The 48,238-nt window shown below is 47.3% G+C and carries 44 protein-coding genes and 2 pseudogenes; 16 read left to right on the forward strand and 30 right to left on the reverse strand.

Features of this window, described 5'->3' with window-relative positions:
- Entirely contained in the window at nucleotides 1-936 is a 936-nt protein-coding gene (gene ilvC / locus B7L70_RS02875; protein ID WP_081226398.1) for a ketol-acid reductoisomerase, read from the forward strand.
- Between the two features lie 60 nt (nucleotides 937-996).
- Nucleotides 997-2,247 carry a 3-isopropylmalate dehydratase large subunit gene (locus B7L70_RS02880; protein WP_081226399.1) on the forward strand — a complete coding sequence of 417 codons (1,251 nt, stop codon included), beginning with the start codon at nucleotides 997-999 and terminating at the stop codon, nucleotides 2,245-2,247.
- Between the two features lie 4 nt (nucleotides 2,248-2,251).
- On the opposite strand, the gene B7L70_RS02885 is transcribed toward B7L70_RS02880, so the two are convergent.
- Entirely contained in the window at nucleotides 2,252-2,743 is a 492-nt protein-coding gene (locus B7L70_RS02885; RefSeq protein ID WP_081226400.1) for a 3-isopropylmalate dehydratase small subunit, read from the reverse strand.
- Between the two features lie 171 nt (nucleotides 2,744-2,914).
- On the opposite strand from B7L70_RS02885, the gene cimA reads away from it, so the two are divergent.
- From cimA to asd, 3 genes are all read left to right on the forward strand, one after another.
- A complete protein-coding gene (cimA, locus tag B7L70_RS02890; RefSeq protein ID WP_081226401.1) occupies nucleotides 2,915-4,480 on the forward strand; it encodes a citramalate synthase in 1,566 nt (521 codons plus the stop codon).
- A gap of 375 nt (nucleotides 4,481-4,855) precedes the next feature.
- Complete coding sequence (locus B7L70_RS02895; protein ID WP_238376063.1) at nucleotides 4,856-5,902, forward strand: aspartate kinase; 1,047 nt, start codon at nucleotides 4,856-4,858, stop codon at nucleotides 5,900-5,902.
- Entirely contained in the window at nucleotides 5,890-6,909 is a 1,020-nt protein-coding gene (gene asd / locus B7L70_RS02900; protein ID WP_081226403.1) for an aspartate-semialdehyde dehydrogenase, read from the forward strand. The genes B7L70_RS02895 and asd overlap by 13 nt, the downstream gene beginning before the upstream one ends.
- Before the next feature lie 18 nt (nucleotides 6,910-6,927).
- On the opposite strand, the gene B7L70_RS02905 is transcribed toward asd, so the two are convergent.
- Nucleotides 6,928-7,905 (reverse strand): homoserine dehydrogenase, encoded by a 978-nt coding sequence (locus tag B7L70_RS02905; RefSeq protein WP_081226404.1) that lies wholly within the window; start codon nucleotides 7,903-7,905, stop codon nucleotides 6,928-6,930.
- 204 nt (nucleotides 7,906-8,109) lie between these two features.
- Here B7L70_RS02905 and thrC point away from each other — a divergent pair, with 204 nt between their 5' ends.
- The gene (thrC, locus tag B7L70_RS02910) at nucleotides 8,110-9,237 is read left to right on the forward strand and encodes a threonine synthase (RefSeq protein ID WP_238376064.1); all 1,128 of its coding nucleotides are present in this window, start codon (nucleotides 8,110-8,112) and stop codon (nucleotides 9,235-9,237) included.
- 47 nt (nucleotides 9,238-9,284) lie between these two features.
- Here the strand turns inward: thrC and argC are convergent, their stop codons facing one another.
- Complete coding sequence (gene argC, locus B7L70_RS02915; RefSeq protein WP_081226406.1) at nucleotides 9,285-10,361, reverse strand: N-acetyl-gamma-glutamyl-phosphate reductase; 1,077 nt, start codon at nucleotides 10,359-10,361, stop codon at nucleotides 9,285-9,287.
- Entirely contained in the window at nucleotides 10,348-11,082 is a 735-nt protein-coding gene (locus tag B7L70_RS02920) for a hypothetical protein (RefSeq protein ID WP_081226407.1), read from the reverse strand. Before B7L70_RS02920 ends, argC begins: the two co-directional genes overlap by 14 nt.
- 105 nt (nucleotides 11,083-11,187) lie before the next feature.
- On the opposite strand from B7L70_RS02920, the gene B7L70_RS02925 reads away from it, so the two are divergent.
- Together B7L70_RS02925 and B7L70_RS02930 are read left to right on the forward strand one after the other, a co-directional pair.
- Nucleotides 11,188-12,078: a RimK family alpha-L-glutamate ligase gene (locus B7L70_RS02925; RefSeq protein WP_238376065.1), complete on the forward strand. Its 891-nt coding sequence runs from the start codon at nucleotides 11,188-11,190 to the stop codon at nucleotides 12,076-12,078.
- A gap of 7 nt (nucleotides 12,079-12,085) precedes the next feature.
- A complete protein-coding gene (locus B7L70_RS02930; RefSeq protein ID WP_081226408.1) occupies nucleotides 12,086-13,258 on the forward strand; it encodes an aspartate aminotransferase family protein in 1,173 nt (390 codons plus the stop codon).
- Here B7L70_RS02930 and B7L70_RS02935 read toward each other — a convergent pair.
- The 6 genes from B7L70_RS02935 to B7L70_RS02960 form a co-directional block, all read right to left on the reverse strand.
- Nucleotides 13,247-14,515 carry a 2-isopropylmalate synthase gene (locus tag B7L70_RS02935; RefSeq protein ID WP_238376066.1) on the reverse strand — a complete coding sequence of 423 codons (1,269 nt, stop codon included), beginning with the start codon at nucleotides 14,513-14,515 and terminating at the stop codon, nucleotides 13,247-13,249. The genes B7L70_RS02930 and B7L70_RS02935 overlap by 12 nt on opposite strands.
- Before the next feature lie 167 nt (nucleotides 14,516-14,682).
- Nucleotides 14,683-15,756 (reverse strand): M20/M25/M40 family metallo-hydrolase, encoded by a 1,074-nt coding sequence (locus tag B7L70_RS02940; RefSeq protein WP_081226410.1) that lies wholly within the window; start codon nucleotides 15,754-15,756, stop codon nucleotides 14,683-14,685.
- 2 nt (nucleotides 15,757-15,758) lie between these two features.
- Nucleotides 15,759-16,616 carry a lysine biosynthesis protein LysX gene (gene lysX, locus B7L70_RS02945; RefSeq protein WP_081226411.1) on the reverse strand — a complete coding sequence of 286 codons (858 nt, stop codon included), beginning with the start codon at nucleotides 16,614-16,616 and terminating at the stop codon, nucleotides 15,759-15,761.
- A 3-nt stretch (nucleotides 16,617-16,619) separates the two neighbouring features.
- Nucleotides 16,620-16,796 carry an alpha-aminoadipate/glutamate carrier protein LysW gene (gene lysW/argW / locus B7L70_RS02950; protein ID WP_081226412.1) on the reverse strand — a complete coding sequence of 59 codons (177 nt, stop codon included), beginning with the start codon at nucleotides 16,794-16,796 and terminating at the stop codon, nucleotides 16,620-16,622.
- A 93-nt stretch (nucleotides 16,797-16,889) separates the two neighbouring features.
- On the reverse strand, nucleotides 16,890-17,702 hold the full coding sequence (locus B7L70_RS02955; RefSeq protein ID WP_081226413.1) for a [LysW]-aminoadipate/[LysW]-glutamate kinase: 813 nt from the start codon (nucleotides 17,700-17,702) through the stop codon (nucleotides 16,890-16,892).
- Between the two features lie 78 nt (nucleotides 17,703-17,780).
- Nucleotides 17,781-18,977 (reverse strand): pyridoxal phosphate-dependent aminotransferase, encoded by a 1,197-nt coding sequence (locus tag B7L70_RS02960; RefSeq protein ID WP_081226414.1) that lies wholly within the window; start codon nucleotides 18,975-18,977, stop codon nucleotides 17,781-17,783.
- Nucleotides 18,978-19,091: 114 nt separating this feature from the next.
- On the opposite strand from B7L70_RS02960, the gene carA reads away from it, so the two are divergent.
- Both carA and carB read left to right on the forward strand, forming a co-directional pair.
- Entirely contained in the window at nucleotides 19,092-20,162 is a 1,071-nt protein-coding gene (gene carA, locus B7L70_RS02965; RefSeq protein ID WP_081226415.1) for a glutamine-hydrolyzing carbamoyl-phosphate synthase small subunit, read from the forward strand.
- A complete protein-coding gene (carB, locus tag B7L70_RS02970; RefSeq protein ID WP_081226416.1) occupies nucleotides 20,152-23,274 on the forward strand; it encodes a carbamoyl-phosphate synthase (glutamine-hydrolyzing) large subunit in 3,123 nt (1,040 codons plus the stop codon). Before carA ends, carB begins: the two co-directional genes overlap by 11 nt.
- A 235-nt stretch (nucleotides 23,275-23,509) precedes the next feature.
- Here carB and B7L70_RS13840 read toward each other — a convergent pair.
- From B7L70_RS13840 to B7L70_RS03045, 15 genes and pseudogenes are all read right to left on the reverse strand, one after another.
- Nucleotides 23,510-23,578, reverse strand: a pseudogene (locus B7L70_RS13840) (hypothetical protein); the annotation flags it as partial.
- Nucleotides 23,547-24,541: pseudogene (locus B7L70_RS13850) on the reverse strand (citrate/2-methylcitrate synthase). The pseudogenes B7L70_RS13840 and B7L70_RS13850, both read right to left, overlap by 32 nt.
- A gap of 46 nt (nucleotides 24,542-24,587) precedes the next feature.
- Nucleotides 24,588-25,937 carry an argininosuccinate lyase gene (locus B7L70_RS02990; protein ID WP_081226417.1) on the reverse strand — a complete coding sequence of 450 codons (1,350 nt, stop codon included), beginning with the start codon at nucleotides 25,935-25,937 and terminating at the stop codon, nucleotides 24,588-24,590.
- A 173-nt stretch (nucleotides 25,938-26,110) separates the two neighbouring features.
- A complete protein-coding gene (locus tag B7L70_RS02995; protein WP_255408833.1) occupies nucleotides 26,111-27,295 on the reverse strand; it encodes an argininosuccinate synthase in 1,185 nt (394 codons plus the stop codon).
- Between the two features lie 93 nt (nucleotides 27,296-27,388).
- The gene (locus B7L70_RS03000; protein WP_162009078.1) at nucleotides 27,389-28,495 is read right to left on the reverse strand and encodes a pitrilysin family protein; all 1,107 of its coding nucleotides are present in this window, start codon (nucleotides 28,493-28,495) and stop codon (nucleotides 27,389-27,391) included.
- A 99-nt stretch (nucleotides 28,496-28,594) separates the two neighbouring features.
- Nucleotides 28,595-30,058 carry a zinc ribbon domain-containing protein gene (locus tag B7L70_RS03005; RefSeq protein ID WP_081226420.1) on the reverse strand — a complete coding sequence of 488 codons (1,464 nt, stop codon included), beginning with the start codon at nucleotides 30,056-30,058 and terminating at the stop codon, nucleotides 28,595-28,597.
- Nucleotides 30,048-31,253 (reverse strand): pitrilysin family protein, encoded by a 1,206-nt coding sequence (locus tag B7L70_RS03010; RefSeq protein ID WP_081226421.1) that lies wholly within the window; start codon nucleotides 31,251-31,253, stop codon nucleotides 30,048-30,050. Before B7L70_RS03010 ends, B7L70_RS03005 begins: the two co-directional genes overlap by 11 nt.
- A gap of 243 nt (nucleotides 31,254-31,496) precedes the next feature.
- Nucleotides 31,497-32,474: a hypothetical protein gene (locus B7L70_RS03015; RefSeq protein WP_143701511.1), complete on the reverse strand. Its 978-nt coding sequence runs from the start codon at nucleotides 32,472-32,474 to the stop codon at nucleotides 31,497-31,499.
- Between the two features lie 135 nt (nucleotides 32,475-32,609).
- A complete protein-coding gene (gene rpsJ, locus B7L70_RS03020) occupies nucleotides 32,610-32,921 on the reverse strand; it encodes a 30S ribosomal protein S10 (RefSeq protein WP_081226423.1) in 312 nt (103 codons plus the stop codon).
- Between the two features lie 6 nt (nucleotides 32,922-32,927).
- Nucleotides 32,928-34,262: a translation elongation factor EF-1 subunit alpha gene (tuf, locus tag B7L70_RS03025; protein ID WP_081226424.1), complete on the reverse strand. Its 1,335-nt coding sequence runs from the start codon at nucleotides 34,260-34,262 to the stop codon at nucleotides 32,928-32,930.
- A gap of 71 nt (nucleotides 34,263-34,333) precedes the next feature.
- Nucleotides 34,334-34,783, reverse strand: a complete 450-nt coding sequence (locus B7L70_RS03030; protein ID WP_081226425.1) for a CoxG family protein — start codon at nucleotides 34,781-34,783, stop codon at nucleotides 34,334-34,336.
- A 91-nt stretch (nucleotides 34,784-34,874) separates the two neighbouring features.
- Nucleotides 34,875-35,240 (reverse strand): hypothetical protein, encoded by a 366-nt coding sequence (locus B7L70_RS03035; RefSeq protein WP_081226426.1) that lies wholly within the window; start codon nucleotides 35,238-35,240, stop codon nucleotides 34,875-34,877.
- Between the two features lie 92 nt (nucleotides 35,241-35,332).
- Nucleotides 35,333-36,409 (reverse strand): hypothetical protein, encoded by a 1,077-nt coding sequence (locus B7L70_RS03040; RefSeq protein WP_081226437.1) that lies wholly within the window; start codon nucleotides 36,407-36,409, stop codon nucleotides 35,333-35,335.
- Nucleotides 36,399-36,563 carry a hypothetical protein gene (locus tag B7L70_RS13695; RefSeq protein ID WP_202908670.1) on the reverse strand — a complete coding sequence of 55 codons (165 nt, stop codon included), beginning with the start codon at nucleotides 36,561-36,563 and terminating at the stop codon, nucleotides 36,399-36,401. Before B7L70_RS13695 ends, B7L70_RS03040 begins: the two co-directional genes overlap by 11 nt.
- 216 nt (nucleotides 36,564-36,779) lie before the next feature.
- Nucleotides 36,780-37,307 carry a molybdenum cofactor biosynthesis protein B gene (locus tag B7L70_RS03045; protein WP_081226427.1) on the reverse strand — a complete coding sequence of 176 codons (528 nt, stop codon included), beginning with the start codon at nucleotides 37,305-37,307 and terminating at the stop codon, nucleotides 36,780-36,782.
- 111 nt (nucleotides 37,308-37,418) lie between these two features.
- Between B7L70_RS03045 and B7L70_RS03050 the strand changes: the two genes are divergently transcribed.
- Nucleotides 37,419-38,222 carry an XdhC family protein gene (locus B7L70_RS03050; protein WP_081226428.1) on the forward strand — a complete coding sequence of 268 codons (804 nt, stop codon included), beginning with the start codon at nucleotides 37,419-37,421 and terminating at the stop codon, nucleotides 38,220-38,222.
- Between the two features lie 193 nt (nucleotides 38,223-38,415).
- Here B7L70_RS03050 and B7L70_RS03055 read toward each other — a convergent pair whose 3' ends face one another.
- From B7L70_RS03055 to B7L70_RS14080, 3 genes are all read right to left on the reverse strand, one after another.
- Nucleotides 38,416-38,817, reverse strand: a complete 402-nt coding sequence (locus tag B7L70_RS03055; RefSeq protein WP_369907331.1) for a nucleotide-binding protein — start codon at nucleotides 38,815-38,817, stop codon at nucleotides 38,416-38,418.
- The gene (locus B7L70_RS03060; protein WP_081226429.1) at nucleotides 38,817-40,061 is read right to left on the reverse strand and encodes a translation initiation factor IF-2 subunit gamma; all 1,245 of its coding nucleotides are present in this window, start codon (nucleotides 40,059-40,061) and stop codon (nucleotides 38,817-38,819) included. The genes B7L70_RS03055 and B7L70_RS03060 overlap by 1 nt, the downstream gene beginning before the upstream one ends.
- 417 nt (nucleotides 40,062-40,478) lie before the next feature.
- Nucleotides 40,479-40,604, reverse strand: a complete 126-nt coding sequence (locus tag B7L70_RS14080; protein WP_255408831.1) for a hypothetical protein — start codon at nucleotides 40,602-40,604, stop codon at nucleotides 40,479-40,481.
- A gap of 224 nt (nucleotides 40,605-40,828) precedes the next feature.
- On the opposite strand from B7L70_RS14080, the gene B7L70_RS03065 reads away from it, so the two are divergent.
- Nucleotides 40,829-41,359, forward strand: coding sequence for a hypothetical protein (locus tag B7L70_RS03065; protein ID WP_081226430.1), 531 nt, complete (start codon nucleotides 40,829-40,831; stop codon nucleotides 41,357-41,359).
- On the forward strand, nucleotides 41,347-41,769 hold the full coding sequence (locus tag B7L70_RS03070; RefSeq protein WP_081226431.1) for a hypothetical protein: 423 nt from the start codon (nucleotides 41,347-41,349) through the stop codon (nucleotides 41,767-41,769). The genes B7L70_RS03065 and B7L70_RS03070 overlap by 13 nt, the downstream gene beginning before the upstream one ends.
- On the opposite strand, the gene pyk is transcribed toward B7L70_RS03070, so the two are convergent.
- Entirely contained in the window at nucleotides 41,750-43,111 is a 1,362-nt protein-coding gene (gene pyk / locus B7L70_RS03075; protein WP_081226432.1) for a pyruvate kinase, read from the reverse strand. The two genes, B7L70_RS03070 and pyk, sit on opposite strands and share 20 nt — an antisense overlap.
- An 86-nt stretch (nucleotides 43,112-43,197) precedes the next feature.
- On the opposite strand from pyk, the gene B7L70_RS03080 reads away from it, so the two are divergent.
- Complete coding sequence (locus B7L70_RS03080) at nucleotides 43,198-44,061, forward strand: PD-(D/E)XK nuclease family protein (protein WP_238376070.1); 864 nt, start codon at nucleotides 43,198-43,200, stop codon at nucleotides 44,059-44,061.
- Here B7L70_RS03080 and B7L70_RS03085 read toward each other — a convergent pair.
- Complete coding sequence (locus tag B7L70_RS03085; RefSeq protein WP_081226433.1) at nucleotides 44,054-44,935, reverse strand: hypothetical protein; 882 nt, start codon at nucleotides 44,933-44,935, stop codon at nucleotides 44,054-44,056. The two genes, B7L70_RS03080 and B7L70_RS03085, sit on opposite strands and share 8 nt — an antisense overlap.
- 127 nt (nucleotides 44,936-45,062) lie before the next feature.
- Between B7L70_RS03085 and B7L70_RS03090 the strand changes: the two genes are divergently transcribed.
- Both B7L70_RS03090 and leuS read left to right on the forward strand, forming a co-directional pair.
- Entirely contained in the window at nucleotides 45,063-45,503 is a 441-nt protein-coding gene (locus B7L70_RS03090) for a CBS domain-containing protein (protein ID WP_081226434.1), read from the forward strand.
- A gap of 54 nt (nucleotides 45,504-45,557) precedes the next feature.
- The coding region (gene leuS, locus B7L70_RS03095) for a leucine--tRNA ligase (protein ID WP_081226435.1) at nucleotides 45,558-48,238 on the forward strand (2,681 nt) is incomplete at its 3' end.

The following is a 48,238-nucleotide window of genomic DNA, read 5'->3' on the forward strand; positions in this document are numbered from 1 at the left end:
ATGGGTAGGACAATAGCTGTACTCGGCTACGGAATTCAGGGTAGGGCTTGGGCACTAAATATGAGGGATAGTAAGTTAAGGGTCATTGTGGGGGTCAGGCCAGGTAAAAGTTTTGACCTAGCTAAGCAGGAGGGCTTTGAGGTTTACTCAGTGGCCGATGCTGTAAGGAGGGCTGACGTTATTGCAGTGCTTCTACCTGACATGGTCCAACCAAGCGTTTGGCGCGAGGAGATAGAGCCAAATCTAAAGCCTGGTGCTACCGTGATTTTTGCCCACGGATTCAACATAAGATTTGGCCTAATTAAACCACCAGCTAACGTGGATGTAGTCCTCATAGCGCCCAAGGCGCCTGGAAGGGCTGTCAGGGATGAGTTCGTGAAGGGTTGGGGTGTACCTGCACTCGTCGCGGTCCACCAGGACTACACAGGCAACGCCCTTAAAACGGCCTTAGCCATTGCCAAGGCTAACGGCTTTACTAGGGTTGGTGTCATAGAGACAACCTTCGCTGAGGAAACCGAGACGGACCTAATTGGTGAGCAGACCGTGCTTGTGGGAGGATTGATGGAGTTAATTAGGAAGGGCTTCGAGACGATGGTCGAACTTGGGTATCAACCTGAGGTCGCGTATTTCGAAGTACTAAACGAGGCTAAACTAATCATGGACCTAATATGGGAGAAGGGATTAACTGGCATGCTCCTAGGTGTAAGTGAAACCGCTAGGTACGGTGGGCTTACCGTAGGACCCCAAGTCATTAATGATGATGTTAAGAAGCGCATGAAGGAGGCTGCAGAGAGAGTTAGGAGCGGTGAGTTTGCTAAGGAGTGGGTTGAGGAATACTCAAGGGGTGCACCCAGACTTAAGGAGTTATTAAGCAGTATTGAAAAACACCAAATCGAGATTGTGGGAAGTGAACTTAGAAGAATGATGAGGGGTTAATGACTACTTAAGTTATTGAGAAGAATAATGCATATAAATATTTAAAAATAAACCCAACCAATGGGTTTAACACTCACGGAAAAGGTGCTTAATAGGGCATCTGGAAGGTCGGTATCACCTGGCGAGGTGATTGAGGTTCAGGTGGATTTGGTGGCTTTCCACGATCTAACGGGATATCATGTGGTAGAGGTTATGGAGAAGGTAGGCAAGGTTAGGATTTGGGACGTTGACAAGTTCGTCCTAGCCTTCGACCACTTGGCGCCACCACCGACAGAGAGAGCTGCCGAGATTCAAGTTGGCTTGAGGAAGTTCGCTAGGTCCCTCGGTGTTAAGTACTTCCACGATGTTGGTGACGGCATACTACACCAACTGCTTCTTGAAAGGTATGCCTTGCCTGGGCAGGTGGTCATGGCCGCCGATAGCCATACAACCACGGCTGGCGCGATTGGCGCCTTTGCACAGGGCCTGGGTGCTAGTGATATAGCGGCAATAGTGATTACAGGGAGGACTTGGCTCACCGTACCGGAGCCCTTCAGGATTAAATTAATTGGTAAGCTTAATCCTGGTGTTTACGGCAAGGACGTAGCACTCCACATACTCGGTGAATTCAAAGCCGAAGGTCTGAGCGGTAAATCTGTAGAATTCTTTGTAGAGAAGCCGCAAAACTTCCCAATGGATCACAGGGCTACCGTATCCAACATGGGTACGGAAATGGGCGCTGATGCAGCGATCTTCATCCCCGATGAGGAAACAATCAATTACATACGTAATACCAGGGGTATTGATGCTAAACCAATAACGCCCGATTCCGATGCTAAGTATTCCGATGAGTACAATATCGAACTTAATAGACTTGAACCACTAATCGCTGCACCACATAGTGTTGACAACGTCAAGTCAATAAGGGAAGTTGAGGGCTTAGATGTTGACTACGTATTCATAGGCTCCTGCACAAACGGTAGGCTCAGCGATATTGAGGCTGCAGCGAGGATACTAAGGAGGGGTAAGGCAAAGGCCAGGTGCATCGCAATACCAGCCTCAAGGGACGTATTCCTTAAGGCGCTCGAACTTGGCTACATAGACGTGCTAACGAGAGCCGGCTGCGTGGTTACCTACGGAACCTGTGGACCATGCATTGGAGGCCACTTCGGGCTTGTTGGTCCTGGCGAGGTGGCAGTATCAACTAGTAATAGGAATTTTATAGGACGTATGGGGTCTAAGGAGGGTAGGGTATATCTAGCCAATGCGGCAGTAGCTGCTGCAGCAGCCCTAACTGGAAAACTGACTGACCCGAGGTCACTAATGTCTTAACTCGTTAAATTCCACGTCCCTTTAGATACTCAAGCAAACCACCGCTTTTCAATATCTCTAACGCTACTCCTGTTATTGGCTTGGTCTTAATCACCTTTGAATTGTTAATCGTGATCTCGCCTGTGTCTACAATTACGCGTACCCAATCATTCTCATTAATTAACCTGCTAACTCCAGGTACTACGAGTGCTGGTAAGCCGTTGTTGATGGCGTTCCTGTAAAAAATCCTTGCAAATGACTCGGCTAGTACTGCCTTGACACCCGCAGCCTTTAACGCAATGGCTGCCTGCTCCCTACTCGAGCCCATGCCGAAGGCTTTACCGGCCACCAGGATGACACCCCTGCTAGCCTTCTCGTAGAAGTGGGGATCTAATGGTTCCATCGCGTGCTTACCCAATACCGCTGGGTCTGTGTAGACTAGGTACTTGGCTGGTATTATAACGTCTGTGTCTATGTTGTCGCCTACCTTTATCACGGGACCCTCTACCACAAGCACATTATACGCATAGAATTACGCTTTTAAATAATTACTCTATATTTTATTCTTTGGTAATGCTTTATCAACTCCATTCATATTGGGAGCGGACACCATCTATTAAATAGATGGTGGTAATGCTTAAATAGGCAATATATCTGGTGCTATTTTGTATGGGTGGTCTAGAAATCAATAGAGGTCCTTGATACAACGCTAAGGGATGGCGCCCAAGCCACCGGCATATCCTTCACATTGAATGATAAGGTAAAGATAGCACTGCTTCTTGATGACCTAGGTGTCGATTACATAGAGGGTGGTTGGCCTGGGTCGAACCCCAAGGATGCGGAGTTCTTCAGGATAATGAAGGAACACCCGCTAAGCCATGCTAAGTTAGCAGCCTTTGGGATGACCAGGAGAAAAGGAGTTAATGCTAGGGATGATCCTAACCTGGCGGCTATATTGAATGCGGATGTGGATGTTGCGGTCATCGTAGGTAAATCCTGGACACTCCACGTTAAGGAAGTCCTTAGGGCTAGTCCCGAGGAAAACCTGGAGATGGTGTATGAAAGCATTAGGTACCTTAAGGACCACGGATTAAGCATTATCTTTGATGCAGAGCACTTCTACCAGGGGTTTAGGGAGGACCCTGAATATGCACTTAAGGTTGTCAAAACCGCTGAGGAGGCTGGTGCCGAGGTTGTGGTTCTCGCGGACACCAACGGCGCCATGCTGCCCATGGACGTTTATGAAATAACGTCTAAGGTAGTGAGGGAGCTCAAGGTCAAGGTTGGTGTTCACATGCATAATGACTCAGGTTGTGCAGTGGCCAACACACTCATGGGCGTACTCGCTGGTGCCAGGCATGTACAAGGGACCATAAACGGCATTGGTGAGAGGACAGGCAATGCCGACCTGGTCCAGGTACTGCCCAACCTAGTACTTAAGATGGGTTTTAAGGTTCTGAAGGACCCAGCGAGCTTAAGAAAATTGAAGGTAATCTCTAAGTTCGTGTACGAGGCAGCGGGACTAAGTCCAAACCCGTACCAACCCTACGTGGGTGACTTTGCCTTCTCCCATAAAGCCGGACTTCACGTTGATGGCGTGTCTAAGGTTACCAGGGCCTATGAGCACATAGATCCCGAATTGGTTGGTAATTCGAGGAGATTCATTGTTTCAGAACTAGCTGGGGCATCAAACCTACTCATTTACCTGATGGATTTAGGTATCAACGTCGATAAGGGGGATCCCAGGCTTAAACGGGCTCTGGATAGGATCAAGGAGCTTGAGAATGAGGGTTATAGCTTCGACTTGGCCCCAGCATCCGCAATACTCATAGCGATGAGGGAGCTTGGGCTATTCAGGGATTACCTCAGGATTGATTATTGGAAGGTCATTGGTGAGGGCTCGTTGAACATAGCCGTCGTTAAGGTCAACAACGAACTAAGCGTAGCCGAGGGCGTAGGCCCAGTCCACGCCGTGGACTTAGCTATAAGGAATATAGCAACTAGGGTATACCCAGAGTTGGGACGGGTCAAGCTGACGGATTACAGAGTCGTACTACCAGGGGAAGTCAAAAGCACGGAGAGTGTAGTTAGGGTACTTATGGAATTCAATGATGGGAAAGTAACGTGGAGAACCATGGGGCTATCCACGAGCATAGTCCACGCAAGCATACTGGCACTCCTAGATGGACTCAACTACTACATCCTCATGAGAAACCTAAACCCGCAACAACTTAAACATGAAGTAGAAAGATAGCATATAACCACATCCAAATACCCCTTAAGATATAACTTGGTTTTCAATTAGGTGTTAATATGAGCGTTAAGATCACCGCCTGGGATGCCGTGTTGGGATTATTAGGAGTATATGTGAGATTCCAGTAATAATTAAAATAAATAATTAATAATTAAAAATATTGATTTTAGTAAATAATTGCCATGGATACTCCCACTATTATTATTGCTATTTATATTACGATTGGTGGTATATATTTTGTTGAAGAAGGTAAATTTTAAATAGGTATAATGTGCGTGCCTATATAGGTGGTGAGATGGAAATGGAAACCAAGTACTAGAGAGGGACCTCCGGGTTTCAAAGATCGGTGGTTCCCTACTGACAAGAGGGTCTGTTTTGAGGACTATAGGTAGGGTTGTTGGTAGGGACTTCGGTGGAAAACTAATCCTTGTTATCTCGGCAATGAAGGGTGTAACAGACTTGCTTATCAAAGCCTTCGATGAGCACAATCCCGCGATAATAAATGAGGCTCTCTCGGTATACATGGACGAGGCTCACGACCTAGGCTTGAGCCCGTACGTTAGGTTCCTGGAGTTAGTTAATGAGGAGTTGCGTAGGTTCATAAATCTCGGGGAACCGTGGGTTAAGGATTACGTGGTCGTCCATGGTGAGCTCCTCTCGTCGTTACTCGTGGAGGGGGTTCTAAATGATGTACTTGGCGTCAAAGCCAAGGCAGTCTATGAGCCGGGCCTGGTTACGAATCAGAATTGGGGCAATGCCGATGTGATGCATGAGCTGAGTAGTGGTAATGTTCGTGCTAAACTCCTAAACCTGCTTGGTAAGTACGATGTACTCATTGTACCGGGTTTCCTCGGCGTGACCCTGGACGGTAGATACACATCACTGGGTAGGGGTGGCAGTGATTACACAGCCTCATTACTGGCTAGTTACCTAAACGCGTCAAGGCTAACATTCTACACGGACAGCGGTGGCTTATTAAGCGGCGACCCCAGGGTTGTGGATGACCCGGTGCTCATTAGAGAAATTTGTTATGAGGAGGCATACGCAGCATCGATAGTTGGCGCCAAGAAGTTCCACCCAAAGACCTTCGAGCCATTACTTAAGAGTAGGATTTTAACGCTGATAACGAGTCCATGGCTTGACTATGGGACGTATATAAATAATAGGTGTGTAGAGACGCCTAAGATAGTTAATGTGGGTAGGGTTGGGGATAGTAGGTATAAGGTCTCAGTTGTTGGGTGCGGTATAGCTAATAATGAGAGCTTTATCCGCGAGATCGTGAGTATCGCTTCGTCATACAAGGTGGAGCACGTAATGCATGAGGGGAGTCACGTGGTCTCCCTACTCAGTAACGGTAACGGTGAGGATACCTTACGCCTAGTTAAGGACTTGCATAGGTGGGTGAGAAAATGGGTAGGGTGAGGGTCTCCATACTAGGCTCCACAGGGCTTGTTGGACAATGGATGGTTAAGCTTCTCGAGAATCACCCATTCATCGATGTGGTTAAGTTATCCGCATCGCCGGGTAAGGTTGGGCGTAGGTATGGCGACGCTGTCCACTGGTTCATACCCGGCGATATACCTGAGTATGCAAGGGACATAGAGTTAGTATCCACGGAACCCCTTGATCACAAGGATGTTGATGTCGTATTATCGGCATTACCCAACGAGGTTGCCGGTTCCGTAGAGAGTAAATTGCTTGCCTCAGGAATTAATGTTGTGTCCAACGCATCACCGGAGAGGTTAAGCCCCAGTGTTCCTTTGATAAATCCCGAGGTTAATTGGAACCACCTTGAGATTCTTAGGAGTACTAAGGGTAATTGGTTGGTTAAGAACCCGAATTGTACGGCCGCGATAATATCAATGCCCCTAAAGCCACTCCAGGACTTGATTCACGAGTTGCACATAGTCACACTGCAATCCGTATCAGGCGCGGGTTACCTGGGGCTCTCCTACCTGGCGATTGATGGTAATGTAATACCATTCATAAAGGGTGAGGAGGAAAAAATTGACGCGGAGATAAACAAAATGCTTGGAAAACAATCACCGGGCAATTATGAGCCATGGGAAAAACCCATTTATGTAACATCGACGAGGGTACCCGTTAAGTATGGGCACATGGCAGTAATACACGCTGTACTCAAGGAGCCAATGGATCGGGATAAGATAATTAATGCCCTAAGGAACTTTAGATCATTACCCCAGGAAGCTGAATTACCCACGGCACCTAAGGAACCGGTGAAGGTGCTGGATAGGATTGATGCGCCACAACCCGCTAGGGATTTAGACCCAATGGCTGTTAGTGTGGGTAGGGTTTCGGTTAGGAATAACGTGCTTAGGATGGTTGTTTTGGGCGATAACCTCGTCCGTGGGGCTGCAGGAATAACAATCCTAACATTAGAGACCATGAAGCATTTGAAATTAATATGATCTATTTTTAATTGGACTTTAATGCCTCATTGCATTTAATATGTCTACTAGATCCGTCAACACCGCCTGGGCTGTCTCGTATTTACCAGCGCCGGACCCTATTATCGTTAACTCACCCAGAGTATCAAGTCTTAACCTCAGGGCGTTCAGGTTTCGTGACACGTGGGCTAGTATATCGTTCTTATCCAGTGGTATTGGCTTCACATATGCCTTATCCTTATCGGCATAGGCTATCAACTTAACGACCTTATCACCATACCCCCTGATGTCAATGCCCCTAATTCCCCTAACCTCCATGCCCTCTAACTCATGTTTCCAACCGATGACCCTCGACAAAATTATAGTCTTCAATGCCGCATCAAGCCCATCAATATCTAGAGATGGGTCCGCCTCGGCATAGCCCAATTGCTGGGCGAGCCTTAGTGCATCATCGAAGGACAAGCCCTCCTCATACATCTTAGTTAGAATGAAGTTTGTGGTACCATTGAGAATGCCCATGAATGACTCCACGTGAGCTCCAGGTAATAGGTTGAGTATGTTGAAGGATGGCGTACCAGCCATGACGGTGCCCTTAAACCTAACGAGCTTACCATACCTCCTACTTAACTCCATCAACTCATCGTAATGAAACGCTATTGGGCCCTTATTAGTGGTGATCACGTGCTTACCACTTCTCAATGCCGTGGCTAGGTATGTAAATGCGGGTTCACCCTTTGACCTCACAACAAGGTCCGTGAACTCACACATTATATCTGCATTGCTTTCAGATATTAACCTTGGAATCTCATCAACCTCGACCTTATCTCCTAATAACCTGCCTTGAATTGCCTCATTAAGTATGCTAGGTTTTGGATTTATTATGTGACCACGCCTCCTATCTATTATTTCCGTAACAACGACATTGAGCCCCAACCTACCTTTAACCCTGGTGAGTAGCTCAAAGAAACCCTGCCCAACATTTCCAAAGCCTACTATTAAGATCCTAATTGCCTGCATTATGTAACTACATTGTGCTTTCGCATTTATTTAAAGTATTACGTGAGCTCAATACCCTATTAATTTGATGGTAATGCTTAAATAACCTATTTAACAGATTATCAGGGGGTTTGAAATGGAAACCAGGAACTAATAAAACCCTTCAGTAAATACGTCCTTAAGTGCCCAAGGTGTGGTTACGAGGTTGAGCCAAGCCCATTCGTCATGAGGTGCCCAAGGTGTGGGGAACTTCTCGATACCTTAGTGGACACGGGCAAGGCTCACATTAGGTGGGGTGAGCTTCGCGGTAGGGGTGTTTGGAGGTATAGGGATTTGTTGCCAGGGTTGAATCATGTTGTTACCATGGGTGAGGGATCGACACCATTAATAAGGTTGAGGGAGTATCCAAATGCCTATGTTAAGTTTGAGGGTGCAAATCCAACGGGTTCCTTTAAGGATAGGGGCATGACTGTGGGTGCGTCGTTAGCGGTATCGCTGGGTGTCAGGGGTGTTGTTGTGGCATCCACGGGTAACACCGCCGCATCTGCCGCAGCCTACTCAGCCAGGGCTGGGCTTGAGTGCGTGGTGGTTCTTCCCAAGGGTAATGTTGCGAGGGGGAAGCTTGCCCAATCAGTACTACATGGTGCACGTATTGTGGAGGTGCCTGGTACGTTTGACAACGCCTTGGAGTACGTACTCGATACTGTACTTAGTGATGGTGCTGTTAATGACATCAATTACTATCCACTTAATTCGATAAATCCATGGAGGCTTGAGGGTCAGAAGACCATAGCCTTTGAAATTATTGAGGAGATTGGAGTACCGGACTTCGTGTTTGTCCCGGTGGGTAATGGCGGTAACATCTACGCCATATGGAAGGGCTTCAGGGAATTGCTTGAGTTGGGTGTTATTGATAGGGTACCTAGGATGATTGGGGTTCAAGCTGAGGGCGCGGCACCAATGGTCAGGTACTGGAGGGGTTTGGGTGAGGCTAGGATTGATAATCCAAGGACAGTGGCATCTGCAATAAGGATTGGGAAACCCGTTAACTGGTTTAGGGCGTATAGGGCTGTTAAGTACAGCAACGGCTTATTCCTCGAGGTTTCTGATGAGGAGATAATAAGGGCCCAGGGAATGTTGGGTAGGGAGGGTGTTGGTGTGGAACCTGCGAGCGCAGCTTCCTTAGCAGGTTACCTAAGGGCGTTGAAAGAGGGTATTGTTGATGTGAACGATAGGGTAGTTCTAATTGCAACAGGCCATGCGCTTAAGGATCCCGATATCCTAGTTCGAGACAATGTTCAGTCTATAACTATTTCCTCACTGGAGGAATTAAGGCGTTTACTTAAAACGTGAGGGATAATTGCAAGGTCGTGTTGAATTTAAAGTAAGATTGAAAAAGGTCATACAGGGTAGAGTGGTACTTGGTTTAGGGCTGTTGTTTCCTCAAATCCTAAGGCCACATTCATAGCCTGTACGGCTTGTCCACTGGCCCCCTTCATTAGGTTGTCAATTGCTGATAATATCACTAACCTACCCAACCTATTGTCTATTTCGAAGCCAATATCCACGAGATTAGAACCTATTACGTACTTAACGTCTGGATATCTCTGGAACCCAGCCCTGTCCTTCACAAGCCTGATGAATGGTTCATTGCCATACATTGACCTATACACCCTCCATATGTCTGGTTCAGACACATCCTTAACAAGCCATGTGTGCGATGTCGTTAGTATGCCCCTAACCAAGTCCACAGCATGTGGTGTGAAGGCTACGCGAACCCGCCTATTAATTAGTAGACCCAGTTCCTGCTCTATCTCAGCGGTGTGCCTATGGTGAACAACCTCGTATGGCCTAATGACGTATGTCCTGAACGGGTGCAGATCGAGCCTTGGTGCGTGGGCGCCAGCTCCAGAGCTTGATATCTTCGCATCAACCACTATCCTATCGGTATCGATAAGGCCGGCCTTAACGATTGGCGCCAGTGATATTATTGCTGCCGTCGCCATGCAGCCGGGTACGGCAATTAGCTTAGCGCCCCTAAGCTCCTCCCTATGTAATTCGGGTAGTCCATACACAGCCTTAGCCAGCAGGTCTGGGTATGGATGCGGCTTCTCCCAGCCATACCACTCGACATATGCCGCAGGATCCTTAAGTCTAAAATCTGCTGATAGGTCTATCACAGTGATGCCGCTCTCGTACAGCTTGGGAACCCACCCAAGGCTTTGCCCATGGGGTAAGGCTAGGAACACGACATCCACGTCATGCTTAAGTACGGAGTCTATGGTTGAATCGATGAACGTTAAGTTAGTCCTGCCCCTAAGGTTTGGGTGAACCCTGAATAGGTATTCGCCCTTAAACTCCCTAGACGTTGCGCAGGACAATTCAATGCCTGGGTGATTAATTAACAGCCTAAGCAACTCACCACCAGTGATTCCACTGGCCCCAACAACACAGGCCCTATACCTACCACCTACCATTTAACCACCCCACGATTGCATTCATGAATTGATCGATATTCTCCACGGTTAACTCAACCCTGGGGTCAAGCCCTAGCACCATCTGTTCGCCATTATAGGTACCGATTACGTAGGTACATAACACACAACCTATATCCCTACTAAGCCTCAATAACGTGCTCTCCAAAGAACCACAACCAACACACCTATCCCCAATAACCTGGGCATTGAATAATTTCTCGGGTGCCTTCATGAGCATGTTCACCCTGGCCAACGAATTCTCCATATACATCCTATGCTCAGCTATTGATTTACTACCTTCCCACGTTATTACAACACCATCAAGCCCAAGCGATGGGGCTGGTGTAGCCATATAAGCCCTGCCGATGCCCCTAACAACCTTAGCCACAACATTTGGGTCAAGCGCTATATTAAACTCGGGCGTTGGGTACCCCATCTTCCTTAGCTCTTTAAATAGTAATGCCCTATTTATCCCCATGGCATAAACATTATGTGGGTTCAACGTATTATTAAACAGGCTTGATAGAACGAACGACTCGAAGACATCATCTAGAAGTAATACGGCCTTACTTTGCATAGGCTTTAACGCATCATTCTTGACATTAACAGCACCAACCTTAAGCCCAGTATTGAGTAACTTATTGTATAATTGCTGCTCTAGTGGTCCATACTTATCAAGGACGAGGACGAGGTCTTGCCCCACCGCTTCAATTACAACCACCTAGGAAGGTCGAGGCGCCTGTGAAATTTAAATATTTTCTTTATCAAGTACAGGGGTATAGGATTCCCTATTTTTATGGGCGCAATACTTATATAGCATATGTATATGCCCACCCGTGGCAGTGATGGAACGGGAACCACTAATAGGGACAATCCCAGGGGATCCTCGATATCCATACTCTACGATATACTAAGGATTGAGGAGAAGCTGTTAATCAATGAATTTAAGGCACTTGGTGTCGAGGTTAGGCTTGTAAACATTAATGACATGTCATTGAACCTTAATGATTACGAGGAGGGTTTCGACATCGTGCTTATTAGGGCGCTGAGCCACTCTAAGGCCGGCTTGGTGGCGCGTATATTGAATATACGTGGGATTACAACGATAAATAATGGTATGGCCATAGAGAATTCCTGGAATAAGGCCATTGCACTGTCAATACTGGCTAGGTCGAAGGTGCCTGTGGTACCTACGAAACTCGTATTATCAACAAACCTGCAGGGTGATGGTATTAATTACCCGGCCATTGTTAAGCCTGTCCACGGGTCCTGGGGCAGGCTAGTGAGCCTAGTGGGTAGTAGTGATGAGTTATCGCTGCTCCTCAAGCATAGGGCCCTTGGCGACTCCTACTCCAGGGTTGCCATGGTACAACCCTTCATCGGTGACGGCACGGATTACAGGGTTTTCGTTATTGGCGGTGAAGTCGTGGCTTCAATGATGAGGAAGCCAAGTAATGGTGATTGGAGGAGTAATGTGTCAAGGGGTGGCGCTGCCCACGGTGTTAGGTTGGGTGATGATGCCTATGAAATAGCTGTCAAGGCAACCGAGGCCTTGGGGCTTGATTACGCAGGTGTTGATTTACTCTATAGTCCTGGGGGTGGTTACCTGGTCAACGAGGTCAACGCAATACCCGAGTTTAAGGGCCTGATGGGTGCCTCAGGCGTTAATATACCGCGTAAAATAGTTGAGTATGTATTAAGCGTCGCCAGGAGGTGATTCGACAATGAGTGATGACATACTTAGGTTTGAGGATGAGTACCTGGCTAGGTATTACAGTAAGAAGCCGTTGAATATTGTCAGGGGCAGTATGCAGTATGTGTGGGATTCGAGTGGTAATAAGTACCTAGACATGCATACAGGCTTTGGCGTGGCTTTCTTGGGCCATACGAACCCGAGGATTGTTAACGCAATCAGGGAGCAACTCGATAAAATATTCACTGTGCCACTAACGTTTTATAACGAGACTAGAGCCGAGTTCGTCAAAGAATTCTCCCGGATATTACCTAGTGGCTTCGGAAAGGTGTTTCTTCAAAATAGTGGCACTGAGGCTGTTGAGGTTGCATTGAAGATTGCCAGGAAGATTAGTAAGAAGGCGGAGTTCCTTGCATTCCTAAACTCATTCCATGGGAGAACCCTAGGCTCCCTATCCGTTACCGGCAATGAGAAGTACAGGAGGGCCTTTGAGCCATTACCCTACCGGGTCAGGTTCGCGCCGTTCAATGCCGTTGAACAGGTCGATAAGTTGGTCACCGAGGACCTAGCAGCAGTAATTGTAGAGCCCGTGCAGGGCGAGGGAGGGGTTAACCCAGCAAAGCCTGAGTTCTTAAAGGCTCTGAGGCAGGTGACTAGAGAGAGGAATGTGCTTTTGATATTCGACGAGGTACAGACGGGGTTCGGTAGGACGGGCAGTGTGTGGGCCTTTGAGCGTTACGGCGTTGAGCCAGACATATTCACCGCGGGTAAGGCAATAGCGGGTGGTTTACCCATAGGTATTGCCGTGGTTAGGAGGGAGTTCGGCGATGTATTCGACTCGAGCGAACATGGCAGCACGTTTGCGGGTAATCCGTTGGTCATGGTAGCGGCTAGGGCTGGCGTTGAGGTTTTGATCAGTGAGGATGTGCCCAGTAAGGCCAGGGCGCTTGGTGAGAGGTTCATGAGGATTCTGGAGGATGAGGTTGGGAATCTAAAGCCAGTGCTAAGGATTAAGGGCCTCGGGTTGATGCTTGGTGTGGAGTTGAAGAAGAGGGCTGAGCCCTATGTTGATAAGTTGATTGGTTTAAGGCTACTAACGAGTGTGGCTGGCGGCACAACAATTAGGCTATTACCACCCTACTGCATAAACGATGATGATATTAATTTAGCGGTCACAGCATTAAAGAACGCCTTAGCCGAGTAATTTTACTAGCTCATTGACTATCCTGGTTAACTCCTCATCACTCAATGGCTCCCTCCTAAGCCCATTGTCATATAACGACTTAACCCTCTCATAAACTGCATCGACGAGCTCCTCATTAACGGCGAAACCATGTAACCTAAGCCAATGCCTAATCGAGGACTTCCCCGAATATGGCCCTATCATTATCCTGGCCTCACGACCAACAAGGCCCGGGTCCATGGATAGGTAGGTAATTGGGTTCCTCAACTGGGCGTCTATGTGTATCCCGGCGGCTGTGGTGAAGGCGTTATCGCCAACTATGGGTTGGTACGTAGGCACCCTATAACCCATTGATGAGAAGACCTCAATTACGTCTCTAAGGACCCTCGGGTTCATACCATCAAGAGACCCCTTAATCCTAGTGTACCAAATGATTAATGACTCTATCGGCACATTGCCAGCCCTCTCCCCAATACCAAGCAACGTACCATTATTCACACTAGCACCATACAACCAGGCAGAGACTGCGTTGGCAACGGCCATGTGGTAGTCACCATGGCCATGGAATTCCAAGTTCTCGCTAGACACACCCAACACCCTTCTAAACACCCACACAAGCTTTGGTATACTGTATGGCAGTGAGGCGAAGGGGTATGGAACACCAACACCTGTCGTGTCCGGGAGCTTAATTACAATATCCACACCATACCTCTCGCCTAACCTGAGCAATTTCTCGACGAAAGGTATTACGAAGCCGACCACGTCAGCCCTAGTCACATCCTCCAAACTACACCTAAGCCTAACACCACCCCCCAGCGCATACTCAGCCGCCTCCAGGTACTTCTCAACAACCCTATCCCTAGTCGAGCCAAACTTATACCTAATGTGTATGTCGGATATGGACATGAGCATCACCATCTCATCAAGCCCAGCCTCCCTAACCAACCTGACATCATCAACCCTAGCCCTACCCCAACCAATAACCTTGGGATACTCGAGATCAAGCTCCCTAACAGCCTTAACAAGCCTCCTATCCCTCTCCGTATAGAGGAAGAACTCACTCCTTATTATCCTACCACTACCATTATCCAAATTCCCAAGCAATTTAAAGAGCTTGACCGCATCTTCGACGGAGTAGTACATGTAAAAGGCCTGTTGACCATCCCTAAACGTTGTGTCGGTTATGAACAACTCACTCGGGATATCAGGCTCCACATAAACTCCATCGAAAGATAACCTAGGCGGTAATGGCCATTGACCTACAACATCCTTAAGCACGCTGTCAACATCTACGTAATCAATACCCTCCCTCCTAAGTAGTTTGATTAACTCCTCCGCATTGCCTGGGTTACTACCTGGGACTTCAATAGAGACCCCCGGGCTTATGTGGAAATAAATAATTTATAAATTTTACCCTCAATAATAAATAATCATCTATATGGTAATTACTTGTAAATATTCATAAATTCAACAATGGCTTGTTTATAGACCTCAATGGCCCTTAGGTAATCCTCAACAAGTATGTACTCTTCGAGTGAGTGCGATGAAAAACCGTCGCCTGGCCCATAGGCTACAAGGTTCCTTGTTAATTGGGCTAGATCATTCATGTCGCTGGTACCCCATTTCCTCGCTAGCACCGGTTTTTCACCCAGGACCTTTATTATTGCCCTAGACACAGCCCTCATGGCAGGGTTATCAACTGGTACCTCCACGGGCTCCGTACACCACTTAATGTTTATGTTACCGTAACCACCGAACTCATTACCCAATTTAATGATTGCATCTCTAACGTCATTGCATGACTTGCCGGGTGGTATCCTAACATCCAGTACTAACCTGCAATTGCTCGGTATCATGTTCTCCGCCCTGCCGCAATTCATGATTGTTGGAGTCACGAGGAAGTCCTCATAATTCACACCAGCCCTTAGGTACTCACGTAATCTGTTGTACACCTCCATGGCTATCAATATGGAATTCGATGATAGGTCAGGATTCGATGCATGACCACCCCTTGTCTTAATCGTAACTTCTACTTTCGTTCCACCCCTGTACTTATTCACCACCTTATTGACACCAGTGGGTTCGCCAACTATGACGCCGTGAGGCTTGGGCACGTGGTTACCCCTTATCAGGTTTGCGGTGCCCAGGCTATCGCCCTCCTCGTGAATCACCGCCGTAAGCACCAGGGTACCCCTTGGCAACTCGCTCTCCATGAACGCTATCGCCATGGCCATGAGCGGGCCCTTATCGTCACTAGCACCCCTACCGATTATTTTATTGCCCTCGCGCTTAACCTCTATGAAGCCTGGTATCGTGTCCATGTGCGCATGGAGCCATAGCACGGGCTCGCCACCACCCCTAACGGCTATTACGTTGCCCACATTGTCGACCCTAGCATCGAAGCCGTTCATAACCAGTAACTCCCTGAGGAACTCCGTAAGCCCATGCTCCTCACCCGTGGGCGAGTATATGCTCAGTGCCTCCATCAATAGTTTTAACCTAGCCTCATCAGTGAACATGGTTAACCCCTCTTCGTCAGATCGAGTACGAGCTCCACGATGTGCCTAGCCACATTGACACCGGTGACCCTCTGGACATTCTTGAACTCGGGCACGGTGTTTACCTCAAGCACCTTATAACCACCATCAGACTCCACAACATCGACACCGGCATAGTAGGCACCTATGGCCTTGGTAGCCCTAACACTTATGTCCTCAAGCTCGGGATCCACCCTGACAGCCTCAGCCTTACCACCCCTTGCAGTGTTTGTCCTCCAATCATCGTTGACCGCATACCTATAAATCGCAGCCACAGCCCTATCCCCAACCACCGTTACCCTAATGTCCCTGCCAGGCTTCCTTACGTATTCCTGCACAAGGTATGCGCCGTACTGAGGATTACCCATCGAATCCCTATGCCTAACCAGGAGCTGTAAATCCTCAACACCACCCACTAGGCTCACTAGCCTACCCCAGGAACCATGGACAGGCTTAACAATGGCAGGTATACCGACTGCGTTGAGAACCTTAACTGCAACATCCCCTGATAGGGTAATCACGGTGTTGGGTATTGAGACACCCACCCTGCTGAGTATGGCGAGGGTTACTGCCTTATTATTACCGATTAATATGGACATTGCCGGGTTTATCGAGATTCCACCGAGGGCTTCGTAGAGTTGAGACACGAGTTGCGACTTATGCTGACTTATCGTCCTTATGAAAGCAGCGCCACCATCACTGCCGTTTGGGAGGTTTAGCGTCAGCTCCCCAGCATTAACCAACCTATAATTAACGTTTAGGTTGTTGAACTCCCTAATGAGTAGTTTCTCATCGAGCCTTACTGCATCGTATATGAAGTCAATGGCTTCAATCAGAACCACCTCTTACTCTCCCCAATCCTCCTCCTCAACCTTGATTAGCTTCAGTTGTATCAAACCATTCTGAATAACCACCTGGTACTTCTGGCCACAGCTTGGGCAGCTAACGAGCTCTCCATCAAGGACATCGTCTGGTATTTCTATATCTGCACCGCATACCTGGCATGAGGTCTTTGTTGGCATCAGTAGTTACGTGAATATAGCCTATTTAAGCATTGCGGTTAATCGATGTTTAGTTTATAGTTAAGCCATGGGTATAAATATACAAGACACGCCCTACTGGTTAGGAATCACGTGTGTTCCAAAGCCGTTGATTGCGGAGGATATGGGGTTCTCGATTGTTCCATTGGATATTACGACACGTATTCCCTTACTTGCCAACTGCATTGCTGTGTACACCTTCCTCTTCATGCCGCCCTTAACCTCTTGGCTCTTAAAGAGCTCCTGCGCCTCGGTAATAGATGCCCTACCAACAACCTTCCCATTCATTAATACACCATCGACGTCCGTGAGAATTACCGCTAGGTCGGGCCTTAATGAGTATGAAAGAACCTCAAGTGCTTGATCTCCATCAACATTCAACGGACCGCCTGTCTTGTTGTCCATTGCTATTGGGGCTATCACCGGCGTAAAACCATCATTTAGCAACTTCACTATGAAATCGCTGTTCGAGCTCTCTATCTTACCTGTATAGCCACCATCCACAATCCTCTCCCTACCCCTCTCATCTATTATTACCATAGTTTCCCTCCTCCTCGCCCTCAGTAATCCACCATCAACACCCGATAACCCAATTGCGTTAACACCAACACCCTGCAACCTACTAACCAGGTCCTTATTTAGGAACATCATACCCATAATGTAAACCCTGAGGGTCTCGAGATCAGTATACCTACTGGTAACGCCGCTGGGGCTTGTCACGAACCTTGGCTTGAGCCCCATTTTCTCCATCAACTCGCTCACGAAGTAACCACCACCGTGCACAATCACTAACTTATGACCATTGCCCAATAACCTAGGGACCTCCTTGACGAGGTTGTCCACGCCCTTTCGAATTACGGAACCACCGACCTTGATTAGGATTAGCATCTGGTAACTACGCGGTAGGTAATAATTATAAGGATTACCGTGACGACGATTATTTTGAATAAATATATTAATTTGAATTTATAGGGACCTCCCGTATTCACTTACCGCCTCGGCAATCCTCCTAATACCCTCGACGATCCTATCGATACTCTCGACTACAAAGGATATCCTAATCGCTGACCTATAGATATCGCTGAAGTACGTGCCAGGTATCACAGTCACACCAAACTTCTCAAGGAGAAGCTCGGCAAGCCTCTCCGAGTCCTTTATGTAGCCTGATAGGTCTGCGAATACGAACATTGAACCCCTTGGAACAATAAAGCGTGCCTCGGGTAGGTACTCCCTAAGGGCTTTGACCGCGGCATCCCTTCTAGACCTATACTCCTCAACTATGTATTTCAAATGCCTAAACCTGACCTCAGACCTCAGGTACATGGTTACGAACTTCTGCGCAATGACTGGTGGACAATAGGTCATCTCCTCAGCCGCTAACTTAAGCTTGGGCACTGCATCACTGGGTCCATAAATGAAACCGAGTCTCCATCCTGGAATGCCTGGATCCTTAGAGAATGTGTTTATTGATATTACGTGATCCGGGGCGTATCTGTAGATGTATGTGTGCTCTCCCTCATAAATAAGCGTTCTATATGCCTCATCAGACACAATCCAGAAATCCTCATCCTTTGCCAGATCTGCTATTGCCTTTGCCGTATCCCTATCAATCACGCTACCCGTAGGGTTGTCCGGAGAAACTATTACCAGGGCCTTCGTCTTATTTGTTATTAATTCCTTCAGTTTCTCAACATCAACCCTGAAGCCCTCGTTTAAGCTCAAGCCGAGCCTCTTAATCCTACCACCGAAGTACTCGATTATTGGCTTATAACCAAAGTATGTTGGATCAAGGAGTATAACCTCATCGCCTGGATTTAGGATTGTCATGAAAGTCGCGAACATACCCTCCTGACCGCCAGCCGTTATAACTATATTGTCGGGGCTAACATCGATACCACCAAGCCTCCTCAAATCCTCAGATACTGCCTCCCTAAGCTCCATAATGCCCTGGCTCGGGGTATAGCCATACAGATCCATCCCCTTACCCTCAATGAGTTGGTTGGCGAGCATGGACCTAATCTCGATGGGCGGTGGTATCCCGGGTTGCCCAGCGGATAGGTTTATCACATCCCTATTCTCACGCTTTAACCTCTCCCTGATCGCATCTATCTTCCTGGTGGGTGACTCCCTCAGGAAGGTTATTGTTTGCGAGAACCCGCGCATTGTCTCCCCTATTTTACTCAAGTATATATACTTTATTTATTCATAACCGTGGCATAGGTTCTTTAAGGACAAAGCTTATAAAATATTTATAATAACCCTCATGAATGATTCGGCTTGAGGAGACGCTATCTCGTGCTTCAGGATGGGAGCGTATACCGTGGTTACGCCTTTGGTGCTGTTACAAATGCAGTTGGTGAAGTTGTATTCACGACAGCTAACGTTGGCTATCCAGAGTCATTGACCGACCCATCATATAAGGGTCAGATTCTCGTTTTCACAAGCCCCCTAATTGGTAATTACGGTGTTTCGCAGGACCAGTGGGAGAGTGACTCAATCCAGGTTAGTGGTGTTGTTGTCTTTGACGCCACATCGCCAAGTCATTACACCTCAGTCATGAGCCTTGACGAGTGGTTGAGGAGGGAGGGTGTACCTGGCGTGTTTAGGGTTGACACTAGGGCGTTGACCGTCAAGTTGAGGGAGGTTGGTGTCATGATGGGGACTATAGTTGATGATGTGAATGAGGGACTTAGGCTTGTTAGGGATGCGCCACGTTATGATGAGATTGATTTCACAAGGCTCGTATCGCCTAAGGACATCATTAGTTATGGGGATGATGATAAACCATGCATTGGAATTATTGATTGTGGGGTCAAGCTTGGTATAGTGAGGAGCTTATTGGCTAGGGGTTTCAGGGTCGTTAGGTACCCATGCCACATGTGGTCTGAGGCAATAAGTAATTGCGATGGTGTCCTACTCAGTAATGGGCCTGGCAACCCTAACCTACTTAGTTTCCTTGTGGATGCTGTGGTTGATATTATTAGGGATAGAAAACCAACCCTAGGCATATGCCTAGGACACCAGGTAATAGCCCTAGGCATTGGGGCTAGGTTGTACAAAATGAAGTATGGACACAGGGCAATAAACAAGCCAGTCCTCGACCTACTTAGGAATAGGGTTTACATAACGACCCACAACCATGGATATGCCGTAGACCCACAATCAATCAAAGGCACCGGGTTTAAGGTGTGGGCCGTGCAACCCGACGACAAAACCGTGGAAGGGTTAATACATGAGGAACTACCAATAATAACGACACAATTCCACCCAGAGGCGAGACCTGGTCCCCAAGACACAAACTGGGTCTTTGATGAGTTTGCAAGGTTAGTGATGAGGTATGGACGCTAGGAAGGTATTAATTATAGGCAGTGGGCCGATAAAAGTTGCCGAGGCTGCCGAGTTCGATTACTCGGGAATCCAGGCGTTGAAGGCGTATAAGGAGGAGGGATTAACCACGGTACTCGTTAATCCAAACATAGCCACGGTACAGACAACAAAGGTTTTTGCTGACAAGGTTTACCTGGTGCCAATAAGGACCGAGTACCTGGCTAAGGTTATTGAGAGGGAGAGGCCCGACGCCATAGCGTGTGGCTTTGGTGGGCAAACGGCACTGTCCGCATGCATTAATCTAAACGATTCTGGGGTACTTAGGAAGTACGGTGTTAAGGTCCTGGGTACACCAATAGAGGGCATAAGGTCTGCATTGAGTAGGGAGTTGTTTAAGGAGTTGATGGGTAGGTATGGCATACCCACGCTACCCTCAATAACAACGTACTCATTGAACGAGGCCATGGATGCAGCGAGGAAGCTGGGATACCCAGTACTGGCTAGGGTATCCTTTAACCTAGGTGGTGCGGGTGCCTTTGTGGCGAATAACGAGGCAGAGTTAGTTAGCAAGTATCATAAGGCCCTCGCCCAGAGCGAGATCAAGGAGGTTTTGATTGAGAAGTACATTGGTGGTTGGAAGGAAATAGAGTTTGAGGTTATGAGGGATTCCTATGGTAATTCTGTGGCTGTGGTGTGCATGGAGAATATAGATCCAATGGGTGTGCATACGGGCGATTCTGTCGTGGTGGCACCCTGCCTAACACTAACCAATGAGGAGTACCAGAGGGCTAGGCTGTTGTCTATCGGTGTCGCCAATGCCATAAACCTGGTTGGTGAGTGCAACGTGCAGGTTGCAATAAACCCAAGGGGGCCTGACATGTACGTCATAGAGACCAACCCTAGGATGAGTAGGTCGAGCGCGCTGGCTAGTAAGGCCTCGGGTTATCCACTAGCCTACATGGCCGCTAAATTAACCCTGGGTTATAGGTTGGATGAGTTGATTAATAGGGTTACGAACAGGACTGTGGCTGCCTTCGAACCAAGTCTCGACTACATAGTGGTTAAGATACCCAGGTGGGAGGGTGATAGGTTCGAGGTTGATGAATCCCTGGGTCCCGAGATGATGAGTATTGGTGAGGTAATGGGTATAGGGAGAACGCTTGAGGAGGCTTGGCAGAAAGCCGTTAGGATGCTGGACATTGGGGAGCCGGGCCTGGTTGGTGGTCGCATATACAACGAGGCAACTGTTGAGGAGGCGAAGGATAAGGTCATGAGGAGGAAGCCCTATTGGTTCCTATACGCAGCCGTGCTACTGAGGGAGGGTTACTCCGTCGACGAGATAAATAGGTGGATAGGTGTCGATAAGTTCTTCCTAAACGCGATCAAGAGGGTTGTGGATGCCTACGAGGGGTTGAGGAAGGGCCTAATAACGTTGAATGAGGATGTTGTTGAGGAGTTGTACGTACTAGGCTTCAGCGAGGAGCAGATACGCCGTGCACTAGGCGGTGAGGCACCGAGTAGGTTGCCTGTGGTTAAGCAGATAGACACATTGGCTGGTGAGTGGCCGGCCAGTACGAACTACCTATACCTAACCCACGGTGGTGAGGTTGATGACTACACAGGGCCTGGTGTGAATGCCATAGTGGTCGGGGCTGGCGTCTTTAGGATCGGGGTTTCCGTGGAGTTTGACTGGGCTGTGGTTAACACAGTCCTCGCCCTAAGGAGGCTTGGGTATAGGGTGGGTATTGTTAATTACAACCCGGAGACCGTGAGCACCGACTGGGACTTCGCAAATAAGCTATTCTTTGAGGAATTAACGCCGGAGACCCTGAGGAACATATTGATTAAGGAGAGGCCAAAGGTAGTCATCCTCTGGGCGGGTGGACAGATTGGGCAGAGGCTCTATGGTAAGGCTAGGTCCTGGCTATCCAATGGCGAGATACTCGGGACATCGCCAGAAAGTATTGACCTAGCCGAGGATAGGGTAAAGTTCTCAAAGTTACTCGAGGGGTTGGGGATTGATCAACCACCCTGGACCTTCGCAAGGTCCTTGGAGGAGTTGATAGGCATTGTGGAGAGGTGGCTGGACTACCCGGTGATGATTAGGCCGAGCTACGTGCTTGGAGGCACGTACATGGGGCTTGCGAGGAATAGGGATGATCTGGTCAAGTACGTGAGCAGGGCCACCAGAATAAGCCCAGAACACCCAGTGGTTGTCTCCAAGTTCATAGGCAATGGCATTGAGGCAGAGGTTGACGGCGTTAGTGACGGAAAGTCCGTCATAGCAATCCCCGTTGAGCACATCGAACCACCTGGCGTACACTCGGGAGATAGCACGATGGTCATATCACCCAGGGGCCTCGACTATAGGCTGAATGATGGCTGGAGGGTCAGGATGGCGGAGGCTTCATTCAAGATAGCAATTGCATTGAGTATCAGGGGTCCGTTCAACATACAGTTCATAGTTGGTGACAAACTATACGTGATAGAGGCGAACGTGAGGGCGAGCAGGTCCATGCCATTCACGAGCAAGGCAATCGGCATAAACCTGATGGACCTATCAGTCAAGGCAGCAATGAGCGGTTTAGGCATGGATAGGGAATACCTGGTACTAAGACCGAGGCGCTGGTGGGTTAAGGCAAGCCAATTCTCCTGGAGCAGGATCAGGGGCGCATACCCAAGGTTAGGCCCGGTCATGTACAGCACAGGCGAGGTTGCATCAAGTGGGCATACACTCCAGGAAGCCCTACTCAAGGCCTGGCTATCCACAACCCCATCAAGGATCCCAAGAAACAACGCACTAGTCTACACATACGACGAGTACCTGAAGGAACAAATCGACGAAATAACAAACCAACTAGACGGGTGGATCAAGGTAATAACAGACACAACAACAGTCAAGGAAGACATAAAGGCGGGACGCATAGACATCGTAATCACGGGGGGAGACACAAGGGATAAGGACTACGAAATACGCAGACTAGCCGCAGACACGGCAACGCCATTAATCCTACACCCAAAACTAGGCCTCGAACTATCACGAGCATTCAGGTGGCTATGGACAGGCAACGAACCAGACATCGAGGAACTACAAGAAGCACAACACACCCCAAGCCCTACTTCCAAAAACTAACCAACCCAAACAAGTTATGAGTCTACGAGACGAATTTCGTGCCATGGCAAAATTTTGCCACGAAACGAATAGTGAAGCAATGTTGAAAATAAGCACTACTTAATTAATAATTTGTTATTCACGGCCTCTCATTGAGTGGTACGTACTTAAGGCCTATGGGTCCTACGTACTTCTCGGTGGGCCTGATTAATCGGCCATTCATTTGCCAGTATTCAAGCACATGTGCTACCCAACCGACGATCCTTGCTATTGCGAAGTTTGCGGGATTATATTCAGGTGGAAATCCTAGGGTGTAGAATATCAGTGATGCGTATAGGTCTGTGTTTTGCGTAAACTCCCTTACTGCTTAGGTGCTTCTCCACGGCCTTCTCCAGGGCTAATGCTGTTTCGTATAGTCTCTGGTACTCGCCACCCTTCTCCCTCGCCAACTCCCCAGCGATCGTTCTCAGGTAGTTAACCCTGGGGTCCGTGTACTTCTTGTAAAGCCTGTGCCCGAAACCTATTATCTTCTCGCCCCTCCTCACCTTGCTGATTACGTAGTCCTCAGCCTTAGCGGGATCACCAACCTCCACGATCGTCTTTAAAGCCTCGAAACTTGCACCGCCATGTAGTGGGCCTTTAGGCTCGATAGGGCTGCCACAATCGCCGAGTATATGTCGGACCATGTGGAGGCCACGGTTATGGCTGTGAAGGCTGAGTTATTCATGCTGTGCCCCATGTACGTTATCAACATTGTCTCCAGGGCCCTCCTCTCTACGTCACTCGGCTCCCTCCCGAAGAACATGTAGAAGTAATTGGCCGCGTGATCGAGGTCACTACGTGGCCTGGATACCTCATTGCCTGTGCTGAGTCTGTGGTACGTGGCCACTATCGTTGGCGCCCTGGCTATTAGGGCTAGGGCCTTCTCGTAGTCGTGCGAGCCCCTGCTAGATGCTTCCCTGTCCAGCGTGCCTAGGTAGTCTATTGAGAGCCTGAGCACATCTATTGGCCTCAAACCTCTAGGTAACGACCTGAGGAGGGTGAGCAACTCGCTGGGTAGCTCCCTATTCCTCGCTAACTCAGCCTTTATGGCATTTAGCTCCTCCCTATTGGGTAGCTTACCGTGTAGTAGTAGGTACGTCACCTCCTCAAAGCCCGCCATGTTGGCAAGCTCGGTTAGGTCGTAGCCCCTATAGTAGATCTTGCCGTTGTTGAGGTCGATGAAGCATATGCCGCTTTCTTTAACCTGTATGCCCTCGAGACCCCATGCAACCGTGGACGTGCCTATTCTCGATTAGGATTTAGAATAAAATATAAAATTTGTTCATTATTAATCATAATAATAATTTTAATACGCTGAGTAATTTATTCCTATTATCTAATACCCAATTACTCAATTGCTCAATGCTATGAAACCTCCTTGCCGCCTCCTCCCTAACCTGGTTTGGGTTTGGTGAGCCTTCATTCAGTTTCTCATTGATTACCTGGGTAGGGTTTAAGGACACCTTATCAAGCTCATTATTCCTCACTGCCCTGGCAACCTCATTATAAACCTCCCTAAACGGTCTATGCTCACTGATCGATACAAACTCTGCATACTCAGCCGTGGTCACGGGATACCTGGCAAGGTCCTCCCTAATCCTCTCGGCGTTAACCCTCAACCCCGCTACGAAGTCCCTCAATATAGAGATCCCCTCAATGGCTATCCTCATCACAACCCAGGCATGCCTCGTCTCCTCCTGCAGGTCAAGCTGGTACCCAAACTCCACGGGCCTCTCTATGGAGAGCATAGCCACCAAATGTCCCACAGCCTCCCCAATCCTAGCCCTAAACACCTCGAGGGTCGCAGGGTTACGCTTATGAGGCATTATACTACTCGTGGCTAGGTGGCTTGGGTCAGCCGTTACGTAGTTGAGCTGTGGCATTAACCACATCTCGATGTTATTCAAGAACCTACCAACCTCGACTAGGTAGGAAACGATCAAGGCTATTACCTGGACCATGAAGAACCTGGAGCCCGTGGCATAGATACTGTTATTAACGACATCCCCAAACCCAAGCTCGCCAGCCTCCCTAGACCTATCAATCCTCGCCAAAACACCAGCCAGCGGGCCGGTACCCAACGGCGACCTATCAACTATCGCGTAGGAACTAATAAGTAGGCTAAGCAGATCGCTCGTTAACTCATCCAGCGCTAACAGGTAATGACCCAACGTGGTGACCTGGGCAGGCTGCCTATGGGTGGACCCAATTATGAGTTGGTCTGCCGCATCCCCAGCCTTGGTGAGCAGGGTCTTCCTGAGCTCAATAAGCTCACTGATTAGGTCGAGCATGTACTCCCTAAGCCTAAGCCTAATCGCGGTGGCCACGTGGTCATTCCTGGACCTACCAAGCCCAACCCAACCACCAACCTGCCCAACCCTCCTAATCAACTCAGCTTCCACGAACTCATGAACATCCTCAAAACCCTCACCAGGCCTATAGCCATCGCGGTAAATACCCCTCAACGCCTTCCTAACCCTGCCCGCCTCATCACCACTCAGTACACCCTGCCTCTCGAGCTCATTAACATGAACAATCAACGCCGCAATCACGTACTTGAATATCTCAGTATCATCAACTATCGAAGATGTGTAGTTAACCTTAACCAAGTCCCCAGACCCGAGCAACTCCCTACGATACATAGGCTATGTATAACCACATTAGGGGGATAATATACTCTACCTCACCTTCAAAAGTAATTGTTAAACATGAAGCTCTAGGCTCTATCTTGTCGTTTTCATGCAACACCCCACAGTTGAAAACGGGCAGTACTTGTTGATTGAGACTTTTGAACTAAAATGACTCGACCTAATGATTAAGGCGTTACAACCTTACGTCTAGCCCTGAAGGCCGTTAGTGAGTGCATTGTGTGCATTTTTATGAAGCCCCTCGCCTCCTCCTCACTTGGGTACCAACCGCCTACGTAATCGACAAGCTCCTTGCTATAGCTTGCGTATGGGCTCTCCCTACCGAGAATAGCCAAACCACCGAGCACCTTAACCCTAACCTTACCGCTGACCCACCTATTCATTGCCCTAACCAATGACTCTAGCTCCTCACGCAATGGCTCGTGCCAAAGCCCCTGATAGACCAGGTCGGTCCAGGTTTGATCGACGACCCTCTTAAACCTATACTCAAGTGGCGTGTAAACGAGCTTCTCAAGATCTCTGTGCGCCTCGATGAGTGTTAATGCCGCTGGCGCCTCATAAACCTCCCTGGATTTAAAACCAACAACCCTGTTCTCCACATGATCAACCCTACCGAATCCATGCGCACCAACGACCCTATTCAACGTGGTGATTATACCAACCAGGTCCATTTTCTCACCATTAATAGCCACGGGCAATCCCTCCCTGAACTCGATATCCAGAATCAACGGTTCACGAACACTCTCAGGCGATACCGTCCATTTAAAGGCATCCTCAGGCACTTCGGCCAATGGATCGTCAATCTCACGACCCTCTATGCTCCTTGACCAGAGGTTATCATCAATACTGAACCTACTGTGGATGCTTGGTATTGGTATTCCGTGCTTCTTGGCGTAATCTATCTCACTGGCCCTATCCATGCCCCAGATCTTGGCCGGCTCTATTATCGCTATGTCGGGTGCCAGGGCCATTAGGGTCTCATTAAACCTGACCTGGTCGTTACCCTTACTCGTGGATCCATGGGCCACCGCATCGCAACCCTCCCTCCTAGCTACCTCAATGACCTTCTCGGCAATTAATGGCCTAGCTAGGGCCGTACCAAGAGGGTACTTATCCTCATAAAGGGCATTGGCCATTATAGCCATTGCCACTGGACCATTGGCGAACCCACTCTTTGCGTCAACATAGACATGCTTAGACGCGCCTGTTGCGTAAGCCCTTCTCTCTATTTCTTCAAAATCATCGTCCTGACCCACGTCTACCGTGACCGTGATAACCTCGGCATTAAACTTATTCCTAAGCCAATGAATAGCCACTGTAGTGTCTAAACCGCCTGAGTAAGCCAGGGCGATTTTACTGGGTTTCCTGTGCTCCGGTTTAGGTAATTCACGCGAAACAAGGACCTTATATATTAATAAATTTTTCCTAAATAGGATATAGCGATGTTACGTACCTACAGTAACTATGACGGGTTGTTGCAAGTCTCTTATTTCGTGAGCCACATCCTCAGGCCTTAAATTCCTTATATAATTTATGTATCTATCATAGTAGTCGCTCGGTAGGCCGTATGTGGGTATTACCGAATGTACGTTGGCGATACCCTCAGGAGACTCCTTCATGACCTTAAGCCTACCGATCCTATTCCTCACAGCCATAGCCAACTCATCATCACTCAATGATGAATTACTTATCGTGTTCAGCATAATATCGATGGTATCCTTAACGAACTCCCTACGCACACCAGCCATTGCGATGAACACACCAGAACTACCCAGTGGCCAGTACATGGAGTAGGCGTAATACGCCAACCCCCTCTTCACCCTAACCTCCCTGTACAACCTAGATACCAACCCCATACCACCTATTACTGTATTAGCGACGTCCATCCTAAATGACCCCTCAACGTCCTTTATACCGTATGTTGGGTACATAATTACAACCGCGGTTTGTACCTTACCCTCAAGCCTAACATCCCTACTACCACTACCAAATCCCCTAACGGGTATCTCCACATAGTTAGCACTTGGTAGATCAACCTCAACCACATCCTCAAGGGCCACAACCGTTAGGGATATAGCACGTAATCCATCAATCGCCCTCCTAACATCATCCTTCGTTATCCCCGTTAATTTATACTCATAAGCCGTGGGGTGTCTCGAGTATGGATGGTCATTAAATAACAATTTTAATGCCTCAGCTATAGATAGGGTGATGACATCCTCCCTAGATAGCGTAATGCGAGTACCTGCTTCCCTAATCGCGTCATCCAACCTATCGATTGGCGGATTTAGCAGGGTTTTTACCAGTAATTCCACCGCCTTGGGGATAACCGAGTACCTAGCCTTAGCCCTAACCATTAGGTAATCAAGCCCCTTCTCGATTACGAAGGAGACGCCCACTCTTTCAAGCTCCTTCGCGTAGTCGCTCATTCTCCACAGTGGTATTAGCACATTTGCAATTCCTGGAACTGGTTCCTGGAGCGAGCCTAGGTTTAGTGCGAGGTTTATTACGGCAACATCATTAACGGGCGATTTAATGAATAGTCTATTCATGCCCATCACCTATAAGTGATGATTATTGGAGAACTCAATAACTTACTCGCGAAATCCATATACTCATCACTACCCAATCTCGTGGCACCCTCAATAGCCTTAGTAACTGCATTTGGCTGACCTCCTCCCTTTTTGGGAGGTTTCCTCGCCGCCACCTTCATTTCGTATCCGGTGGTGGTTCATGGGTTTGCCCCGGGCCAGCACTGCGGGGCTTTCCTCGCTGGCCGTGAAGGTCTTTAGTATGGCACGTAGATACTGCACGATGGGGTGTGGTATTAGTGGGTTTGACTTTCCTTCGTACTTTCTCCAGTTCATGTTTTTCCTCAAGTCCCACCACACGCCTTTTGTCCATGCCTCTGGAGTTGTTTTCCAAGCCATATTCATGACTGAGGCATGATCCCTATTTACGTAGTGGCCCACTGGGCATTTTAGGATGTGCCAATCATCGGTCCTCTTCAACCTCACGAAGTGTATTGGGCATACTCTGCTGTTCCTGTAGAATGATACGTGGAACAGTTTGGATCCATGTTCCAAAGCCTTATCCTCCACAGCCCTCTCTACAGCCTTGAACGGTGTTTGCTTAATCCTATGCCTCAATTCACTCTTCCCAACATCCTCAATCATCGACTCCTGAGGGTTATCACCAAGCTCCTCGGTTATGATTATTGCCGGCGTCTTTGTTAACTCGTTAGCCACATGCCTAACACGACCAACCTTCCTAACCCTCTCCCTTAGGTGCTTAACACGCTTCCTAAACTCTCTCGTATCTGTAATGTTCACGTACTTACCATTCGGTAATGTGAAGTGTGGTTTTAGTCTCTCGATAATTGTGTTCCTAATTGCCTCATACCTCCTGGCTAGTCTACCAAAATCAGTCCTTATCATGTAGAGTTGTGGCATGAGATACTGCCTATTCCAATCAGTCACCTTGTCCACCGTGGATGGTAGGTCAATCTTACCAACGGCTACCGTGTTCTCATTGATGTCGAAGGCAACAATTGATTTTAGCTCCTCCTCCCTGGGCTTCAGCTTGAAGATGAATATGGCGTACCATTTGTTAGCCTTCCTCTTAATGATCAACGTACTCGCTAGCTCGGCTTCTCCAGTTAGTACCCTCCACCAGTAGAGCCAGAAGCGCTTGTGCGGTCTAAGCCAAACCTCGGTTCGACCATTGGGTAAGGATAGCTCAAGCCTAACCGGTGCTATTGATTTAACGAATTGATCATAACTCCATGCCTTCTCCGTAAACCTAATCGAGACGCTCCTAACCTCCGGGTAGGGCTTATTCGCCAAGCCCTTCCTCCTCCTCTCCATGAATGACTTCGCGATTTGCGATGCCTGCCTAATCGCCTGGATTATTAGGTGGGCATGCAAGTCTGGATACTCACTCCTATACCTGCTGTAGAACAAGCCCTGGAGTTGTGTTGCACTCAAAACATTGTTCTTAACGGCGTATTCAACAACCTCCCTAACAATGCCTAGGTACACAGATTCTACAGAATAAAGTAGCTTAGAAACACCCTTGGGGACTTCCAGCTCAACAGCAACAGCCCTACACAACATCCACAAGAAAAGCAACAACCAGACTTAAAAACCACCCACGACAAGAAAGGGCGAGACTTGTTCCGTTGTCACCTGTGAATAATTGGGATAACCCGTACTGCCCTAATTTGCTGGGTGCATCCATGGAGAAGGACAACCTAGCCATGATTCTCTCCCTGGCGAATTCAAGTTCCTCATCATTCGGTCTCTCCATTATCAACTCCTCAATCTTACCAACAACCTTATCCGGATCCTTCACGCCATAGACTATTACGTAGTACAGGTTGTTCATGAGTGTTGGTTCGTAATAACTATACACAACATCGCCAAGACCCTCCTCAACCAACCTATACAACCTAGAGGACCTTGGCACAGCCATTGGTTCTCGGGCAGTTAAGCCGTATGTGAACGCCCTATCACCGGAGACCACGAAGTCGAAGAGCACAACCTCCCTGAAGCCCTCTATATCGTGAACGCCAGGCACTTTAATGGCGTATAACAGCCTCGGCGATTCATTAGGCGGTGCCCTTATCTCGATCCTAACCCTACCCGGCATGTTCTCATCCCAAGCCTCCACGGAACCAGCATCACCACCTTCCCCCAATCCACCAAAGTACTTCCTAGCCAACTCGATAGCCTTCTCCTCCGGTAAACCGCCGATGATCACTAATACTGCGTTCCTCGTATTGTAATAACGCCTGTAGTACCTGTACAGTTCATCCCTGGAAACCTTGTTTAGATCCCTCCTCAAACCAATCACAGCATACCTATAGGGATGGGTGTCCCAGGCGGTCATCGAGGCCCTGTACATCAACCTAAAGTCCACCTCGTTCTCATTCATGTCAAACTCGCTAAGCACGATTTTCCTCTCCAGCTCGAACTCCCCAGGATCAAATAATGCGCCAACCATTCTCTTACTCTCGATCTCGAGACCCAACTCCACGGATTCAAGCGGAAGCACCTCCACATACGCCGTGTAGTCGTAGTTCGTGAAGCCATTGAAGTACCCACCAACACCCTCGACAAGCTCATCAATACTCTTGTCCAAGCCCTCAATTTTCCTAAATAACATGTGCTCAACAAGGTGAGAACCACCGTAGATGCCGGCGTACTCATTCTTAGCACCAACATTGTAGAACATGTATATTGCGGCAACATCCACAGGCATTCGGTGAACAATGACCGTTAAACCGTTGTCGAGGAAGGTACGAATCATTAATGGTTAATAAGCGCGCAGTAATAAATGTATTACGGTGATGAGTGCCGAGTTCGCGGAGGGATGAAGAATCGGTTCTAAACTGAACGCAACTCCAACAAAAACCTTATAGGCGTTGAAACCAACTCGCCTTGTTTGATGAATTTAGAGCCCACTGAGCATAGCCAGTGATGAGGGCTGAGGAACTGAAACTAAGAGAAACAAAATAAGTTATTTTAATATACTTATTTCGAATAGAAAGGGTCAGCCCTCGCCAGATATTGGCAGCGGAAACTCAAACGTGAACGATACACCCGAGCATCCGCATCCAGGTTCCTCTGACATCGCTCCAGGGGGTGATGTTGGTTTATAAACATTGCCTGCGGCATCCATGCCAACCCACGGCCAGTTAGAAAGTACATAGGTGACCGGGCATAGATTGGCTGCATAACCAGCCCAAACATATGTCTGAGCTGCGTATGAACCAACACCTATGGTTCGGCCTGGCGCATTCGACGTACATAATTCATACCCAAAACCTGGGTATGAGCTACCATCAACTGTTATACTATTAACCTCCTGATAAGGCACTATGTAGAACCAACCCGCCGCAGTGGTATTTGCTGCGACTACTGAACCGAATACGTCGTACCACGTGATTGAATCCGATTCAAAATAAGTCACTGGGTCGACTGACGCATCCAATGTGCCTGGTAATGGTACGTTGAACTTTTCAATTGTAAATGTGTTGACCGGTACTAATGTGGTGTTCCCAACCTTAATTTCAGGGTATATTATCTTTACTGTTACTGAGGCTATAGGCCTTGAGACTACCGTGTATAACTTATAATCCTGTGCGTTATTAAATTCGTACACATAGATCCTATTGTCGTGAATGACAATTGATACATATTCGTACCTAAAGCCGCTAGGTAACTTAAACGTAACCAGGGTATTGCTGAATAGTTTAACGTTAACCACTGGGTATGGTGGTTGTTCTAGTGTGACGAAGCCCTTCAGGGCGCTCTCATACGTGTTATTTATCATTTTATACATGAGTGAAGGCGGTATGGAACCACTGCTGAAATTGGCGACGACCGTAAAACTTTGCGTTGCCGTGAGTGAGTCGTAAATTTTCGTGGGTGTCCATAGGTTTAATACCACGGCAAGCACTATGCCCAACAGGGCTAACGTACCAATTATTATGGCAATCCCGTACCTCCTCATGCTTTGCCTAACCATACGTATTATTGTTAATGACCACTTTTTTCTGTTGTACCTGTTCATTTAAAATAACAACTCTTAAGGATAAATGATAGCGAAGCATCGCAATTAGTTTTGATTGTTTAATGAATTATTAATGATGCCGTGATTGTATTAATCTATTAGTTCTATTTCTATTTTTATGTTCTCGGGTATCCTAATCCTCATTAATTGCCTTAGTGCCCTCTCGTCCGCGTCTATGTCGATTAATCGTTTGTATATCCTCATCTCCCAATGATCGTATGTGTGGTAACCCTGACCACTGGGCGCTCTCCTGACGGTCACGAGCAACCTCTTTCTTGGTAATGGTATTGGGCCCGAGACCTTTACACCCAGCTTCTTTGCTATACCGACTATCTCGTTTGCTAGGTCATCCACCTGCTTGTTGTCCGTGCCCCAAATGCGTATTCGCGCTTTTCTCGGCATTAATCATCACGCCTTTATCTCAACCTTCTTAGGCTTCACCTCTATTATCTGGCCGGCGGCTATTGTCCTACCCATATCCCTAAGGGCGAACCTACCAAGGCCTGGGAAGTCACTGAACTTCTCAACAACAACATCTTTAAGGGGCTTCAACCTAACGACCGCAACATCGCCCTGCTTAATAAACTGTGGCTTCTGCTCAACAGTCTGGCCAGTCCTTGGGTCTAGCCTAGCTATTAATTCTACGATCTGTGTTGGTATTGTAGCCGTATGCACGTGCAGAACTGGCGTGTAGCCAGGCCCTATGGCTGTTGGGTGCCATAGAACGGCGATTCTCGCCACGATCTCCTCGGCAACGGTTGGCGGATTGGCGAGGTGACCTATCACATCGCCCCTCTTCACATCCTCCTTCTCAATACCCCTAATGTTTATACCGATATTGTCGCCGGGCTTTGCATCCTCGAGCTTCATGTGATGAGTCTCGATACTCCTCACATCACCAACCTTAGCGGGTGGCATTATGACAACCCTATCACCGACCTTAAGAACCCCGGTCTCTACCCTGCCGACAACCACCGTACCTGCACCTGTTATTGTGTAGACGTCCTGTATAGGCAACCTGAATGGCTTATCCACGGGTCTCGGTGGTGGTTGTATGGTGTCAAGGGCCTCGATTAGTGTGGGTCCATTGTACCAAGGTGTGTTGTTGCTCTTCTCCTTAATATTATCACCCTTCAACGCACTAACCGGTATGAATGGCACCTTCGATGGATCATAGCCTAGCAGCTTCATGAGCTTGCCAACCTCAGCCTTAATTTGTTCGTACCTCTTCTGATCATAATTAACAACGTCCATCTTATTAACGGCAACTATGACCTGCCTAATACCCAATGTGGCTGCCAGGAATAGGTGCTCCCTAGTTTGTCCCTGTGGTCCAATACCCGTCTCAAACTCACCTGGCCTTGCTGAAATCACCAGTAAGGCTGCATCTGCCTGGCTTGCACCAACTATCATGTTCTTAACGAAGTCCCTATGGCCTGGTAGGTCGATTATTGTTATGAAGTACTTGGGTGTCTCGAAGCCCACGTGCATTGCCTCTATCGTGACACCCCTCTCCCTCTCCTCCTTAAGCCTGTCTGTTACCCAGGCATAGACGAAGTCCTCCTTACCCATCTTCTTAGCCTGCTCCTCAAGTTCCTTGAAGCCCTTCTCATCGACATAGCCAGTCACCACCAGTAGGTGTCCCACAAGTGTTGATTTACCGTGATCCACATGCCCTATTACGGCTAGGTTAATGTGCGGCTTCTGTAGGGCTGACTCCTTAGGCTTTAGTACTAGGCTCATACCTATCAAGACCGAGTTATGAATGAGTTAATAAGTTTTTGGGTTTTAACAACTGTGCATCCCATCAAGACCTACTGCGTCAACTTCTGCTTTAGCTTCTGCACGGTATCCTGAACAATCCTCTGAGCCACAGGGTCAAGTACCCTGGCACCCATTGAACCTATCAAACCACCAACATTACCATCGAAGTACCAATTAACCTTGGTACTGCTTGAAACTGTCTCCTCAAGTTTAAAGCCCATCTCAAAATCCATCGTGCTCTGCATACCACTACCCCTACCAACAACCTTAGCACTCTCCGGAGGCTTTTTCTCGGCGAACTTCGCCGTGATGTTTACGGTACCCTTGATCGCACCAACACCCAGCGAAGCCCTAACCCTGAAATTATCTGGATCTAAAACCTCCACGGACTCCACGCCAGGTATTAGTGAAGCGACATTCCTGGGCTCCACGAGAAAGTTGTAAACGAAATCCCTAGGCTTATTGACATCGAAGGAACCCTCATAGTGAACCTTCACCATACGGGATAAACAAGGATTATTATCTTAAAAGTACTTCGCCATTGGGTAAAAATGCGTTTCTTAAGTATTTTATACTCATAAGGCGTAATCCCTACAAATTTAAGACCGCGATCAAGGCTGATATGAGGAGTATGATATCGGTGGTTAAGCAATACATGCAATACGTCCTATGACTCACCTGTAGGTATATGCCGTAAACCCCAATTATTAAGCCCATCAATGAGATGATGAGGGCCGGTAAGTACATATTGAGAATAAATAAGACACCTAATACTGCAAGAACCACAGCCGCACCAACGGCCAACACCAACCTTATTCTTCTGGGCACTATGAAATTGAAACGCTCACAATGAAACACGCCTGGTAGGCACACGTTGACATACCTGTAGTTTTCGTATGTGTAGTAGGTCATGAGCACCGATCCCGCGAACGGTATTATTGAAAGTATGAGGTCCATCAGACGATAATGCAGCGTTAAGGATTTAAGGGAATCCACAGGTGCACTAACTACCTCTGTCTATAACGTTTTTACGTAACTGTTCGTTGCTTCTAATTACTTCTAACCCCTTTAATGCTATTTGTTTCTAGTCCCCTTAATGCTATTAAGTAGGCGGATGCAGTATGCCTGTCGAAGCCCCTTTCCTTCATTACTTTCTCATGCTCCTTGGAGTTTGTGGTGCCCTTGGGGTTTGCTAGGATTACGTTAAAGCCTAGCCTTAGTGATTTAATGACGCCGTGGGTTAACAGCTGCCTCTTGGCAAATCGTGAAATCCTCCTATTACCGCTCTTGCTCTTCGTGAACCTCCTTCTTCCCTTCACTAGGAATAGGTCCTCGAAGACCACGTAATCAACACCAATCCTAGAGAGGAACTTCAGGGCGTTAGATAATGCATTCAAACGTAGAGCTTTTCCTTTCTCCCTTGGAAATCCGGGTCGAGTAACCTCTGGGTACCAATAAGTCCTTGTCGTAACAATCCTACCATCCCTATCAATCACGACCACATTAAGCCTATCACTATTCAAATCAAAACCGGCAATAAGACCATAACCGATGGGCTTCTTCACTGAAAAGTGCTTCAGATAAAGCCATAGCGGGATCTGCAAATGAATCATTGGCTTTTCCTTAAAGGAGATTACTGCACCGTAACCCTCTTCCCCTTTACCCGCTAACTCCTCTAATTCACGGAGTAGTGGTAGGTACTTCCTACCGAAGTAGGCTCTCCCAACAATCCACCTACCCCATGGGTCTTTAACCTTAACCTCAACGTGATCCTCCAAGACGTGGAACTTTATCCCCCTATTACCCCTATCTGCCTTACTCCCCTTACATGCAATCCACCTCCTCCTTATTTCAATCTTATTACCACCGTTCTTAATCAACGCTAGGGCTTGCTTATAGGCTGTTTCGGCATAGAAGGCATATGGAATAATCCTATACAACTCCTTGACAGCATCGTTTAGGGGAACTCCCTTTAGTGCTAGGTTAATCCCAGCCTTCACAGCCCTTGAGTAGTAGTGAGCGATTTTAACCACCCTACCCACGTCCTCAAACTCAACCCTACCACTTATTGTGACGAATTGAAACTTACCAAGAGCCTCCTTAGAGCCGGTTAGCTCACTCCTCATCATCCGGTAGGATAACAATCACAACCACCTCCTTACCGTACAATTCCTCCCCCTTCTCCCTAAGTTTTGATGGAATGGTTATACCATACCTCCTATTCCCATACCTATCAGTACCATAACTCGAAACCGTTGACCTAAAAACCAACTGCTTCACAAGAGCGCTAGAAGCATTAAAATTTATAAACTTTTATGCTAACACTAAATCGGAGGGTGCCACTGTGAAGCCTGTGAGCAGTTGCGAGGTGGAGGAAGGCACCCGAGGAAACCCCCGTGTCCTCGATGGGAGCCAGTCCCGTAGACGGCACGGGGAGGAAAAAGGAGCAATGAAGCCGAGTGGCTCTTAACCACAATGAGGCCGAGCTCTAATCAATTAACTCCTGATTATGTAGAGTATGTGCGGGAGCTCCTGAAGCACTATTTCCAACCCGGTCTTAACACCATCGGGCGAGCCGGGTAACGCCACTATCAACTTACCCCTGGATATACCAGCCGTTGCCCTGGTCATTATTGTGCCAGTACCGATCTTGGGGTAGCTCAGGTACCTAAATAACTCGCCGAACCCCTCAAGTTCCTTCTCAAAGAGCGGTCTTACGGCCTCTATCGTAACATCGCTCTTGGCCAACCCAGTACCTCCCGTGAGTACTATGACATCGACATCATCCCTGAGCAGTAGGGAGTCCACGAGTGACCTTATCATGACCAAGTCATCCTTAATCAAGTCCCTACCAACTACCCTCTGCCCAGCCTCCTTCAACATTGACTCGGCAACATCACCAGATTCATCCGTGTACGGTTGATTATTGATCTTTGCGTTATACCTCGATGTGGACACTGTGATTATGAAGAAATTGGCAACCTTTGGACCGGCCTCCTTATGCGTAGTCCTGGGCACGCTCATCATTACACATAATCAGAGTTCTTATTTAAACACTCCCTAACACCTCTGAATAGTGAAATAAGAGCAGGCAAGAAAGATTTATCTAACTTTAAATAAATAATATAAGTAACCGTGTCCTCCTGCGAGTTCTTTAGGGCATTGACTAGCACTACATCATTGGGTGGTAAGGCAGTTATTGTCAAGTTGATTAAAGGTAATGATTCTGCCTCTGACATAGTCATCAATGGTAAGGCGATGCTCGGTATTGCGAATGATTCCATTATTGAAGTTGCGAATAAGGCGTTGGCTGAAAATAGGATTGTCGATGTCGTGATTGGCGATACCAGGGTTATCGCCGAACCGATTGAGGTTAGGCCAACAATAATTGTTGTTGGTTCTGGGTTAATAGCCAAGGCCTTGGTTGATGTTGGAAGCGCAGTTGGTTATTACATAGCTGTTGTAGGCAGTAATGATGTGGATAAAGACGCCTTCAGTAATGCCTACCTCATCAGCAATGACCTGAGGGATTTAGAGAAGTTGATTGTGAATGATTCCATAGTCATTATCGCTAACGAGGGTGGCAAGCCCTATGATGCAGATGCCCTATACATGGCCTTAAGGGGTGGAGCCAGGTTCGTTGGCCTACTGGCTAGTCAGAGGAGGGCTGCTGTAATGATTGCGGAAATGGTGAAGAGAGGGTTGGAGCTGGATTATGTGTTAAGCAGGTTACACTCACCAATTGGCTTAGATATTGGCGCAAAGACTCCAGGCGAGATAGCCCTCAGTATATTGGCTGAGGTTACCATGTTCATCAGAAACGCAAGTGGTAAACCCATGATGGAGGTTAAGGACCCAAGAAAGCTGTTAAAGGACGCACTCGAGGGAAGAATCCAGGAAACAACATGCGGCTGGAGACCAAACCAATTCAAATTATAAAATCATAAATTTGTAAAATTGAGAGATACCATCAGCAACAATAAAGACTACGATAGGGGGTGTCGGGCAAAGTGCCGCCTGCGGCGCGAAGGCCGCCTAGTGACCCGCCCTCATTCGCCCCCAGATACCTTATTACAACTCTATGCTTTAAAAGGTTATTTTCGTGCATGCTGCCTATGAGGAATACTAGTTATTATTGGAGGTCTGATTCGAGCATGTTTGAACTGGCTCGTAAGTAAATAGTCCTAATGCCTAGACTCCTTAACCTCCTTAGTAATTTCATATCTAGTGTAATGGCTATACACCCATACCTCCTGGAAACCTCAATGACAGAATCATCAGGTGAACCCTCCACCATCGCGATGGAGAAGTTATTGAGCACATAATCTAACGCACTCCTGGCGGCCTTCGCAATACTAGGTCTACCTGAGTCACTAAGTTTCCTTAACTCATTAATTATTGGGTATGGGATTATGGGTATTATGGGTGACTCAATAATATTGATTATTTGATCCAAGATCCTTGAACCCGTAGTAAACATAAACAGCAACGCACTACTATCAAAGGTAACGCACTCTATTTTCATCATAATCATCAATCAAGGACAACGTTACCGTCCTTAAGAATTCCGTAACCAACTATCCTCCATCTATTATTAACCTGCTTAGTAATAACAACCTTGGAATCCTCCTCCGCGGACACAGCCTTCCTAAGCATAATATCTAACCTGTCTCCGTGGAATCCCTTGACTATGCCCATAACGGCTGCTGAGCCCACATGGACCATAACCACATCCCTAGGTTTGAACGAGAGCTCCTTCAGGGCCTCATCACCGGGCTTCTCAATCCTGTGAAACTCTAGGGATAGGTCACTCCATACAGGCGGCAATGTGCCAGGTTTACCAATAACACTACCCACTAGTGAGTCGGCTTTCGTTAACGCTGGGTCGAGCTCCGTGCCAATGCCCACCAAGCCACCAGGTCTTGCCTCATCAACGCGTTCGTTTCCAATAGCTATACTAACTATCTTAGTCGTTATTGGTACATACTTATTACCAAGCCTAAGCCCAGGCCTTATCTCAATCTCATCACCGACCTTTGCCATGCCGCGAATAACCGTACCACCAAGGACACCACCAACCAACTTATCCGGTGTCGTTCCAGGCTTATTAACATTAAAGCTCCTAAGCACCAACATCCTAAAGTCACCATCCGAGACCTCCCTAGGCTTAACCAACCTATCTACCAGCGTGGATACGGCCTCGATATTCACCTTATGCAATGACGAGACCGGGATCACAGGCGAACCCTCAGCCCAGGTACCACTAAGGAAACGCCTGATCTGTTTATAATTCTCAAGGGCCTGCTCCTTAGCGACCAGGTCAAGCTTGTTCTGGACAACTATTAACTTATCAAGGCCCATTATGGATAATGCAGTGAAGTGCTCCTCAGTTTGTGGTTGCGGTACAGGCATTGATGCGTCAATAACGAGCAGGGCTGCATCCACGTAGGAGATGCCCGATATCATGGTGCTTATCAGGACCTCATGTCCTGGAACATCGAGTATTGACACCTTCCTCCTCAGTATCGGCTCATCACCATTGGGACATTTACCATCCTTAAGCAAGCCATCACTAATAACCCTAAATTCACCCTCCATTGAAGGGCACTCATAAAGGCCTATTGTTATGTAGCCCAACTTAACAGTCATAGCCCTCTTAATCTCCTCACTATACCTGGCAACCCAAACACCGCTCAATGCGTGAACCAATGTTGTTTTTCCATGATCCACATGACCAGCCGTTGTAATAATCGCATCGGGATATATGTATTTACCCATTCAAACCGTATCCGAATTAAGGGTTTATAAGATTTAATTATTCCATACCTCGAACTCATAACCCAAGGCACAAACTAAGCTAAGGTTTATACACCAACTCTAAATTAAAGCGCGGTTGCATGCCCAACCACGGCCTCGAACCGGGTGGGTTCGGCAACGACCCACCTGAGGAAACTCCCCCAAAGCCGTGGATCCCCGCGGGGCAACCCGCCGACCGAGAGGTCGCAGGGGATGGTGGCCCAAGTAGGGACCTGTGATCTCCACGGGTGAGGTCCGGGTAGGGCCTTAGAGCAATGCTACAGAAGGGGGGTTATGCCGTGGTTGGGCATGCAACCGGCCATACTTATAGCGGTATTACCTGGGTTTATGAAAAATAGAAAAATAAATTGATTTTTAAAATAAATGCATTTAAAGCGGTTATTCGTAAAATATTGCCTTACTTCTTCTTCTCTGCCTTCTCTCCCTCCTTCTTCTCCTCTGTGGTCTTCTTGGATTTCTTGGGCACGATAAAAGTATGAAGTTGCTGCCTCTTAAACGTTTCAAATTAATTATTAATATTGATCCTATGTAAATACTTATTTTTTGTTGACGTTGATTCGTAACATGCTTAATAAAGTGAGGGGAATTTTGTTTCGTGGGAGTTTATGTTTATTTTTATAAGCTTAGTTATGTTGTGTTATTCCCAGAGGTTCTTGATTTTATGCTTTATCTCTCTCTTTTTATCCATTTGGTTAATTAGAGTTCATGATTAGGTTATTTTGCTGATAATGGGTGTTAGTGATTTTTTAAGGAGGAGGTGGTACTGGATTTTGGGTATTTTGATGGCTTTTGTTCTATTTCTCATAAGTCCCATCTTATTCGTGGTCATTACGGTAGTTCTACTGCTTGTATACTTTCTTGTCTTTAGACGTATGAGTAAACCTGGTGATGTTAGTGTTACGAGGGTGAGGGTTGGGGTTGTTAGGAGTTATGATACGTTAGATATCAACAATTTAAAATCAAGTAAGGTGTGCTTTAATGTGGATATTGGCGATTGGATTGTGCGTATTGGTGACAATTGGATCTCCGCGCTTTGGCTGGGTTTCCTTGATTCGTCATTAATGGGTGATGTAGCTGGGCTAGGGGCTATTATCAATGATGGTAATGACCATTACCTGGTGATTTATGGTAACGACATCAATGACGTACTTGTTAGACTCAACACTGCGGTTGAGCTTCTTAGGACCCGTAATGTTGTATTTAGGCAATTAGAACCATCTGAATTGGTTAGCAGGGTGGTGTTTAGATGGGCGAGTTAAGCGAGGATGCAGAGAGGCTATTGAGGAGGATTTTGGGTAGTGGTAGGGTGGCTTATGATTCGTTAAGTGAGAATGAGAGGAGGGCCGCTGAGGAGTTAATAAGGCTTGGTTATGTCAAGGTTTACCTAGAACCCAGCGGTAAACGAATTGGGGATGCCCTGAAGGTGATTGGAACTAAGGGTAGGATTGGAAATGCCATGGCTACGTATGCGTGTATCGCGATTATAGTAATTATTGCCTCGGTATTTTCCGTACTCCTATACCTAACAATCAAGGCCTTTATCATGAATTATGCTTCAGTCGGTGCTTTCCTCCTGCTTATCAATGTTCTAATTATGTACATAGCTTACTTAATAATTAAGAGACGTTATCCCAGGTGCTTAAGGACCCTTAAACCCTTATTATCCTAATTCCGTAGTCGTTGTACGTATCAATAACCCCATGGGCGAGTAGGACTAGGTCTCCCTTGATTATTAACCCATCCTTAATCAACTTATTCAAAGTCTCCCTCTCTCCCTCCTCGTAATCCCTAACATCCCCAATCAATATGGGTTCAACACCCCAATAAAGCCTCAACCTCCTTAGTAGTCTCTCATCGCTAATGCCGACGTACGTTGGGACCTTAGGCCTATACCTAGAGATGACCTCAACGAATCTACCACCCCTTGAATAAATGACTATCTTAGCCCCAATATCCTCGGCAAGCTGGATGATGCCCAGGGCAAGCCTATCGGTTATATTAGCCAATACGCCCCTCTCCACATGCACCTCATCCTCATACTCACCGGCAACCCTCTTTAACCACTGGACAGCCTCTATTGGGTACTTACCAACGGCGGTCTCGCCTGTCAGTAGTAATGAGTCCACGCCCTCCATGACCGCGTTCGTTATATCCACAACCTCGGCCCTAGTGGGTACTGGCTGCTCAATCATTGACTCCAGGAGCTGGGTTGCAACCATCATCGGCTTACCACATTTATGAGCTCCCCTTATTATCGAGCTTTGGATCCTGGGTATCTCCTCAAGGTCGAAGTGCATACCTAAATCACCTCTGGCAACCATTACGTAGTCGCTCGCGCACACGACATCATCAATGTTCTTCACCGCATCAGGACCCTCAATCTTAGCCACAAGCCTGATCCAATCACCACCGAGCCTCCTCAGTTCCGTCCTAACCTCCTCAATATCGTCAGAACTCCTTACGTGACTAATGCCCACGTAGTCCATACCAACCTCAACGGCGAACCTCAGTGCCTCCCTATCGTAATCGTCGAGTATTGGTATTGGGTAATCCTTACCCTTAATTACGACAGCCTTCTCCTGGGTTATCGAGCCTGTTGTCAAGGCTGTGAGGACTGCCCTATCACTGAGTATCTTATCCACGCGCAACCTCAACCTACCGTCGTTCATCACAATGATGTCATCGATAGTTATTACCCTAAAGAATGATTGGTTCGGTATAGGCACGTAATTACCATCTGATTGGTTTGCAAACCTGAACTCAACGGTATCGCCGGCATTTAGGTATATGGGCTTCATGACCCCAGTCCTGACACCGGGACCCCTCAGGTCACCTAGTATGGCGACATCACCCCTGAATTCTCTGACGTTGAAAACCCTAGTCCTCCACTCGTTGGCATTGCCGTGTGAGAAGTTTATCCTAACACCATCAACATACCTAACAAGCTCTCTCAATACCTCAGGCTTCTCCGTGGCAGGGCCTATCGTCGCTATGATCTTTACCTTACCCACATCATGACCCTCATATTAAGTAATATAAATCTTCTTAAGGTAAACGCTTTATACTGGGTTTACCGTGTTATAGCTTGGTAATTACCGTGCCTAGGCTCGATGCAGCGCCCCACATTGAGTTGATGGGCGAATCGGCGGTTTTGCATTGGGGTAGTGAAGTGATTAGGATTCCGAGGCTTAAGCATGGTGCCTTATTTCTAATGAGTGGTTACATTGGGTCTCAACTGTGGGGTTGTGAGTATAAGCTCAGTCTTGACTACCTAAGGGGTAGGATTGTCAATGAGAGTATTGTTTATGGATTATTGGAGCATTCCAGGCAGTTGGGTGTGGATGAGGAGGCCCTTGGGTTGGATGTTGGTTGGACTCCCGTAATTATCAATAGGGGCGAGGAAGGCGCTTACTTCTTTAACGAGAAGATGAGGAATTGGATTGGTTATGCCGATTTCACAAAACCATTTATCCAAGAACCCTCTCTAGTCATGGTTAGAAGTGATGTACCCATACTCGGGCTCCCAGATTTAATCATAAACGTTGATGGGAAACCCACCTATGTGATTGAGTTAAAGACCACGAGCAATCCAAGGAATATCAAAGTCGTTAGGGGTAGGGAAAGCCTACAGGCCGAGTCCTACTTCCACATGCTCACCTACCTAGGCCTTAGCCCAAGGGGTGTTGCTGTCGTTAAGATGATTAGGGGTGTTGACTTTCGCATCATTGACAACATTGATGTTATAATCAAGCACATGGAAAATGCCGAGGGCGCAATAACGCTCACAAAGCACGTGGTTATGCACCGCATCAAGGTTAGGTCCTTTAATGACTTCCTTAAAGATGTTGATTATGCACTTGAGTACTGGCTGGGGTTTAGGAACCCAAGGCCGAACCCAAGTCGTGGATTATGCTCCCTCTGTGAACATAGGAGGGTTTGCCCATACAGCGTCGTTAGATGAATCTACCGGCAGCACTTATTACTACTAGGTATGCAATGGGTAGTAACACCAGTGGTAGCAATGATGATGTGAATGCGTAAACCAGTCCGAGTAGGGCTTCTATCATTGTTGCCCAGACCCACGTTGTCCTGATACCATTTCTGACGCATATACCGTAACCAAGCACTGATGGACACTTAATAATCCTCCTGAAACTCATACCCGTCGAGCCATCAATGATCCTAACTTCACCATCAACCTGAATGCCAGCCAACGCCAGTAATTTCGGTAATGCTATCGTGTACTTCGTGGGAATAACCCCGTCATAAAACGCTAAATCAACCAGGACCCTCTTGACGATCTCGGCTAAACTCATGGATTGCACGAGCTTCTCACCAATCTCCACGGCCAAAGCCCTTCTAATGCTTAGGAAATTCACCATACCCGTTGGCTCGCCCGTCTTTGTGTCAAATGGTAACGAGGAACTGCCGGGTAGTTCTAGGAATGATGGGTATGGTAGCATTATGTCCGTTACGTGAATACCATCACCACTAATGGCTATATTAAATAATCGAACACTGGGTATAAAGTCTAGAATTCTCCAAGTGTTGCTCAATGATGGTACGTAACCCCTAAAGAAATGTACTATGGATCCGTCATCCTTGATGAAGCGCATCATTAAGTATGCATAAAAACCCCTTGGTGCGATGGAGATGAGCCTCAATGGATTAAGTATTAACAAGTCTAGAGATAGAGGACATGTATCTCCGGTACATGGGTGTCTGGTTATTCCGTGGATTATAGCAACCCTATTCCTAAGCCCTACTACTGATGCGATAATGAGAATTAGGAAGATTGCGATTCCAACTATGAATGATATCATTGAATACTCCATTACTTAGTATAATTCACGTTATCTTTTTTAAATTGTTTCATCACTACTTGCCTATTGATTATTTATAATTATCAATAATTATTGATTATGCGTAAGGTTTTTAAGTGATAATGCATGGTAACTGCCGATGAGCATTACGGTAGACAAAATAATAAAGAGGAAACCACTCGTAATAAATCAAAACGCTAGGGTTAGGGATGCCGTTGAGATAATGGCTAGGGAGAATGTGGGCCTATTAGTGATAGTGAATGATGCTGGCAAACCAATTGGCGTGATTTCCGAGAGGAATGTGATTAGAGCTTTGGCCAGCGGTAAGGACTTGAATGCCAGGGTTACTGAGGTTGGCACTGTGGGTAAATTAGTAACGGTAAACCCTGGGGATAATATTTACAAGGCTGCGTTATTAATGAACGATCATAAGACCAGGCACTTAATTGTTATGGATGGTGAGAAATTGCATGGTGTCATATCGATTAGGGATATAATTAGTGAGGAGAGGGTTGTGTCAAGGCTTGCGGAGCTCGCCGAGGCTAAACCTGAGGTAGACGTTAGTGGAGGTGCAGATTAAGTTTAAATTTGTTTGGGAATTGTTTAAAAATGATGGTTTTTCTCGGGAGGTGAGATGAGGGAGTTTAGGTCTAAGGTTGAAGAATTGTATGGTGATTTCCTTAGGGAGGTTAGGGAGATTGAACGTAAATGGCAGGAGGAATGGTATAACAAGGGGATCTTTAACGCAGAACCAAGACCTGGTAAGCCCAAGTACTTCATTACCGTGCCCTACCCATACGTTTCCGGATCACCGCATATTGGACATGGTAGGACATTCACGATCGGCGACGTAGTGGCTAGGTATAAAAGAGCCAGGGGGTTCAATGTATTATATCCAATAGCATGGCACATAACTGGAACTCCCATTCAGTCAGTGGCCGATAGGATAATGAAGGGTGACCAGGACGATATCAAGCTCTACTCATGGTATGTGAGCTTATACGTAGATGACCCAGGTAAGGTTAAGGAGACTCTATCCGCATTCACCAACCCATGGAATATAGCCAAGTTCTTCGCCTCTGTTTACGTCAGGGACTTCAAGTCCCTGGGCTTTTCCATGGATTTCAGGAGGCAATTCACAACAGGTGATCCTGATTATAATGCCTTCATAATATGGCAATACTATAGATTGAGGAATGCAGGTTACATAACCCAGGGTAGCCACGTGGTCCTGTACTCACCGGATGAGGGGCAGGCTGTCGGTGAGCACGATATCAAGGGTGGGGATGAAATAGCAATAGATATCCTGGAGTTCAACCTCGTTAAGTTCAGGTTGGAGGGTTCGAACGAATACTTGGTAGCTGCAACCCTGAGACCCGAGACTATATACGGCATAACCAATGTGTGGATTAACCCAAGCGTTGATTATGTTAGGACTGAGGTAAATGGCGAGAGGTGGATAATCTCGAGACCAGCCGCCTGGAAGCTCAGTTACCAGGGTTATGACGTTAAGGTGCTTGGTACAGTGCGTGGTGAGGAATTGATTGGTAAGTACGTGGTGGCGCCGCTCATCAATAGGAGTGTCCCCGTACTACCCGCCTCCTTCGTTGATGAAAACACAGGAACTGGGATAGTCTATAGCGTACCTGCCCACGCACCCTACGACTACATAGCCCTACTCGACCTCAAGAAGGATGAGAGCACCTTAAGTAAGTACGGTATTAAGGATATTGTGGAGCGTATAGAGCCAATATCAATAATAAAACTCCCCAATTATGGTAAGTACCCTGCTAAAGACGTTGTTGAGAAGCTCGGAGTAAAGAATCAGAATGACAGGGAAAGACTTGATGAGGCAACTAGGATTGTGTATAGGGAGGAGTTCTACAATGGTGTCATGAGGGAGAACACATTATTCCCAGAGCTAAGTGTAAACAAAGCCAGGGAGAGGACAATAGAGTCACTCCAGGGACAAGGCGCCTGGGGTAGGATGTATGAACTCGAACCAAGAAACGTATTTACGAGGAGCGGCAATCCCGTGATTGCAGCCGTCATCAAGGACCAGTGGTTCCTAAACTATGGGAACCCAGAATGGAAGAGCAAGGCTTTCAAGTGCCTCAACTTGATGAAGATAATCCCCGAGAAGTATAGGAAGAACTTCGAGGACGTGTTCAATTGGTTATCCATGAGACCATGCGCCAGGAAGAGGGGGTTGGGCACCAGATTGCCCTGGGATCCTGATTGGATTATCGAGTCACTGAGTGATTCCACCATATACATGGCCTATTATACAATAGCCCACAAAATCAAGTCCTCAGGGCTTGATAAAAGGCTTGGTGAGTATGCAAGGCGTGTAATAAGTAGCAGGGGTTCTGATGAGGAGGCGTTAAGTGCAATAATGATGTTTTTCAACTATGTATTCCTAGGCGAAGGTGATTTGGAAACTGTGGCTAAGGTCTTCAGAGTCAATAAGGAGTTTATTGAGGATTTAAGGAAAGAGTTTGATTATTGGTACCCTGTCGATGAGAGACACAGCGGTCCAGACCTAATTGGCAGTCACCTAAGCTTCTTCATATTCCACCACGCCGCCATATTCCCAGAGAGGTATTGGCCTAGGTCAATAACACTCAATGAGTACGTGATTAGGGAGGGCATGAAAATGAGCAGGTCGCTGGGCAATGTACTACCCCTACCCTATATACCAACACATTACAGCGCTGACTTGGCGAGACTATACATAGCGTCCGCGGCTGACCTAGACACAACACTCGATTGGAGAGAGGACGATGTGGTAAGTACAGCCAGTCGATTAGTCAAGTTCTGGGATGTGGTTAACAGAATAATTAAGGCTGGCAAACCCTCAATCGCGCCTAACCTCAATTCATTATCACTAATGACCCGCTGGATCATATCTAAGATTAATAGGGCTATCCGTGACGCCACAATGGATTTAGAGAATGAGAATATTAGGGGTTACGTCCTCAAGGCATTCTTTGACGTATTAGCGTCAATCGAGAAATACCTTGAAATATCAAGCGTTATCGGTATAAGCAAGGATGAGGTTAGGTGGGTTTCCTGGTACGTACTTGAACGCTGGATCAAATTACTCCAGCCCGTCATCCCTCACATGGCTGAGGAGGTTTGGCATAGAATGGGTAACACAACCTTCATATCCTTAGAGCCATGGCCCACGTACGATGAGGGCTTGATAAGTGATGACTTGGATGTTGCTATAAATATTGTCGAGAGGACGATCGAGGATGTACAGGAGATACTTAGGGTTACCAAGATCTCGCCCAAGGCTGTGCACATCTACGT

Source organism: Vulcanisaeta sp. EB80 (assembly GCF_002078205.2).

Excerpts from the sequence above, each read along its gene's own strand:
- B7L70_RS02880 (WP_081226399.1), top strand. The coding sequence starts at position 997 with ATGGGTTTAACACTCACGGAAAAGGTGCTTAATAGGGCATCTGGAAGG.
- B7L70_RS03070 (WP_081226431.1), top strand. The coding sequence starts at position 41,347 with ATGGGCGAGTTAAGCGAGGATGCAGAGAGGCTATTGAGGAGGATTTTG.
- lysW/argW (WP_081226412.1), bottom strand. The coding sequence starts at position 16,796 with ATGCCAACAAAGACCTCATGCCAGGTATGCGGTGCAGATATAGAAATA.
- B7L70_RS03030 (WP_081226425.1), bottom strand. The coding sequence starts at position 34,783 with ATGGTGAAGGTTCACTATGAGGGTTCCTTCGATGTCAATAAGCCTAGG.
- B7L70_RS02905 (WP_081226404.1), bottom strand. The coding sequence starts at position 7,905 with ATGCAGGCAATTAGGATCTTAATAGTAGGCTTTGGAAATGTTGGGCAG.
- B7L70_RS03005 (WP_081226420.1), bottom strand. The coding sequence starts at position 30,058 with ATGTTGTGTAGGGCTGTTGCTGTTGAGCTGGAAGTCCCCAAGGGTGTT.
- B7L70_RS02955 (WP_081226413.1), bottom strand. The coding sequence starts at position 17,702 with ATGCTAATCCTAATCAAGGTCGGTGGTTCCGTAATTCGAAAGGGCGTG.
- ilvC (WP_081226398.1), top strand. The coding sequence starts at position 1 with ATGGGTAGGACAATAGCTGTACTCGGCTACGGAATTCAGGGTAGGGCT.
- B7L70_RS02990 (WP_081226417.1), bottom strand. The coding sequence starts at position 25,937 with ATGTATCGTAGGGAGTTGCTCGGGTCTGGGGACTTGGTTAAGGTTAAC.
- B7L70_RS03035 (WP_081226426.1), bottom strand. The coding sequence starts at position 35,240 with ATGGACCTCATACTTTCAATAATACCGTTCGCGGGATCGGTGCTCATG.
- carB (WP_081226416.1), top strand. The coding sequence starts at position 20,152 with ATGGACGCTAGGAAGGTATTAATTATAGGCAGTGGGCCGATAAAAGTT.
- B7L70_RS02960 (WP_081226414.1), bottom strand. The coding sequence starts at position 18,977 with ATGCGCGGGTTCTCGCAAACAATAACCTTCCTGAGGGAGTCACCCACC.
- B7L70_RS03090 (WP_081226434.1), top strand. The coding sequence starts at position 45,063 with ATGAGCATTACGGTAGACAAAATAATAAAGAGGAAACCACTCGTAATA.
- argC (WP_081226406.1), bottom strand. The coding sequence starts at position 10,361 with ATGGTAGGTGGTAGGTATAGGGCCTGTGTTGTTGGGGCCAGTGGAATC.
- tuf (WP_081226424.1), bottom strand. The coding sequence starts at position 34,262 with ATGAGCCTAGTACTAAAGCCTAAGGAGTCAGCCCTACAGAAGCCGCAC.
- B7L70_RS02930 (WP_081226408.1), top strand. The coding sequence starts at position 12,086 with ATGAGTGATGACATACTTAGGTTTGAGGATGAGTACCTGGCTAGGTAT.
- B7L70_RS03000 (WP_162009078.1), bottom strand. The coding sequence starts at position 28,495 with ATGAATAGACTATTCATTAAATCGCCCGTTAATGATGTTGCCGTAATA.
- B7L70_RS03015 (WP_143701511.1), bottom strand. The coding sequence starts at position 32,474 with ATGGTTAGGCAAAGCATGAGGAGGTACGGGATTGCCATAATAATTGGT.
- B7L70_RS02940 (WP_081226410.1), bottom strand. The coding sequence starts at position 15,756 with ATGTTCACTGATGAGGCTAGGTTAAAACTATTGATGGAGGCACTGAGC.
- thrC (WP_238376064.1), top strand. The coding sequence starts at position 8,110 with ATGAGGTGCCCAAGGTGTGGGGAACTTCTCGATACCTTAGTGGACACG.
- B7L70_RS03045 (WP_081226427.1), bottom strand. The coding sequence starts at position 37,307 with ATGAGCGTGCCCAGGACTACGCATAAGGAGGCCGGTCCAAAGGTTGCC.
- B7L70_RS02925 (WP_238376065.1), top strand. The coding sequence starts at position 11,188 with ATGCCCACCCGTGGCAGTGATGGAACGGGAACCACTAATAGGGACAAT.
- B7L70_RS03040 (WP_081226437.1), bottom strand. The coding sequence starts at position 36,409 with ATGAGGAGTGAGCTAACCGGCTCTAAGGAGGCTCTTGGTAAGTTTCAA.
- B7L70_RS03010 (WP_081226421.1), bottom strand. The coding sequence starts at position 31,253 with ATGATTCGTACCTTCCTCGACAACGGTTTAACGGTCATTGTTCACCGA.
- B7L70_RS03085 (WP_081226433.1), bottom strand. The coding sequence starts at position 44,935 with ATGGAGTATTCAATGATATCATTCATAGTTGGAATCGCAATCTTCCTA.
- rpsJ (WP_081226423.1), bottom strand. The coding sequence starts at position 32,921 with ATGCCGAGAAAAGCGCGAATACGCATTTGGGGCACGGACAACAAGCAG.
- B7L70_RS03055 (WP_369907331.1), bottom strand. The coding sequence starts at position 38,817 with ATGATTATGATGAAAATAGAGTGCGTTACCTTTGATAGTAGTGCGTTG.
- B7L70_RS03065 (WP_081226430.1), top strand. The coding sequence starts at position 40,829 with ATGGGTGTTAGTGATTTTTTAAGGAGGAGGTGGTACTGGATTTTGGGT.
- B7L70_RS03060 (WP_081226429.1), bottom strand. The coding sequence starts at position 40,061 with ATGGGTAAATACATATATCCCGATGCGATTATTACAACGGCTGGTCAT.
- asd (WP_081226403.1), top strand. The coding sequence starts at position 5,890 with ATGGGTAGGGTGAGGGTCTCCATACTAGGCTCCACAGGGCTTGTTGGA.